Genomic DNA, 55,127 nt, shown 5'->3' on the forward strand with positions numbered 1-55,127 from the left:
GGTCACCAGGATCTTGCGCCCTTTGGGGGACGCGGTGAATTCGCGCATCGGCGTCACCTCGAAGTTGGCGGTCTCATCGGGAAGGGCGATCAGCGCGGCCTGGCCCGCCCTGTCGAGCCGTGCGGTGACGAAGGCGGGCGCCGGGGCTTCGCCGAGATCGGGATGGAGGAAGGCGGTGACGCTCACCCCGGCGGCGAGACGCACGATCCCGGTGCGCCAGGGCGCGCGTTCCCTGAAATAGAGCTCGTAGGGATAATGCAGCCTCGTCGTGGCGAGGAGCGCGCCCGCCCCGTCGGCCGGCCGCCAGCGGAGGCGCGGCGAGAGGCAATTGCGGCAGACGTCGCGCGGGGGATATTGGACCGCCTCGCATTCGCCGCAGGTCTGGAGCGCGAAGACGCCGGCGGCGGCCCACGCGCTCATCTCGGTCGCGACGCGGCTGCGCCGGGCCGGTGGGATCGTCGCCCTGTTGGGGGCGAGGACGGGATTGCGGCGCGGCGCGCTCATCGGGCGAGGATCGCGGCGCCCGCGGTGAGCCCGCGGTCGTAGTTGATCATGCCGAATCCGGTGACGAGGCCGATATCCGCCTTGGGGACGGCCGCGCCCTCTGCGGTGTCGGTCAATTGTCGCACGGCCTCGACGATGCCGAGAAAGCCGCCCGCGGCGCCCGCTTGACCGGCCGAAAGCTGCCCGCCGCAGGTGTTCACCGGAAAGGATCCGGCGGTGGTGAGGTCGTGCGCGCGCAAAAACGCCTTCGCCTCGCCTTTGTCGCAGAAGCCGAGGTCTTCGAGCTGCATCGCGACGACGACGGGATAGTCGTCATAGAGCTCGGCGAAGTCGATCGCGGCGGGTGTCATGCCGGCCTGGGCATAAAGGTCGTCGCGCCCCTCGGCCCATCCGCCGCGCATCTGGATCGGATCGTCCGGGTAGGCGTTGTGGCGCTCCATCACGGCGAGGAGGTTCGCGTAAGGAAGGCCCTCGCGTTCGGCGGTCTCGCGCGTCGTCACGATGAAGCCTTCGGCGCCGGCGCAGGGCATCACGCAGTCGAAGAGGCGGAGCGGCTCGGCGACGGGGCGGGAGGCGAGATAGTCCTCCATCGTCATCGCCGAGCGCAGCAGCGCGTTGGGATAGGGCCCGGCATTCGCGCGCTGGGCGACGCAGATCCGGCCGAGATCCTCCGCTTCCACGCCATAGGTTCGCATATAATGATCGGTGAGGAGCGCCACGGTGGCGTTGGTGCCCGACGCGCCATAGGGGTAGGCGGCATCCTGGCCGAAGCGGCTGAAGGCGGCGGTCGACCGGCGGAAGGCGTCGGGGTCGTTGGTGTCGCCGGCGATACACGCGACGATCTCGGCGTCACCGGCCTGGACGGCACGCGCGGCGCGGTGGAGGGCGAGAATCGCGCTCGCACCGCCGAACGGGAGGTGATCGACCCAGCGCGCGCTGATCCCGAAATGCTCCGTCAGCGCGACGGCCGAATCGGGCGCGAGGGAGAAACTCGCGACGCACAGCCCGTCGATCCGCGCCTTCGCAAGGCCGGTGCGGGCGAGGATCGTGCGCAGCAGCTCGCCGAGAAAAGCGTGCGCCGTGCGGGTGGAAAAGCGCGCATAAGGCACGCTCACCGGCGCCGCGACGACAACGCCCTCATAGCCGAGCCGCCTCATGCGGTCGTGCTCCGCAAGGCCTGTTTTTCGCCGCGGAGATCATGACAGCCCGGATGGCGTTCGGGGGTCTCGGTAAGGGCGCCGAGATCGGCTTTGCGCACCTTCTGGGTCGCCGTCGTCGGCAGGGAATCGACGAAGGCGACGTAGCCCGGCACCTTGTAATAAGCGAGCGAGCGCGCGGCATGTGCGAGGATCGCCTCAGCGAGCGTGCGATCCGGCGCGATGTCGGGGGCGGGGACGATGGCGGCGAGCACCTCCTCGCCGCGCAGCGGATCGAGCACCGCGACCACCGCGACCTGACCGACCGCCGGATGCGCCGCGAGAATGCCTTCGACCTCGATCGCGGCGATATTCTCACCCGAGCGGCGGATGATGTTCTTCTTCCGGTCGACGAAATGGAGCGCGCCGTCGTCCCCCTCGCGCATGATGTCGCCGGTGTGGAGGTAGCCGCCTTGCCAGATCGCGTCGGTGGCCGCCGGATCCTTGAAATAGCCGGAGAAGAACCGGGCCTTCGGGTCCGGTCCGGCGGCGCGGATCAGGAGTTCGCCGGGCGTGCCCTTGGCGACGGGCGCGCCGTCATCGTCGACGATCAGCGCGTCGAGCGGCGGGCCGGCGCGGTCGGGCCGTCCGAGGCAGCGCTCGCCCACATGGCGCGGCTCCTCCATCGCGCACAAGATCCCCGCGCCGCCGCATTCCGTCATCGCCCACCCTTCGAGGAGGGGGACGCCGAACCGCGCCTCGAATGCGGCGTGGTGATCGGGATGGACGCCGCCGCCCATGCCGAAGCGCAGTCCATGGGCGCGCTCGTCCTCGCTCGGCGTCAGCGCGAGGAGGATCGCCGGCATCACGCCGAGATAGTGAAAGCACGTCGCGCGGGTTTCGATCGCGGTCTCCCACCAGGCGCGCGGGTGGAAGCGGTCGATGATGATCTGCGTGCCGCCCGCGCGCAGCATCCCGACGAAGGAGTTGCCCATCGCGTTGACGTGGAAGGTCGGAAGCGGCGTCATCAGCCGCTCGCGGCCGGGCCGCAATCCGATCAGCCCTTGCTGGGCGACGTACCAATCGCCCCAGCCGAGAAAATAGGCGTTGGAGAGGAGGCAGCCTTTCGGCGTCCCGGTGGTGCCGGAGGTGTAGAGAAGGGCGCACTCGGCGTCCGCCGGCGAGGTGGGGGAAGAGGGATCGGCCGGTGCGGTGGGCGCGGCCGGGCGCGCGGTGGGCGGCGCGGTGTCATCGTCGACCATCACCGGAACGCCGAGCCGGGCGGCGACGTCGGCGATCTCGCCCCGCCGGCCGGGAAGCGTCACGATGAGCGCCGCCTCGCTGTGCTCGATCACATAAGCGAGCTCGGCCTCGCGATAGTCCGGGTTGAGGGGGACGATGCTGACCCCGAGACTGTTGAGGGCGAGCCAATGGAGGTAGTGGGCCGGCCGGTTCTCGAGGAGGAGCGCGACGCGGTGGCCCGGCCCGTATCCCGCCGCGCGATAGAGCATCGCGAGGGTGTCGGCGCGGGCGAGCACGGCCGCATAGGTGAGGCTCGGCGGCGCGTCCCCCCACAATGCGGCGACGGCGCGCGGTAGCGCCAGAAGCTCGTTGTCCGGGTACCGGGCGGCCTGCGCCTTCAGGAGGTCGTAGACCGAGCCGTCATGCGGAACGGCTTGACCCGCGCCCGGTGCTGGGCCTTGTTGCGGCGCACTCACGCCGTGACCTCCCGTGCGGCGCGAACCGGCCGATGGACAGGATGACGATGACGAGCCCCACGCACGAGAACACCGACGAGACCGCCCTCTATGAGCGGCGCCTTGCCGAGTTCGAGTACGCGATCTGGCACCTCGGCGCCGCCTTCGCGCGCTGGCGGCGGGATTGTCTCGGCGCGGTCTCCGACACCAACCTGTCGAGCACCGAGGCGGCGATCCTCCATGCCGTCCACATGATGGGGGCGCCGAAGGGGCTGATGGAGATCGCCCGCCTCCTGCATCGCGACGATATCGCGAACCTCCAATATGGGCTGAAGAAGCTCACCCAGCTCGGCCTCATCGAGCGGCAAGGGCGCTCCAAGAAGGCGACCGTCTATGCGATGACGGAGGCCGGAACGGAGATCGTCGAGGCCTATCTCGCGCGCCGCCGCGAGGTGCTCCTGCGCCTCTTCATGCAGGCCGCGCCCTCGCACGGCGAACTCGACGAGCTGATCATGCGTATGCACGTCATGATCGGCCTTTATGATCAATCGAGCGATCTGCTTCTGACCCGTCAGCCCTGACAACGCCATCTCCTACTGCATCCGGTAGCCGCCATTGACGTCGAAGGTGGCGCCGGTGATCCAACCGGCCTCCACCGTGGCGAGGAAGGCGACCATCCCCGCGACGTCTCCCGGCGCGCCGACGCGGCCGAGCGGGATCTTGTCGAGAAGGCCCGGCACGGCCTCCGGCGGCATCGCGCGCTGGAACATCGCGGTGTCGACGGGCCCCGCCGCGACGGTGTTGACCGTGAGGCCCGAGGGCGCCGCCTGCCGCGCCGCGATCTTCGTGAGGCCGAGGACCGCCGCCTTGGAGGCGACATAGGCCGCATCGCCCCGATAGCCGCCGAGCTGGGCCGCCGCGGACGAGATCGTGACGATCCGGCCGTCCGCGACCGGCACCGCCTCGCGCCGCCGCAACATCTCGCGCACGGCGATGAACGTGCCGGTGGTGTTGACCTTGAAGGTCGCCTCCCAGGCATCGACCGACATGTGCGCGATCGGCACCGGCGCATTGGCCATGATGCCGGCGGAGGTGACGAGAATGTCGACCGGGCCGAGCGCTGCCTCGATGCGTGCGAAGGCACCCGCGACGGCGCTCTCGTCGGTGACGTCGGCCGTCATCGTCATCATGCCGGGGATGGTGATGTCGGCGAGCATCGCCGCGTCGCGATCGAGGACGGCGAGGGCGCATCCGTCGCGCGCGAGACGTTCGGCGCACGCGCGGCCGATGCCGCTCGCCGCGCCCGTCACCAATGCGATACGCTGCCCCGAAACCGTCGCCATTGCCGCCTTTTTCCTCACGTCTCGCCTAAAGATCTACCGAGATTGTGGTTCAGAACAAGCTTTTCATCCAATAAATTACGTTATAACCTCGTTCGAGTTTGGTGCCGAGAGGATGCGTTCAGCAGCCCGAAAGCGCACCGAGGGCGACGTCGAACCACGAAAACGGGGAGTGAGTGACGATGGTCAGGAACGCAGCGCGCGGCCCGATACGGACAATCTTCAAGGCGGGCCTTAAGTCCGGCCTCAAGGCGGGCGGTCTCGCCGCCATGGGCCTCGGTGCGGCCCTCGTCGCCGCGCCGGACAAGGCGGCCGCGCAGGATGTGTCCCTCACGGTGCAGAGCGCATGGCCGCTGACGCTGCCCGCCTCGGGCCGCGATGCGCAACACTTCGCCGATATCGTCACCACCGCCTCCGACGGCGCGATCGAGGTCGATCTCTACGCACCGGGCCGCCTCGTCCCGCCGCTCGAAATCTTCGACGCGGTGCGCAACGGCACGCTCGATGCCGGCTTCACGAGCCCGCTTTATGTCGCCGGCAAGTTCCCCGCGGTGCAGCTCTTCGGCGGCATCCCGTTCGGGCCGGACGCGTTCGAGTATCTCGGCTGGATCTACAATGGTGGCGGCCTCGACATTTGGCGCGAGATCTATGACGCGCAGGGCGTCGTCACGATCCCGTGCAGCCTGATGGAGGCCGAATCGGGCGGCTGGTACGCCGAGCCGATCGAAACCGTCGAGGATCTGGAGGGATTGAAACTCCGCTTCGCGGGCCTCGCCGGTGAAGTGATGAAGAAGCTCGGCGCCTCCGTGGTCCTCCTTGCCGGCGGCAACATCTTCCCGAACCTCGAGCGCGGGGTGATCGACGGCACGGAATTCTCGATGCCGACGATCGATCAGGCCGTCGGCTTCGAGAAGGTCGTGAAGAATTATTACGTCCCCGGCTGGCACCAGCCGGCGGCGATCAACGAGCTGATCATCAACAAGGCGAAGTGGGAGGAGATGAGCGAGGGTCAGCAGAAGCTGATCGAACTCGCCTGCCGCGAGACGATGGTCTGGGGCGTCACCTCGACGCTCACGGAGAACGCGGCCGCCATCGACGCCTTCAAGGAGGCCGGTGTCACCATCCGCCAGTTCCCGCCCGACGTCCTTGCCGCCTTCGAGCAGGCGACCGCGGAGGTGATGGAAGAGCAGGCGGCGAACAATCCCGATTTCAAACGCGTCTGGGATTCGCTGCAGGCCTACCGGGCGAACGCGGCGAGCTGGACGCAAGCGGGCGGCGCCGACTGACGGGAGTGATGCGGGTGGCGCCCGTCCGGGCCGCCCGCACGCCCGACGTGCGATGATGGACGCCTTCCTTCCCGCCCTGGTGCGACGCATCGATGCGCTGAGCCGCGCGATCGGCCGCGCGTCGGCCCTTCTCTTGCCGGTGATGATGCTCGTGGTCGTCGCCAATGTCGTGATGCGCTACGGCTTCGGCATCGGCATGATCGAGTTCGAAGAGCTCCAATGGCACATCAACGCCATCGTGGTGATGGGGTGCCTCGCTTACGCCTACCGGGACGACGCGCATGTCCGTGTCGACGTCCTTCATGCCCGCTTCTCGGAACGGGGGCGGGCGGTGATCGAAATCGTCGGCGGGGCGGTCCTTCTGCTGCCGTTCGTGATCGGCATCGCCTATTTCGCGTGGGACAATTTCGCTTATTCCTTCGCCATTGGCGAACGCTCCCCGATGCCGAGCGGACTGCCGGCGCGCTACGTCATCAAGTTCGTCCTCTTCGCCGGATTCGTCCTTCTCGGCCTTCAGGGGATTGCGGCGATCGGGCGGGGGATCCTCACCCTCGCCGGCCGGCCGCTTGCCGACACTCAACCGCGAGAATTGCCGTGAGCCAGGACCTCCTCTTCGTCGTCCTGATGTTTTCGACGTTCGCGGTCTTCCTCTTTCTCGGCTTTCCGGTCGCCTTCGTGCTCGGCGGGGTGGGCGTGCTCTTCGCCGTTCTCGGCGAGATCCTGCCGCTCTTCGGCGTGAAGGTGCTCGCCGGCACCAACTTCATCGGCTTCGCCGCCGACCGCATCTTCGCGACCATCTCGAACTACAGCCTCGTCCCGATGGCGATGTTCGTGTTCATGGGATACATGCTCGAGCGCTCCGGCGTCGCCGAGCGGCTTCTCGACTCGCTGTCCGCCTCGCTGCGCCGCGTGCCCGGCGGGCTCGGCCTCGCGGTGGTCCTCATCGGCGTGGTGCTCGCCGCCTCGACCGGGATCATCGGCGCTTCGGTGGTGCTCTTGGCGACCGTCGCGCTGCCGGCGCTCGCGGCGGGGCGCTATGCGGCGCCGCTCGGGCTCGGTGCCGTCGCTGCGTCCGGGACGCTCGGCATCCTCATCCCGCCCTCCATCATGCTGATCGTGATGGCCGACCAGCTTCGTCTGTCGGTCGGCGATCTCTTCATGGCGGCGATCCTGCCGGGGCTCCTCCTCGCGGTGCTCTATGCGGTTTATATCGTCGTCTATGCGGCTCTCCGCCCGTCCGACGCGCCGCGGCCCGAGGCGGGCGAGGGGGACGCCTCGATCGGCGCGCTCCTGCGCGCACTGGGGCCGCCGCTGGCGCTGATGATCGCCGTCCTCGGCTCGATCTTTCTCGGCATCGCCTCGCCGACCGAGGCCTCCGGCGTCGGCGCGCTCGGCGCGACGATCCTCGCCGCGGCCGACCGGCGGCTCGACTGGAAGACGCTGCGCGCGGTCTGCGATGCGACGGGCAAGACGACGGCCTTCCTGTTCGCCCTCATTTTCGGGGCGAGCTGCTTTTCGGTGGTGCTGCGAGGCTATGGCGGCGATCAGGTGATCGAAGGCGCGATCACCGGGATCCCGCTGCCGCCGGAGGGCGTCCTCGCGATGCTTCTCGTCATGATCTTCCTGCTCGGCTTCGTGCTCGACTGGATGGAGATCGTCCTGATCGTCGCCCCGCTGACGGTGCCGGCGGTGGTCGCGCTCGGCTTCGATCCGGTCTGGGTGGCGCTGTTGATCGCGATCTGCCTTCAGACCTCGTTCCTCACGCCGCCGGTCGGAATGGCGCTCTTCTATGTGAAGAACGCCGCCCCGCCGGGCACGACGACGTTCCAGATCTATCGCGGCATCATCCCGTTCGTGATCCTGCAATTGATCGGGCTCGCCCTCGTCTTCCTGTTTCCGCAGGTCGTGCTCTGGCTGCCGCGGATCGCCTATTGAGCGTCAGATCGCGAACGGGGTGACGCGGTTCAGAACCTCCCGCGCGAGGCTGTAGACGGTGGAGACCGACGTCTTCGGATTGTCGGGCGACACCTTGCCCTCGAGGCGCATCGTGAAGTTCACCGCGCCGGACCGCACCTCGTATTCGTGGATGTTGCCGGGAGCGGCGGGATCGGCGACGAGGCGCACCTTGGTGCCGGCAAAGCCCGCTCCGGCGAGCGCCAGGGTCGCGGCGACATTGGCGTTCTTCGGATAGGCCGTCGCCGCTTCGCGCGCGTCGCCGGTGAAGAAGACGGCCTCCGCGGTGAGGCCGTCGAGGTCGACCGCCTTCTCGGCCGGCGTGCCCTTCCAGGCGGCGGGGGGCTTGCGCGAGGTGTAGGTCACGCTCTCGATGCCGGACAGTTTCGCGGCGGCGAGCGCGTCGATCCCGCCGACCGCGCCCGGCACCAGGACGGCGCGGGTGAGGCCGGCCTTCGCGGCCGCCGCGAGCTCGGCCTCGATCGCCTCGTCGGCCAGGGCGCCGATCGACACGATCACCGCCTCGCGCCCGGCACGCAGCACGGCGGGAACGGACGTGCGCACCGCCTCGTGCGTCGCGCATTCGACGACGAGCTCGGGCCCGTCGGCGAGAAAGCCCTCCACCGTCTCGAAGACGTTGATCTCGGCGGCGAAGCGAAGCGCGTTCTCGCGCAGCGCCTCGATCGCGGGTTCGACCCGGCCGGGGCGGGCGAGGATGCTGATCTGATCGAGTTCGAGGTGCCCGGATTCGGCGAGAACGCCGCACAGGGTCTTTGCGATGTTGCCGTAGCCGATCAGTCCAAGTCGCCGCATGGTTCGCTCATTGTGTTGAGAAGATCGGCGAGGGATAGCGGAACTTCGCCCGCTTCACCACCGAAGGGGCCGCAAGGCCGTCGCCCACCCTGGGACGAATGGCGGGATCGGCGCGGCGTGTTGTCGAAACGTCATGCGGCTCGCGTATGGGCAGCTCGAAACAATCCTCGAGTGGAGCCCGATCCCATGAAAGCGATCGCCCTTGCGACCACGGCACTCACCGTTCTCGCTGGTGCCGCCTTTGCCCAAGACGTCCCCCAGGAGAACAATTCCTGGTACGTGGACGGACAGGCCACGATCCAGGACCGTTTGGCCCGCCAGCCGAACACCAATCGCGCCAAGAACGTGATCCTGTTCGTGGCGGACGGCAACGGCGTCGGCACCAACTATGCGCTGCGCGTTTTCGCCGGGCAGGAAGAGGGCAAGCTCGGCGAGGAGCACGTCCTTCCCTACGAGACGTTCCCGAACCTCGCGCTCGTCAAAACCTACAATGTGAACGCCCAGACGCCCGATTCCGCGCCGACCGCCGGCTCGATGAACACCGGCGTCAAGCAGGTCTTCAACACCATCAATCTCGACCCCGACGGCGCGATCCACGACGAGTGCGCCTCCGAGGCCGGCAACGAACTGAAGACGTTCGCCGAGATGGTCTCCGACGAGGGCAAGTCGGTCGGCATCATCTCCACCGCGCGCCTCACCCACGCGACCCCGGCCGCCGTCTACGCGAAGACCGCCAACCGCAACTGGGAAGGCGCCGTGCCGGAAGGCTGCGATAACTCGCGCGACATCGCCGCCCAGCTTTTCGACCAGATGACCGCCGGTGTCGTCGACATCGCGCTCGGCGGTGGGCGCCGCTATTTCGCGCCGACGGGCGTGAACACCGAGGAAGGCGGCGAGGGCCGCCGCGAGGACGGCCGCAATCTCATCGCCGAGCTTCAAGAGGCGGGCGGCGAGTATGCCTGGAACATGGAGACCTTCAACGCGCTGAGCCTCGACGGCGAAACGCCGGTTCTCGCCCTCTTCGAGGACAGCCACATGAAATACGAGGCCGACCGTCCGAAGGACGAGGAGCCCTCGCTCGCCGAGATGACCCGCGCCGCGATCGAATATCTCTCGCAGAACGAGGACGGTTATTATCTCGAAATCGAATCCGGCCGCGTCGACCATGCGAACCATGACGGCAACGCCTATCGCGCGATGACGGACGGCGTCGCCTGGGCCGAAGCGATCGCGCTCGCCGACGAGCTGACCAACGAGGACGACACCCTCATCATCGTCACCGCCGACCACGAGCACGCGATCGCCTTCAACGGCTATTGCGGTCGCGGCACGCCGATCCTCGGCCTCTGCCACGAGGTCGCCAAGGGCCAGGTGAAGCATTCGGACGAGCTGGCGCTCGCCGACGACGGCAAGCCCTACACGGTCATCGGCTACCTGAACGGCCCCGGCGCGGTCCTCAAAGAGCAGGCCGACGGCTCCTTCTCCGGCGAGCGCGCCGAGCTCACCCAGGAGGACGTCACCGACATGGAGTATCTCCAGGAGGCGCTGATCCCGATGTCCTCCGAGAGCCACTCCGGCGAGGACGTCGCGGTCTATGCCAAGGGCCCGTTCGCGCACCTCTTCGACGGCACCGTGGAGCAGAATTACATCTTCCACGTGATGAAGCACGCCGCGATGGACGCCGCGAACTGAGCATCGACCTCGGGGAGGGGCCACCCGCGCCCCTCCCACCCCCTCATGACCTATCGGAGGCGTTCGATGGACCGCCGTCTTTTCCTCGGATCGCTCGCGGCGCTCGCCGCCCCGCGCATCGCCCTTGCCGCGGACGACGTGATCCGAATGCGCGACCTTTACAACAAAGACCTCAGCTTTTCCGATCTCGCCCGTGCGCTCGACGGCAAGCGCGTCACGATCCAGGGCTTCATGGCCCCGCCTTTGAAGGCCGAATCGGCGTTCTTCGTCCTCACCAAGCGGCCGATGGCCGTCTGCCCGTTCTGCGAGACCTCGGCCGAATGGCCGGACGATATCGTCGCGATCTACACCAAGCGGATCGTCGAGGTCGTGCCGTTCAATGTGCGCATCGTGAGCCGCGGCGTTCTCGAACTCGGCGATTATCGCGATCCCGAGACGGGGTTTTTGAGCCGGGTGCGGATCGTCGATGCGAGCACCGAGCGCACCTGAGACGATGGGCCTTCCGCTCGAGATCGCCGACCTCGCCGTCTGGGCGGACGGGGGGCGGCGTCTGCTCTCGATCGAGGCGCTGGCGCTCGCGCCGGGCGCCTGTCTCGGCGTCGCCGGGCCGTCGGGGGCGGGCAAGTCCACCTTCCTTTATGCGCTCGCCGGCCTCTCGCCGCGCGCGACGGGCCGGATCGGCTGGGGCGAGGTCGACCTGCTCGCCCTCTCGCGCGGCCGCCGCGCCGCCTTCCGGCGGGACAATATGGGCTTCGTCTTTCAAGACTTTCTGCTGTTCGAGGAGCTGGGCGCGACCGCCAACGCTGCCCTTCTCGGCGCATTCCTACCGGCAAGACGGCGGGGCGCGCTCGCGGCGCGGGCTCGGGCGGAGCTCGCCGCGTTGAACGTGCCGCTCGACCCCCCGCGCCGCGTGCGCACCTATTCGGGCGGCGAGCGCCAGCGCGTCGCGCTCGCCCGCGCGCTCGCCAACGACCCCGGCGTCATCCTCGCCGACGAACCCACCGCGAGCCTCGACCGCGAGACCAAGGACCGCCTCGTCGACGATCTCACCCGCGAAGTCCGTGCGAGCGGCAAGACCATGATCGCCGTCAGCCACGACCGCGCGCTGCTCGACAGGATGGACCGCGTCCTCACCATCGAAAACGGCGAGGTGGCCGGGTGAATGTGACCGCCTTCTGGGAGCGCCTCAGCCCGTTCCAGCAGGATCTCGGCCTCTTCGTCGCGCTCCTCGTGCCGGCGCTCCTCGTCGGGCTCGCCTGCGTCGCGGGTTATCGCCCCTATCGGCTCGTCGGCGCGATGCTGTGGCGCTTTCGCTGGACGAACCTTCTCTTCGTCCTCCTCATCGCCGCGTCGGTGGGCATCGGCGTCGGGCTGATCGCGCAGGAAAGGGGCCTGCGCCAGGGCACGGCCCGCGCGGCGGAGAAGTTCGACCTCATCGTCGCCGCGCCCGGCAGCGAGATGACGATGCTCCTTGCGGCGGTCTACCTGCAACCGGCCGACGTGCCGCTGGTGAGCGGCGACGTCTTCAACGAGATCGCCGCCAATCCGCGCGTTGCGATCGCCGCCCCGCTCGCGTTCGGCGACAGTTATGAGGGCGCCTCGGTCATCGGGACGACGGCGCAATTCGTGACCCATCTGTCCGGCGCGCTCGGCGCTGGCCGCGTGTTCGAGACCACCGGCGAGGCGGTCGCCGGGGCCGCCGCCCCGCTCGCGATCGGCGACATTTTCACCCCCGCCCACGGCCATGGCGACGGGGCCGAAGCGGACGCCCATGCCGGCGCCGACTATCGCGTCGTCGGCAAGATGGCGCCGACGGGCAGCCCCTGGGACCGGGCGATCCTCGTGCCGGTCGAGGCTGTCTGGATGGTTCACGGCCTCGCGCCCGGCCACGGCCCGGAGTGGGACGGGCGCGTCGGCCCGCCTTTCGCGGCGGACGCCTTTCCCGGAACGCCGGCCATCCTGGTGCGCGCGGACGAGCTTTGGGCGAACTATGCGCTGCGCTCGGAATATAACCGCAACGACGTGATGGCCTTCTTTCCGGGCGCCGTCCTCGCGCAGCTTCACGGTCTGCTCGGCGATGTGCGGCAGGTGATGTCGATCCTCGCGATCGCGACACAAATGCTGGTGACGGCCGGGGTCCTCACCGGGCTCGTGGTTCTGACGCGCCTTTATGCCCAGCGCCTCGCTCTGTTGCGGGCGCTCGGCGCGCCGGCGCGGTTCGCCTTCGCGGTGGTGTGGTCCTATGCGGCGGCGCTCATCGGGGCGGGCGCGCTCCTGGGGGCCGGCCTCGGATTCGGCGCGACGATCTGGATCTCGCGGATTGTCAGCGCCCGCACGGACATTCTCGTCACCGCCTCGTTCGGCTGGCCGGAGGCACACCTCCTCGCCGCCTTCGTCAGCGTCACGATCGCGCTCGCGATGCTTCCGGCGCTCGCCGCCCTCTCACGCGATATCGTGGCCGATCTGCGTGGCTGATCGGCGTTCACCCATGAAGGAATAGACCGATGGGCCCACGTTCGGCGGCGCGCCTTGCCGCATTCGTCCTTGCCGTCACCGCATCCGCCGCCGGCGCGGACGAGGCGCACCACGCGCATGTCAGCGCGCAAAACGGCGTCGAGATCGTCCATGCCTGGACGCGCGCGGGTGAGGGCGGCACCCGTCTCGTCTTCGCCGAGATCCGCAATTTGACCGGCCGCGAGATCGTCCTCGAAGGGGCGGAGAGCGGGATTGCCGAGGCGGGCGGCCTCGTCGGTCTCTCCGTCCAAGGCGGAACGCTCGAACACGTCGCAATCCCGTCGGTGCCGATCGCGCCCGGCCGCACGCTCGACCTTGCGCCGGACGGCCTTGCGATCCGCCTTTCCAACGTGACGACGCCGCTGCGCGAAGGGGACGAGTTCGAGGCGGACATTCATTTCGATGTCGGCACCATCGCGGTGCACGTCGCCGTGGAGGCTGCGAACGCGCGCCGGCACAGCCATGCCGGCCATCAGCACTGAGTTTCAATCGGTGAGGCCGAGAAGGGGCGCGGTGGGATCGGCTGCGCTCCAGTCCACCGGGCCGGCGTGGATCGCGGCGATCTCGCCGTTCGCCTCGACCGCAATGGTCGACGGATAACCCTTCACCTTCAAGACCTGCCCCGGATTGCCGTGCGCGACGCGCCAGGTCGGCAACGCGCCGAGATCGAGCCGCTCGGACAGGAAGCCTTCGATGCGCGCCCGGTCCATGGTGTCGACCGACACGATGACGATGTCGTCCGCGCGCTCTGGATGCGCATCGAGGAAGGCGGCGAGGGCGGGAAGCTCGTCGAGGCACGGCGCGCACCATGTCGCCCAGAGATGGACGATCGTCGCCTCCCGTCCGACGAGATCGGACAGCGCCGCGCATGTCGTCCGATCCTCCAGAATCAGCGTCGCCAGCGGCGCCGGCGGCTCGGCGCGCGCCGGGAGCGACGGCAGCGCGAGGACGAGGAATAGGAGGACGAGGGGCATGGGCTCACTCCGAAAAGTCGTCCTCTCCCGCATCTCGACGACATGGGGATGACGGCCGGGATTCGGCGTGGATTGGCGGTTGCAAGTACGGATCGTATATTATACGCATCCCAGCTCCACGTGACGGGCCCGAATGAACGCGAAACTCAACATCACGCAGACCGCGGCGCTCTCGGCGCTCAGAGAGGCCGGGCGGCCGCTCACCGCCTACGAGGTGCTCGACGTGTTGCGGGCGTCGCGCCACTCGGCCGCGCCGCCGACGGCCTATCGCGCGCTCGGCAAGTTGATCGAGCTCGGCCTTGCCCATCGCCTCGAGTCGGTGAACGCCTATGTCGCCTGCTGCGCCGAGCATGAGGAGGCGCAACCGGCCTTCTCGATCTGCGGCGATTGCGGCGCCGTCGCCGAGCTGACCGACCCGACGATCGGCGCCGGCATCGCCGCGATCGCCGCGCAGGGCGGCTTCGCGCCGACGAAATCGGTGATCGAGCTTCACGGGCGCTGCGCATCGTGCCGGGGGAACGCATGATGGATTGGCTGAAGGCGCCGCTCCTCGCCGGGCTCGGCGAGCGGGTTCTGTTCGCGGCCGTCGCCTCGGCAATCCTTTGGGGCCTCTTTGCGTGGGCGGTCGGATGAACGCGGCGCTGACTCTCGACAATGTGACGCTCGGCTATGACCGGCATCCGGCGATCCATCATCTGAGCGCGGCGATCGCGAAAGGGTCGCTGACCGCAGTGGTCGGCCCCAACGGGGCGGGCAAATCGACCCTCTTCAAGGGCATCGTCGGGGAATTGCGGCCGACGACCGGGCGCATTGTCGGCCCGGCGGCGCGCGAGGACATCGCCTATCTGCCGCAAATGTCGGAGATCGACCGCTCCTTCCCGCTCGATGTCGAGAATGTCGTGGCGATGGGGCTGTGGCGGCGGATCGGCGCCTATAAGCGCGTCACGCGCGACCATCGGCGCGCCATTCGCGATGCGATCGGTGCGGTGGGGCTCGCCGGTTTCGAGGGCCGCTCGATCGGCGCGCTCTCCGGCGGGCAAATGCAACGCGTCCTCTTTGCACGCCTCCTGTTGCAGGACGCGCCGTTGATCCTCCTCGACGAGCCGTTCGCCGCGATCGACCGCCGCACGGTCGACGATCTCCTCGGCCTCATCCGCCGCTGGCATCAGGAAGGGCGCACCATCCTCGCCGTGCTGCACGATTATGAGGAGGTCCGCCGCGTCTTCCCCGAGACGATGCTTCTCGCACGCGAGTTGATCGCCCACGGACCGACCGAGACGGTGATGTGCGCGGAGAATCTCGTGCGGGCCCGCGCCGTCGGCGAGGCGTTCGACGAAAGCGCCGGCATTTGCCGCAGGGCCGCCTGACGCGATGCTCGTCGATCTGCTGATCTCTCCCTTCGCCGATTTCGCCTTCATGCGCCGCGCCCTCGTCGGCTGCATCGCGATCGCGCTCGGCGCGACGCCGGTCGGCGTCTTTCTGATGCTGCGCCGGATGAGCCTCACGGGCGATGCGATGGCGCACGCGATCCTGCCGGGCGCGGCGGTCGGGTTCCTGTTCGCGGGGCTCTCTTTGTCGGCGATGACCATCGGCGGGCTCGTCGCCGGGATGGCGGTGGCGCTCGCGGCCGGTTTTGTGACGCGCTCCACCGTCCTCAAGGAGGATGCGAGCCTGGCCGCCTTTTATCTCATCTCCCTCGCACTCGGCGTCGCGATCGTGTCGACGCACGGCAGCAACGTCGATCTGATGCATGTCCTCTTCGGGACGGTGCTCGCCTTGAACAACGAGGCGTTGATCCTCCTCTGCTCGATCGCGACGGTGTCGATCTTCACGCTCGCCGCGTTGTTTCGCCCGCTGGTGATGGAATGTCTCGACCCGGCTTTTCTCGGGACGGTGAGCCGCCTATCCCCGGTCGCGCATTTCGCCTTTCTGGGGCTGGCGGTGCTCAATCTCGTCGCCGGCTTTCATGCGCTCGGCACGCTGATGGCGGTCGGGATGATGATCCTGCCGGCGGCGAGCTCGCGCTTCTGGATCCGCAATATCGGGCCGATGATGGGGCTGTCGTTCACCTTCGCGGTGACGGGGAGCGGGGCGGGGCTTCTGCTGTCCTATCATTATGGGATCCCGTCGGGGCCGGCGATCGTGCTCTCGCTCGGCGCGATCTACGTCGCCTCGCTGCTCTTCGGCCCGGTCGGCAGCCTCGCCGCGCGCTATGCGCCGCGAACGCGCCATCTCGAAGCATGAGTTGGTCGCGTGTGGACCCGCCTTGGCACGGCGTCGACCCGGCGCGTGCGTTGCGGCATAGTATCGGCGCGACGTTGTCCGCCTTGACGAAGGGGGCGCTTCTGGCCCCCGTTGCGACATCGAGTTCGGGTGCAAGGACGAGGGTATGAGTTCAGTCCCCACGGTCGGAACACGCGCGCTTCCCGTCGAACGGCGGCGACCGTTGCGCATCGTGGTCGGCATCGTGTTCGTCGTGGCGGGATTTGCAACGCTCGCGGCGGTGCTCTCGTCCGGCCTCGGCCTCGTCGACATGGCGCGCTGGGCGGCGACGCAGCAACGCGCCTTCCACACGATGGTGAGCGAGCTTCTCAACCACAATCAAGGCGGCGCCATCGCTTCGGCGGGCCTCATCGGCGCATGCCTCGCCTACGGTTTCCTCCACGCCGCGATCCCCGGACACGGCAAGTTCCTGATCGCCGGCGCAGGGATGTCGAGTGAGATCAGCACGCTTCGGCTCGTCCTCCTGTCGCTCGCCGCGAGCCTTGCCCAGGCAGTGACGGCGATCGTCCTCGTCTATGGCAGCTTCGTCCTTCTCGACATCACGGCCGGTTGGGCGATGGCGGCGACCGACAAGGTCCTCGTCCCGATCAGCTATGTCGCGATCCTCGCGATCGGGATCATCCTGATCCGACGCGCGCTCAAAGGGTTGCGCGGCTTCTGGGACGTCCATTCGGCGCGCTTCGGCCTCGGGCGCACCGCGGACCATTCCCACGGTGATGAGCACAGCCACGACCATGTCCACGACGACCATTGTGGATGCGGCCATCGCCACGGGCCGACGCCGGAGGAGGCGGACGCGATCCGCAATTGGCGCGATGCGGCGATGTTGATCATCGGGATCGGCCTGCGCCCGTGCACCGGCGCCGTCTTCGTCCTCGTCGCGGCGTGGCGGATGAACCTTCTCGGCGTCGGCGTCCTGTCGGCGTTCGCGATGGCGCTCGGGACGGGGGCGTTCATCAGCCTCGTCGCTCTGTCGGCGGCGACGGCGCGGGGGGCGACGCTCTTTGCCGCCGGGGTCAAACATGCCGGTGTCGCGGTGCCGCTTTTGCAGCTCGCCGCCGGGCTCGCGATCACGTTGATCGCCGTGGCTTTCCTTCTCGCCAGCCTCTGGCCGAATATCTGATTGTTTCCGACTGAGGGGGCGCGCTCCGCAAGCCTGGAACCAGCGTTCTCCCGTCACGTTGCCCCAGTCAAAGATGGAGCGACATGATGGCGACTGCACAACGCACCGACCCCAAGCTCTGGGACGACGTCAAAGGCGAGATCACCCGGTCCGACAAAGGCGGGCCGCCGGGCTCATGGTCCGCCCGCAAGGCCCAGATGGCCGTCCGCATGTATAAAGAGCGCGGCGGCGCCTATGTCGGCGGCAAGCCGAAAAATGTCGACCTCGAAAAAGGGGCGACGAAGAAGAGCGCTTCGCCGAGCGCACCGAAGCGCGGCGCGGGCTCCAAATCGTCCGCGAAGACGAAGGCCGTTTCGGCCGAGAGCGCATCCGCCAAGGCGGCGCCCTCACGGAAAAAGCCCGCGACGGCCGGTTCGACCGCCGCTTCTGCGACGAAGACCGCGAAGCCGAAAAACACTGCCTCCCAATCCGCCAAGCCCAAAGCGCAGGCAGCGGGTACGCAGAGCAAGCCCGCAACGCCGGCCAAGCCGGCCAAGGCGGCGAACGGCACGAAGAGCACCGCCGACGCGGTCCGCAAGGCGGATCTGATGGCGGCTGCGGAGCGCGTCGGCCTCGAAGGCGCGTCCTCGAAGACGAAGGCCTTGTTGAAGGAAGGCATCGCAGAACGGCTCAAGACGCGTTCGAGCGCGATGAAGAAGGCCGAACTCGACGAGATCGCCCGCCTCTTCAAGGTCGATGGCCGAACGCGGATGACGAAGGCGGAGCTTCAAAAGGCGGTGATCGCGGCCTCGCATTGAGGCCGCGTCACGCGCGATCGATCAGTCCGGCGGGGCGAGGCGCCGATAAAGGTGCCACGTCGCGTGGCCGAACCAGGGCAAGATGATCAAGAGCCCGAGAAAGGCCGGGATCGACCCGACGACGAGCCCGACCGCGACGACGGCGCCCCAGGCGAGGAGCGTGCCCGGCTCGCGCGCAAAGGTGCGGATCGACAGGCCGATCGCCATGCGGGCGCTGAGCCCCCGATCGTAGACGGCCGGGAGCGACATCGCCCCCACCGCGAGCGCGATGAGGGCGAAGACGAAGCCCGCCCCGCACCCGACGACGAGGAGCGTCCACCCCTCCGGCGTCGACACCACGCGCTCGACGAGGGCGGCGAAGTCGGCCGGGACATAGGCCCCGAGGGTGAGACGGTAGATGAGGATCGCCGTGCCGATCCACGCGGCATAGATCGCGAGGAGGACGAGACCGATCCGCACGACCGGGCCGAGCGGACCGTCGCCGAGCGCCCCCATCGCCCGCACGCCGTCGAGGTCGTCGGCGGCGCCCGCCTCGCGCCGCGCGCTGATCGCGTAGAGGCCGACGGCGGTGAGGGGGCCGATGATCGCGAAGCCGGACGCCAGCGGAAAGAGGATCGAGAGAAGATCCCGATGGAACGCGACGGCATAGAGGAGGAGGCCGGTCAGCGGATAGACGAAGATGAGAAAGATCCCGGTCGACGGGCGCGCGCGGAAATCTTGCCAGCCGCGTCGGAGACTGTCGCCGATGATCGCCCGGTCGACATGGACCGGGTAGGGATCGTGATAGGGATGCGTTGCGATACGGGCCATGGGACTGCAACCTTTCGTGCTGTCACCGTCAGGCGTTTCTGTTCTCGCTCTATTTTAGATGTAGGTGCGCGTCCGGCGAAGAAAAGCGGCGCATCGTTGCCGGAGGGACCATGCCGATTTGTAAAAGGCGCCGCGAAATCGCCACGAAGGCCGGCGCGCGGCGGCCGGCGGCCCTTTGCGTCTGGAAGACGGATGTCCCCGGCTGCCCTCCTGTGGGCGGGCCGATGCAGTCGAACAGCAGCAAGCGTGCGAGATCGCATGCATTGCCACAATTTGATGTCATATGATCCGCGGCATCGACCGGATGCGGCGGCCCGCCGGGTGTGGCGGGTGCACTGTGTGGCAGAGGTAAAAGCGTCTCGTGGCATGGCTTCCGGTTCTCCCAGAGAACCCTGTTGTTCTCCTCGTCCCGGCATTGTTGTTCGGCTTCGCGCTTAAATTCTTCGCCGTTTGGATCGCCATGCCGAGTGCTTGGTATCTCAAGCTGCTGTTCTCGGCGTGCCTCCTCTTTTTCGCCGGTGCGCTGATCGAAATCTTCCAGTGGCCGCCGGGCCGGGAGGCAAACGCCCTGTTGGCCGCGGTCTTCAACGCGCTCGGCGCCTTGTGCACCGCGGAAGGTCTGTTGGCGCGCTCCGGGAAGTCGCTCGGCCGTACGGCGCTCGTGGCGACGATGGCCGTCGCCACGGTCGGCGCGGCTGCGCTCGTTTATGTCGTGCCGTGGATCGATGCGCACGGCGCGTTCGAAAATCTCGTTTTCGGCATGTTGTTCCTGTCGGTCAGCTATCAGCTCCGCTTCCTGCTGCGTCGGAGCCGCATCGAGGCGATTCTGTTCTGGGTGCTTCTGGTGTTCGCGCTGCAATATTTCCCGCGGGCGATCCTGACCGCGCGGAACGGTTGGCCGACCGACGCGGCGGTCGTCGAGCATTCGGGCGTCTTGATGATGCACGTCTCGCTCGGCCTCGTGAGCGCCGGGCTCGCCATCATCGTGCTGGTGGCCAGCCTCGCCGATCTGATCGAGCGGTTGCGCTCCGAACGCAATCGCGACGACCTCACGGGGCTCTATAACCGCCGGGGTTTTGCCGAGAAGGCGCACGCGCTGCTGGCCAGTTCCGCCGATCCCGTCTTCGCCATCATGTGCGATATCGACCACTTCAAGGGCATCAACGATCGCTTCGGGCACGCGGCGGGCGACCGTGTTCTCACCGCCGTCGGCCAGTCGATCGCGAACCGTGTGCGTGACGGCGACATTGCGGGGCGCCTCGGGGGCGAGGAGTTCTCGGTCGTCGTCGTGGGGCTTCAGGCGCATGAGGCGGCGGCCCTCGCCGAGCGGCTGCGCATGGCCGTCTTCGAGCTTCGCAATCTCGCCGAGCCTGAGATGGCTGGCCTTTCGGCAAGCTTCGGCGTTGCGGAGCGACGGCCGGGCGAGAATTTGTGGAACGTGATCGAGCGTGCCGATGCCGCGCTCTACGATGCGAAGGCGGAGGGGCGAAACCGGGTCGTCATCGCGCCGCCCGCCGAGGGGGACGGAACCGACGCCGCGGAGGCGCGAAAGGTCGCGATGGCCGTTCCCGGAACGCTGACGATCCATTGAGATCGACCGCGTCGGGCGCGGCCGGCAGTGTCGCCATCCCGTCCGATCGGGCTGATCGGCCCCGGCCCCGTCCCCGGCCCCGGTCGCACCGCCGGGGCGCTATGCGCTCCAGATTCGCCCGGCGTCCTTGAAGGCGCGCCAGGCGTCGACGAGCTCGGCCTCGCCAGCGGCCGCGCGGTAGGCCTGAAAGCCGAGAATGGCGCCGAGCGGCTTGGCGAACGCGTCCGCCCCGTGGCGCGCCTCGAGCGCCTCGACGAGCGCGGTGGTGGTCGTGATGTCGTTCAGATGGCCGAGACGGTCCTGGAAGCGGCTCAGAAATTTCCGGTACGCGGTGATTTTCTTGCCCGACCCGAACAGCGGCAGGAAGAAATCGGCGGCATAGCGCAGGCTCTTCATCGCGAGGCGCACCTGGTGGCGCTCCTCGGTCGACAAATGCGCAAATCCCTTGCCGCGCCGGACGACCTTCGTCTGAAGGTGGGAGAGGGCGGTGTCCGCGAAATCCCGCGCGCGGCCGGAGAGTTGGGCAAGGCCCGTCGCGTCGACCGCCTTGCGCCAGCCGCGCTCCTCGATCCAGAGGGCGAGCTCGAGCTGGAAGCGGCCGGAGCGCGGATCGTCGAGCGCGGCGCGCACGGTCTCATAGGCCTCGGCGCGCATCGCCTCCGCCGCCTCGCGCAGGGCCGGAAAGCCGGGAAGACCCGTCGCCTCGTCCACCGGCGGTAAGGTCTCGGTCAAAAAGACGTCCCAGTTGCGCGCGTCGTCGAGGCTCTTGGCGAGCCATTTCGCCTCCTCGCGCAGCCGCTCGAGCTCGTGTGAATGCGTGTGCTTGGCGAGGAGCTTGAGGAGCGCCCGCAGCCGGCGCAGCGCGACGCGAACCTGATGGACCCCTTCCGGGTGGCGCCCGTCATAGGCCGCCGCCTTGTTCTGGAGGAGGTGAGCGAGCGCGGCGCGCATGATCGCCTCGATCGTCTCGTCGAGCGTCGCGGAGGAGGAGAGGTGCAGCTTCACGGCCTTGGTGTAGGCGGGGGCGAGATTGCGCATCAGATCCTGCCCTCGTGCCGATTTCGAGCGCGGGCTCGGATCCACCCGGCCGCTATCGGCCAACCCGAGGGCAAGGCGATAGAGCGCCGCGGTCTCCCCCGATTTCAGCTCCAACTCGATCTCGTCGACGCGCTCATGACGCCCATCGGCGCTGATCGTGCCGGAGTCCGCCGCGAGCTCGACGGTGGCGGATTGAAAGTCGAGAAGCACGGTGTGGCGCCGCACCGCGGTCGTATAAAGCGGGCGGAGCGGGCCGCGGCCGGCCGCCTCGGTGACGGCCTCGGGCAGCGCCTCGCCGAAGATCGAAAGATCCGGTTCGGCGCTCGGCGCGACCATCTCCCATTCGCGCCGGGCGAGCGGGGTGTCCGCCTCGGCCTTGCTCGCCTTGACGGTGATGTGGTGGGTCTTGCCGGTGCGGCGGACGCGCAGCGTGTAGCCGGCGGCCTCCAGCGCGTGATCCTCGGTGTCGAAATAGGTGGCTTCGAGATGACGCACGACGCCCTTGTTGCGCGCCGCGGCGGCGATCGCGGGCGCTGTGAGGACGGAGGTGACGAGCCCGTGGTCGGCGAGCAACTTCAGCTCGACCTCGACCAAGTCGGTCTCGGGGGCGGGGTCCTCGATCGGAACGGCGGGCGGCGGTGTCGCCGCCTCGTCGGTCTCGTCGAGGGGAGGCGTATCGGCTTTCATCCCGTCATCCCTGGGCGCACGCTCGCGCGCCGCCATGATGGCCACTCAATCGCGTCCCCGAGATACGCGCCGAAGTGGGCGTCTTTGGCAAGGCCTGCTTGATCTTTCGCGAGCAGCGCCAGCGTCATCGTTGGCACTGCGGGCAATAAAATGTCGACCGGCCGGACTGGACGATCCGCTTCACGACGCCGTCGCAGGCGGGGCGCGGGCACGGCTCCCCCTCCCGACCATAGACGGCGAAGGTGTGTTGGAAGCGGCCGAGCGAGCCGTCCGCGGCGACATAGTCGCGCAAGGAGGAGCCACCGGCGAGGATCGCCTCCTCGATGACGGAGAGGATCGCGGCGGTGAGACGCGCCACACGGTCGCCCGCGCTGCCGTCGCGCCGCACGATGGAGCCGGCGAGCCGCTTGGGCGACAGGCGCGCGCGCCACAGCGCCTCGCACACATAGATGTTGCCGAGCCCGGCGATCACCCGCTGATCGAGGAGGGCGGCCTTCAGCGGCGCCGCCTTGCCGGCGAGCGCTGCGGCGAGGCGGTCGGCGGTGAGGGCGCCCGGCATCGGTTCCATGCCGAGATGGGCGAAATAGGGATGGGCGTCGAGGTCGGCCGTGACGGCGAGCGTCATGAAGCCGAACCGGCGGGGATCGTTGTAGATGATCCGCCGTTCGCCGAGGGCCATCGTGACGTGATCGTGCGCCGCCTTCTTGGAGCGCGGAAACACCATCGCCCCGATCGGCTCGCCGCCTTCGACGCGGAACGCACCCGACATGCCGAGATGGGCGATCAGCGCCGTTCCGTCGTCGAGCGCGCCGACGAGATATTTCGCGCGTCGGCCGAGCGTGTCGATCCGTCGCCCCTCAAGCCGCTCGGCGAAGCGTTCGGGGAAGGGGAAACGCAGATCGGCCCTGGCGAGATGGACCGTGTCGATCACCGCCCCCTCCATCACCGGCGCGAGCCCGCGGCGCACGGTTTCCACTTCCGGCAACTCAGGCATTCACCATCCCCATCGTCCGAGCGCCATCAAGCGATGGCCGAGCGGGCTTTCCCCCGCTATGTGTGGCCGCGATGGCAGAGAAAGGTAGCGGCATGAGCGATGCGTCCTTCGGGTTCCGGAAGGTGCCGGTCGAGGAAAAGCAAGGGCTCGTCAACCGCGTCTTCGACACGGTGGCAAGCCGTTATGACGTGATGAACGACGCGATGTCGGGTGGTCTCCACCGTGTGTGGAAGGACGCGATGGTGGCCTGGCTCGCCCCGCCGCGCCAGCCCCGCGAGCGCTATCGCGTGGTCGACGTCGCGGGGGGAACGGGTGACATCGCGTTTCGAATCGCGCGGCGGATCGAACAGAACGGCACCGTCACGGTCTGCGACATCAATCCGGAGATGCTCCTCGTCGGGGCCGAGCGCAATCGCCGCCGTCTGCGGCCGACGACGCCGTGCCATTTCGTCGCCGCCAACGCCGAATCGATGCCGCTGCCGGACGGCTCGTGCGACGTCTATACGATCGCCTTCGGCATCCGGAACGTCACCCACCGGGATGTCGCGCTGAAGGAGGCGCACCGCGTGCTGCGCCGGGGCGGGCGTTTCATGTGCCTCGAATTCAGCCATGTCGATATTCCGGGCGTCGACAAGATCTATGACGCCTATTCGTTCAACATGATCCCCGCGATGGGCAAGATGATCGCCGGTGACGGTGAGCCCTACCGCTATCTCGTCGAATCGATCCGCACCTTCCCCAATCCCGGCCGCTTCGCCGCCGAGATCGAGCGGGCCGGCTTTTCCCATGTCGCGGTCCGCCCGCTGACCGGCGGTGTCGCGGCGCTCCATTCGGCGTTCAAACTCTGATGGCGATAGCCCCGTTCGTCAGGCTTTTCCGAGCGGGCTTCGTGCTGGCCCGCGAGGGGGTATTCGGGATCGTCCCGATGGACGACGACGTTCCGCCGACGGCGCGTTTCGCGGTGCGGATGGTGCGGCTGATCGAACGCCGCTCCGCGCAAAAACGCGACATGGCGGCGCGGCTGTCGAACGCGCTCGACCGGCTCGGCCCGTCTTATGTGAAGCTCGGCCAGTTCCTCGCGACCCGCGCCGATGTGGTCGGCGAGGAGGTGGCGAACGAGCTCGCCAAGCTCCAGGATCAGGTGCCGCCGGTGCCGGACGCGGCGGCGCGGGCGGCGATCGAGACGGCGCTCGGCCAGCCGGTCGAGGCGCTCTTCACCGATCTCGGCACCTGTGTCGCGGCGGCCTCCATCGCCCAGGTCTACCGCGCGACGATCGACGATCCGCACGGCAAGCGCATCGTCGCGGTGAAGGTTCTGCGCCCAGGCGTCGCGCGGCGTTTCGAGAAGGATCTCGAAGCCTATTTCGCCGCCGCCCGGTTCCTCGAACGCTATGTGCGCCCGGCGCGGCGGCTTCGGCCGGTCGCGATCGTCAACACGCTCGCCGAATCGGTGCGCTTCGAGATGGATTTCCGCCTCGAGGCCGCCGCCATCTCGGAGATGGCGGAGAACACGAAGAACGATCCGCAATTCCGCGTGCCGCGTGTCGAGTGGTCGCGCACGGCCCGGACCGTCCTCACGATGGAGTGGATCGAGGGCATCAAGATGAACCGCGTCGGCGAATTGCGCGAGGCGGGCTTCGACATGCCCGAGCTCGGCCGGCACGTCATCCAGACCTTCCTGCGCCATGCGATGCGGGACGGCTTCTTCCATGCCGACATGCACCAGGGCAATCTGTTCGTGGAGTCGGACGGAACGCTGGTGGCGGTCGATTTCGGCATCACCGGCCGTCTGCCGCGCAACGAGCGGGCGGCGCTCGCGGAAATCCTCTACGGCTTCATCACGCGCGATTATCACCGCGTGGCGCTCGCCCATTTCCGCGCCGGCTATGTGCCGGCCGACCAGGACGTCGACCTTTTCGCCCAGGCGCTCCGCGCGGTCGGCGAGCCGATCCGCGACGTGACGGCCGCGGACATCTCGATGGCGCGCCTTCTGACGCAGCTCTTCGAGATCACCGAGCTGTTCCAGATGTCGACGCAGCCCCAGCTCATCATGCTGCAAAAGACCATGGTCGTCGTGGAGGGCGTCGCGCGTTCGCTCGATCCGCATCTCGATATGTGGCGGGCCGCCGAGCCCGTGGTGCGGGATTGGATGGCGAGCGAAGTGGGGCCGGCGGGCACCGTGCGAAAGGCGCAGGATTCGTTCGGCGCCATCGTGCGCGCGGCACTCCAGGCGCCCGATCTCGCCGAGCGGGTGGACCGGCTGTCGAAGGATTTCGAGAATGCGCTCGAAATCGGCATCCCCCTGTCGCCGACCTCGGTGAACCAGATCGCCAGTGCCGCCGGGCCGTCGCGCATTCGGACGCTGGCGCTTTGGGTGGGCGCGGCGAGCCTTGCCGCGATCGCGCTCGGCGTGTGGCTCTGATCGAGCTTCGCCGGGCGTCGTCCGCACCGTCCGATCGGCGCGCACTATACTGATTTCAGATTCGGTTAATCAGGGCGCGATTCTGCGAAAGCGTTAAGTCGATCGGTGTTCATCGGGCCGGGATTGACAACTATAGCCGGCGCGGGCCGCCCGGAGCGCTTCGGTAAGCCCTTGAAGACCCGAGGGAATTCTGAACCGCCACGCGCGACAATTGACGCCATTTCGCAAGTGCGAGACAATCGAAGCGGTTGGTCAACGTCTCCTTAACCAATTCTGATCATCGTGACCAGCATAGCGGGCGACAGGACCGCTTGATGATTCACTCTAGATGGCGGGCGGTATGTGGTTCATTGCGGATCTTTTTGAGCGATACACCAACAGTGTCGCCAAGACTTTCTTCAAGATGACGGCGCTCGAGCCGACGGCGGATCGGAACGCGGCCGAGCAGGAGCGGCTCAAGCAGCGCGCCCAGCGGTGCACCGTGGCCGAACCGGACGATGAGGCGCGGGCCGAGGCGGAAGCCGCCGTGGCGGCCGAGCGCGTCAAGGACGCGCCGCGGCATGAACACGAAGCGCCGCGCCGCGCCGAGGTCGAGGTCAACGGCGAGACCGTCGAGATGCCGATGGGCGTCCGCGGCGACGTGGTCCTCCAATATCGGGATGCGTTCGAGGCGGTGTCGCCGGGCGCAGAGGGCGCCGCGCTCGTCGAGAAGCTGCGCAAGGACAAGCGGGTCCGCGTCGCGGAGCTGCGGATGATCTCCGCCTGTGTCCTCAACGAGGAGCCCACGGTGCGCAAGAAGCCCGAGCACCTCGACGCACTGCGCGCCCGCGTCGCCTGAGCGGCGCCGGCGCTCTCCCTTCGACGGCACAGCCCCGCGCCGGATCCCGCCCCGGCGCGGAGAGGTGTGCCCGAAACGCGCCGCCGGCACGGTCCCCGTGTCGGCTTTTTTCGTTGCGATTGTTTCGCCGAATCGCCGAATTTCGCGCGTCTTCGGCCCCACCGTGCCCGAGAACGACTCCAATCCGCGCATCAGAGGTCAAAGAGCCATTCACAATGGCGTCGCAAACCGTCTATGAGAGCGCCACGGGAGGATACGCTCCCATATTTTAAAGTCTCAAGGGAGCCAACATGCGCGTCTACTACGATCGCGATGCCGATATAAATCTCATCAAGGGCAAGGCCATCGCCGTCGTGGGCTATGGCAGCCAGGGCCACGCCCATACTCTGAACCTTCGCGACTCCGGGTGCACGAACGTTGCTGTCGCCCTGCGTCCGGGTTCCGCCTCCGCCAAAAAGGCCGAAGCCGAAGGCATCAAGGTGATGTCCGTCGAGGACGCCGCCAAGTGGGCCGACGTCGTCATGATGCTGACGCCGGACGAGCTTCAGGGCGACATCTATGCCGAGCAGCTCGCCCCCAACATGAAGGAAGGCGCCGCCCTCCTTTTCGCGCACGGCCTCAACGTGCACTTCAACCTCATCGAGCCGCGCAAGGATCTCGACGTCCTGATGGTCGCGCCGAAGGGGCCGGGCCACACCGTGCGCTCCGAGTATCAGCGCGGCGCGGGCGTTCCCTGCCTCATCGCCATCGCGCAGGACTCGTCCGGCAACGCCCATGATCTCGGCCTCGCTTACGCCTCCGCCATCGGTGGCGGTCGCGCCGGCATCATCGAGACGACCTTCAAGGAAGAGTGCGAGACGGACCTCTTCGGCGAGCAGGTCGTGCTCTGCGGCGGCCTCGTCGAGCTGATCCGCGCCGGATTCGAGACGCTGGTGGAAGCCGGCTACGCGCCCGAGATGGCCTATTTCGAGTGCCTCCACGAGGTGAAGCTCATCGTCGACCTCATCTACGAGGGCGGCATCGCCAACATGAACTACTCGATCTCCAACACGGCCGAGTATGGCGAGTACGTCACCGGCCCGCGCATCATCACCGACGAGACCAAGGCGGAGATGAAGAAGGTCCTCGCCGACATCCAGTCCGGCACCTTCACGCGCAACTGGATGCTCGAGAACAAGGTCAACCAGACCTCGTTCAAGGCGACCCGCGCCAAGCACGCCGCGCACCAGATCGAGACGGTGGGCGAGGAGCTTCGCGCGATGATGCCGTGGATCAAGGAAAAGGCGCTCGTCAACAAAGAGCGCAACTAAGACGTCCGGCGAACCCTTCGCCGCGTTCGGAAAGGCCGGCTGCCCCCGCAGCCGGCCTTTTTCTTATTGTTTGGTCAGCGTGTATTGCTGGCGCTCCCGCTGGCGCCCGTCCTCGAACCGGGTGATCTCGGTCACGACCAATGCGTCGCCGCGATTGACGCGGAAGCGGAAGGCGTGCGTGCCCTCCTCGTCGACGATATTGGCGGAGAAGAGCCGGCCGTTGGCGTTGGCCGCCGTCGCCATCGTGATGGGCAGTTCGCACGCATCGGCATTGCCGCAAGCCCGTGTGATACGGACGCGATAGCCCGTCGGCACGAAGCGGTCATCGGCGAGCGTTCCGCCGCACTGGAAGGCGAGGTCGACGCTCATCAGTGCGCCTTCCTGAAGATCGGTGTTGGTGTAGAGGCCGCCCGGCCCGAGCGCGCCTTCGTCGCAGCCGAGCGGTTCGGCGAGATTTGACGCTTGGGCGGCGGCGGGGGGCGCCGCCATCGGCGTTGCGGCCAGCATAGCGGCCACGGCGAGAGCCTTCGCGCCCCGCCATCCGTCAATCCGTGTCATCTGTCGCTCCTTTGACGCACGCCCCGCTCGATCGAGCGGACAATCGTGCTCGGCACCAAAGAGATCCCGCGTCCCGCGCGCTTCGGGCGAGAAGGACGCCGACGGCAACCGTCTTTGCGACAATGCGGGAAAGGCTCAACCGCTTCCCTGGCCGCGTCCTCCGGTCGCTGGCGGCTCACCGCCGCGTCTGCGGCGCGGCCCGGACAGCGAGAGCCCATAGACCACCGCATCGTCCCCGAAGCGGGAACGCAGCGTGTCCATGGCCCGTTCCGCCTTGCCGAGGCGGGTGCGCTCGGGGTCGAAGAGCTCTTCCATGTCGGCGCCGTCGATCGGCACGAGGTGGGTGACCCCGATCCCGATGAGGCGAAAACGGCGCGTGCCGTCGGCTTCGCCGGCGAGGAGCGTCTTCCCGGTGGCGAAGATGCGGTGCGCCATCGCGGTCGGCGCGCCGAGCTGCTGGGCGCGCGTGATGGTGCGAAAATCGCGCGTTTTCAGCTTCAGCGTCACGGTGCGCCCGCCAATCTCCGCCGCCTTGAGCCGCGTCGACACCTTTTCCGACAAATGCCGCAACAGGGCGAGGAGGGTGTGACGGTCGCTGATATCCTCCTCGAAGGTCTGTTCGGCGCTGACGCTCTTGCGCTCGCTCGATGGATCGACGGGCCGGTCGTCGGTCCCGTGGGCGAGGCGCTTCAGACGCTGCCCCGTCTCGCCGAAGCGGCGCATCAGGTCCGTCAACTCGGCGCGCTGAAGGTGCGCGACGTGCGTCACACCGCCCTCGGCGAGGCGGCGCGCCGCGGCCGGGCCGACGCCGGGGAGGCGGGTGACGGGCTCGCTCGCGAGGCGGCGCGCGGCGTCGGTCTTGCCGATCACCGTGAAGCCGCGCGGCTTGTCTTCGTCGGAGGCGTATTTTGCGAGGAATTTGTTGGGCGCGAGGCCGACCGACACGGTGATTCCGATATCGCGCTCCACCTCGCGCGCGAAACGGGCCATCACGACGGCCGCAGGCGCCCTGTGGACGCGTTCGGTGCCGGACAGGTCCAGGAAGGCCTCGTCGATCGAAAGCGGCTGTACGAGCGGCGTGAGGGCCTGCATGCGCTCGCGCACCTCACGACCGACGGCGACATATTTCTGGAAGTTCGGCCGCACCACCACCGCGTCGGGGCACGCCTTCAGCGCCTTGAACATCGGCATCGCGGAGCGCACGCCATGGATCCGCGCGAGATAGCAGCAGGTGGAGACGACTCCGCGCCGCCCACCGCCGACGATCACCGGGACGTCGCGCAGCGCCGGATCGTCGCGCTTTTCCACCGCGGCGAAGAAGGCGTCGCAATCGACATGGGCGATGGTGAGGGCCGTCAGCTCCTCATGAGAGACGAGGCGGGGGCTGCGACATTCGGGGCAACGGTTCGGGTTGGGCGCCTCGAAGAGGGCCGTGCAGTCGCGACAGAGCGTCGCCGCGCTCACGCCCAGTCGTCGGCAGTGCGTGGCGGCCAGTCGTCATCGGCCGCGCGGGGACGGTCGAGCCGCTTGCGGGCGGCGACGATTTCCTCGGGGCTGATTTCCTGCGCCTCGGCCACGGCGAGGAGGACCTCTTCGTCCTGCAGGACGAAATCGAGCACACCGGCAATGAAGGTCGGCGAGGCGGCCGCATCGCGCAGGCTCGTCGGGTCGAGGCCCGTGAGTGCGAAGAACTGGTTCAGCACCTTCGGGGTGGTGGCAAAGTGCGACAGCGCGGCGATCGCGATCGCTCCAGCCTCCGGTACGTCACCAGGATCTCTTGACGGCACCGTCTACTCCTCACACACACGGATGGGGCGCACGGTGCGCCGAGGGAGTGGGTGACGGCATGGGGCACCGCGTGCTCATCGTTGAGGACAACGAGCTTAACATGAAGCTCTTCCACGATCTGCTTGAAGCAAGTGGAATGGACATTCTGCAAACACGCAATGGGATCGATGCGCTCGAGGTCGCCAAGCGAGAGCGACCCGACCTCATTGTGATGGACATCCAGCTCCCCGAAATGTCCGGTCTCGAAGTCACCGAACGGATCAAGTCCGATCCGGACTTGAGGCCGATCCCGGTCATCGCCGTCACGGCGTTCGCGATGAAGGGGGATGAAGAGAGGATTCGCGCCGCAGGTTGCGAGGCTTATCTCTCCAAACCCATCTCCATCGATCGTTTTATTTCGACCGTAAAGTCGTTCCTACCGAAGTAGGGCGTTATTTGATTTTCGCTTCGCGGAATTCGACGTGCTTCTTCACGACCGGGTCGTACTTGGTCTTGGTCATTTTCTCGGTCATCGTCCGGGTGTTCTTCGTCGTGACGTAGAAATACCCGGTATCGGCGCTCGAAACGAGCTTGATCTTGATAGTGGTGGCCTTGGCCATGCGATGCCTCCAGCGCCGCCCATGCGGCCGCTCAGTCAGGGGATAAGGTCAAACTTTGCCAATGGGGGCCGGCGCGTGGGAAGTCAAGAGCCGAGCCCCTTTCGTCCGATACGCAGCAGCGCCATCAGGACGTATGTGCCGAAGATGACGGCGATTGCAACGGCGAATCCGTGCGGCGGGAAAAGGTCGAGCCCCGCACCCAGCGAGACCGGGCCGATCAGCATCCCGAAGGCGTACATCATCACGAACGCCGCGTTGGCCGAGGCGAGGTCGCCGCCGCTATAGCGCGCGCCGAGCTGGGTGAGGCCGATCGTATAAAGGCCGGTCACGATCCCGCCGGTGATGAAAAGAAGGGCGAGGAGGAGCGCGTAATTCCCCGCCGCGAAGGGAATGAGCGCCGCGCCGACGACGCCGACGGCGGCCGAGCCGATCAAGAGGAGGCGCCGGTTCACCCGGTCCGCGAGATAGCCGATCGGGATCTGCGACAGGACGTTCCCCGCCGCGATCGCCGACACGAGGATCACCGCGTGTCCGCTCGAAAGGCCGATCGCGGTGCCGTAGAGTGGCAGGATCGCCGTGCCGCCGGATTCGACCGCGCCAAAGACCAAAGCGGCGAAGAGGGCAAGCGGCGCAGCGACGACGAAGCGCAGGAGATTGCGCCCGCCTGTGGACGGAAGCTCCGGCTCCTGCCCCCGCACGAGGACGACCGGCACGGCCGCAAGGAGAATACACAGCGCCCCGATCAAGAAGGGCAGGATCCCCTCGGTGCCGACGAGCGCGAGGATCAGCGGCCCGATCGAGATGCCGATCGACAGGAACGCCGTATAGACCCCGACGATCAATCCGCGCCGATGCGGCGGGGCGAGGGACGAGATCCAGAATTCGGTCATCGCGAAGATCAGCGTCACCGAGGCGGAGAAGACGAACCGCATCGGGAACCACAGCACGAACGGCTCGATGAGATAAAAGCCCATCAGCATCGCCGCCATCGTGACGAAGGCGGTCGTCATCGTCCGCGCGACGCCGAAGCGTTTCGCGAGCTCGCTGACGAAGGGAAGGATGGTGATTGCCGCGACGCCGGCGGTCGCCGTGTTGATGCCGACCCAGACCGGCGAAATCCCCCGCCCATCGAGGACGACCGACAAAAGCGGCAGGCTGAGGCTGAGCGCGACGCCGACGCCGGTGATCGCGCTGATCACGGCGGCGAGCGCCATCGCGTCCATCGCCTTCGCAGGCCCCGCGCCGAGCCGTTCGACGGCGCGGCGTCCGAGCCCCGTCAAGTCGGCCGGATCGGGCACGGCCGGCGAGCCGGCGAGGGGAGAGCGGGGGGTGGAATCCATGGCGAGGCAATTCGGGAGATCGACGAGCCGAGTGTGTGGCGCAAAATTGTGCAGAGCGCCAGATGGATCGTGATCGAAAGAGGGCGGACGGGCGCCGCCCCGCCGCCTCAGAGTGTCGTGCGCAGGAAGCCGTTGCGGACCCAGCGATAGAACGGAACCGGCGCGTCGGACGGCAGCGACGGGTCCGCGTCGAGCCGCGCCATCAATTCGTCGAGGACCGTGAGGGTGATCGTCGGCAGCGGCATGGTGCGCGCCTCGTCGATCGTAACCCAGCAGATTTCCTCGAGTTCAGCGTCTTCTCCAACACAGTCGGGATCGATATCGGCGACCGCATCGCGGTTCACCACGAAGAAGCGCGTGTCGTACCGGCGCGGACGGCCGGGCGGGGTGATGGCGCGCAGGAGAAAGCGCATCGCGCCGAGATCGAGGGCGACGTCGCGCTGTGCGAATGGCTGCCATGCCGTCCCGCGCGGCAAGGCCGCCTCGCCGGTCCGGCCGATGATGACGCCGGTCTCCTCATAAGCCTCGCGCAAGGCGGCGACACCGAGCGCGCGGGCGCGCGCCGCACCGCTGCCATTGCGCATCTCTCGCGTCAGCTTGCCGAGCGTCGTCTCGTCATAGGGCGCGGCGACCTGCACCCGCGAATCGCCCGGATCGACGCGGCCGCCCGGAAACACGAAATGGTTCGGCATGAAGGCATGCCTGGCGCTGCGCCGGCCCATGAGGAGCTTCGGCTCGGCACCGGAGCGGTCGAGGATCAGGATGCTGGAGGCGTCGCGGACGGTGATCGGCGGGTGTTTCTGGTTGCGCTCGGCCTCGTTCATCCGGGCCATCAGCGCTTCGGCGGTCGTCATGCGTGGGTTTCCTCACCTCCGAAGCCGTGCATCTCGTTTGCCCATTGGAGGCCGATGAGCGTGCCCTTGACCGGCTGGAGAAGGACGAGAGACATCGCGATCGCCATCGGCAGGAAGATCGCCGCGTGAAGCCACATCGCGGGATGATAGGCGATCTCGAAGGACAGCATCAGCCCGATGACCACATGCCCGACGATCAGCATCACCATATAAGGCGGCGCGTCGTCGGCCCGCTGATGGTGGAGCTCCTCGCCGCAATGGGCGCAGACCGGTTCCACCTTGAGAAAACGGCCGAAAAGGCGGCCTGTCCCGCATTTGGGGCAGCGGCAACGCGCCCCGTGATAGAGGGATGCGAGTAGGGGCCGGGTGCTCATCGTTTGCCTCGCTTGAAGGACGGGCGGGAATTGCGGCGGACCGGCCGCATCGGACGTCGCGCCCGCTTCTTCGGCGCGGCGGTCGCCTCGTGATCTTCGATCTCGAACCGCAGCGCGCCGGAGATGGGCGCCGCCTCCATGAGGCGCACCGTCACTCTATCGCCGAGACGATAGGTGACGCCACTCGTTTCGCCGACGAGCTCGTGAGCGTCCTCGTCGTAGATCATATATTCGTTGGCGAGCATCGAGATCGGAATGAAGCCGTCCCCGCCGGATTCGGCGAGCTTCACGAAGAGGCCGGACTTGGTGACGCCGGCGATCCGCCCCTCGAAGGTGGCGCCGACCTTGTCGGCAAGCCAGCCGGCGATCAGCCGGTCGATCGTGTCGCGCTCGGCGAGCATCGATCGGCGCTCGGTCGCCGAGATCTCCTCGCCGATGACGGTGAGGGAGGCGATCTCGTCATCGGTCAGCCCGTCCTCGCCGAGCCCCTCCGCCCGGATCAACGCGCGGTGGACGATGAGGTCGGCATACCGCCGGATCGGCGAGGTGAAGTGCGCATAGCGGCGCAGATTGAGCCCGAAATGGCCGAGATTGTCCGGCGAATATTCGGCCTGGCTCTGCGAGCGCAGGATCACCTCGTTAACGAGCTGGGCGTTGGGCGTGCCTTCGACCCGGCTCAGAATGTCGTTGAAATGGGACGGTCGCATCCGGGTGCCGCGGGCGAGGCGGATTTCGAGCGTCGCCAGGAACTCGCGCAGCGCGTCGATCTTGTCGAGGCCAGGTGCGTCGTGGATGCGGTAGAGGAGGGGGATGCGCTTCGCCTCGCACGTCTCCGACGCGGCGACGTTCGCCTGGATCATGAACTCTTCGATCAGCTTGTGCGCATCGAGCCGCTCGGGAACGACGACGCGCAACACCTCGCCTTCTGGGGTGAGGAGGATCTTGCGCTCCGGCAGGTCGAGCTCCATCGGCTCGCGCGATTGGCGCCCGCGCTTCAGGATCGCATAGGCGTTCCAGAGGTCTTGGATCTGGCCGGAAATGTCGGACGCCTTGCCGTCCGCAATCGTCTGCGCTTCCTGATAGGACAGCCGCCGTGCCGAGCGCATCAGGATGCGGTGCACCGAATGGCGCTGCTTGCGCCCGTCGGCGGCGAACACCATGCGGATCGCCATCGCGGCGCGCGCCTCGCCCTCGCGCAACGAGCAGAGATCGTTGGAGATCCGTTCCGGCAGCATCGGGACGACGCGATCGGGGAAATAGGTCGAGTTGCCGCGAAGGCGCGCCTCCTCGTCCATCGCCGAGCCGGTCGTCACATAATGGGCGACGTCGGCGATCGCGACGGTGACGATGGCGCCGCCTTCATTGTGCGGGTCGGGTTCGGCGAAGACGGCGTCGTCATGGTCCTTCGCGTCGGCCGGATCGATGGTGACGAATGGAACGTCACGCCAGTCCTCGCGGCCGCTTTCGAGGCGGGCGGGGGTCGCGGCCTCCGCCTCCACCAGCACCCGTTCGGGGAAGCGGTCGGGAATGCCGTGCGCGTGGATCGCGATCAGCGACACCGCCTGCTCCGAGCCGACCGGGCCGACGACCTCGACGATACGCGCCGACCGGCGACGGTCGACCTCGATCTTGACGAGCGTGTTGGACGCCACGTCCTTCACGTCGGCCGGATCGAGGAAATAGACGTCGCGCTCCTTCTTGGTGATCGGCGTCAGCTGCGGCTTGTCGCCGAAGCGCTCGAGGACGGCGAGCGTCGTCGCCGGCCGCCGTTCGATCACCTTGATGACCCGGCCGAGCGGGCGCTCGTCCGCGTCCTGCGAGATGCGGGCGAGAAGACGGTCGCCGATCGCCGGCGCCGGCCCCTTGCCGACGAGCGTCACCTTCGGCTTAGCGCCGTCATCGTCGTCCCACTGGGTGGGTTCGGCGACGAGGTCGCCGTCATCGTTGCGGCCGGTGACGACGAGCAGTGTCACGCGCGGCAACTTGCCGGGCATGCCGATATGCTTGCCGGTCTTGGCGAGGAGGCCTTCCTCCGCCATCTCCGTCAACAGGTTCTTCAGTTGGATGCGCTCGCCGCCTTTGACGCCGAAGGCCCGGGCGATCTCGCGCTTGCCGACGCGGCCCGGGCTTTCGGCGACGAAACGCAGGATCTCATCGCGAGTGGGTCCGTCAGTCTTTGCCATGCCCCTGATGTGGCATCACCGGACCCGTTCGTCGAGAGCGGCGCGCGAACGGGTGGGCGTGTTTGCGAATTTGATGCAGGGATGTCGATCGCGGGGGCGAGCCGTTTCGCCGAGACGACGATCGAACGGGGAGAGCGCGATGGCTTTGGCGGCGGCGGACGGGGTTTCGATCCATCCGAACTATCTGACGGGCGAGGCGCAGGCCGCGCTCCTTGCCGACATCGAAGCGGTGATCGCGGCCGCGCCCTTCTTCCGTCCGACAATGCCCCGTACCGGAGCGCCGTTTTCCGTCGAGATGACGAATTGCGGTCCGCTCGGCTGGGTCGCCGACAAAAACGGCTATCGCTACCAGGCGCACCATCCCGAGACCGGCGCGCCATGGCCGGCGATGCCGGAGCGCCTTCGCGCGCTCTGGCGCGATCTCGGTGCGCCGGCCGAGCCGGAGGCCTGTCTCGTCAACCGTTATCCCGAAGGGGCGAAGATGGGCCTTCACCAGGACCGCGACGAGGAGACGTTCGACGCCCCCGTCGTCTCCGTGTCGCTCGGCGACACCGCCGTGTTCCGCATGGGCGGGACGACGCGGCGCGCGCCGACCCGCTCGGTCCGTCTCGCCTCGGGCGACGTCGTGGTGTTCGGCGGCCCGTCGCGGTTGATCTATCACGGCATCGACCGGATCCTGACGGGCTCCTCCCGCCTCGTGCCGGAGGGAGGGCGCATCAATCTCACGCTGCGGCGGGTGACGCCGCTGCCGGCCGCCTGACGGGCTCAGCCGGCCGGTCGGGGCCTATTCGTAGTCGGTCACGAAGTTGCGGGCATCGTCGACCGCAAGGTTCGAGAAGCGCGTGATCTCCGCATCGAACTGGAGCTTCACCGTGCCGGTCGGACCGTGACGCTGCTTGCCGATGATCACTTCGGCAACGCCGTGGACGGCCTCCATCTTGGCCTCCCACTCGAAGAATTCCTGGCTACCCTCGGCCGGCTTGCGGCTCTGGAGATAATACTCCTCGCGATAGACGAACATCACGACGTCCGCGTCCTGCTCGATCGAGCCGGATTCGCGAAGGTCGGAGAGCTGCGGGCGCTTGTCGTCGCGCTGCTCGACCTGACGGGAGAGCTGGGACAGCGCGACGATCGGCACCTCGAGCTCCTTGGCGAGCGCCTTGAGGCCGGTCGTGATCTCGGTGATCTCGTTGACGCGGCTGTCGGAGGCGCGCTTGCCCGAGCCGGACAGGAGCTGGAGATAGTCGACGATCAGAAGATCGAGCCCCTTCTGCCGTTTGAGGCGCCGCGCGCGGGCGGCGAGCTGACCGACCGTGATGCCGCCGGTCTGGTCGATATAAAACGGCATCGTCTGCATCGCCTTGGAGGCTTCGATGAGATCGTGGAACTGGTTCTCGTCGATCGAGCCGCGGCGGATGTGGGAGGAGGAGATGCCGGACTGCTCGGCGAGGATACGCGTTGCGAGCTGTTCGGCCGACATTTCGAGACTGAAGAAGCCGACGATGCCGCCGTCGGTGGTCTTCGGCACGCCGTTTTCCGTCGTCGTGCGGAAATTGCGGGCGATCGCGAAGCCGATATTGGTGACGAGCGACGTCTTACCCATCGCCGGACGGCCGGCGAGGATGATGAGGTCGGAGCGTTGCAGCCCGCCCATCAAACGGTCGAGATCGGACAGGCCCGTCGCGATACCGGACAGGCCGCCGGCGCGATGGAAGGCGGCGTCGGCCATGTCGATCGCGGCGGTGAGCGCATCGGAAAAGCCGACGAAGCCCTGGTCGAAACGGCCGGTTTCGGCAAGCTCGTAGAGGCGGCGCTCGACGGCCTCGATCTGGGTACGCGGCGGCGTCTCGGGCGGCGCGTCATAGGCCTCGTTCACCATCTCCTCGCCGATCGAGATCAGCGAGCGGCGCAGCGCGAGATCGAACAGCGTGCGGCCATAATCTTCGGCGTTGATGATGGTGGTGGCGTTCGCCGCGAGACGGCTCAGATACTCGACGGCGGGAAGGTCGGCGATCTGATCGTGCGCGCCGAAGAAGGTCTTGACCGTGAAGGGCGTCGCGAGCTTGCCCTGGCGGATGAGCTTTCCGGCAATGTCGTAGATCTTGCGGTGCGGATCGACGAAGAAATGGTCGGTCTTCAGGAAGTCGCTGACGCGATAAAAGGCTTCGTTGTTGACGAGGATCGCGCCGAGGAGCTGCTGCTCGAGCTCCAGGTTTTGCGGGGCCGTGCGGATGAGTTCGAGCGCGGCATGGTCCAGCGGTTGGTTCATTGAGCTCGCCTTTCGTTGGCGACAGTCCTACGCCGGATTGCGCTCGGGCGCGCGTGGGCCGCAAGGATCAAAGCAAGAACGATCTTGCTATCCACACAGTCCGTCCACGATGACGAAAAATCGGTTAATGAAAAATTGACAGACCGTTCAACCCTTGCGTCGCGCAAGGACGAGATCGCCGGGGACGGGCACGCCCTCTTCGTGGCGTACGATGATCGCTTCGCTCGTCAGCACCTCGAAGCCGGCGGCGGCGAGGGTCGCCTCGACATAGGCGCCGGCGTGGGCAAAGCGCTGGGTCTTCGTCACGGACCATCCCGCCTCGCCGCGCTCGGTCGAGGCGACGAGAAGCCCGCCCGGCGTCAGCGCCTTCGCCGCCGCAGCCGCGAAGGGGGCGAGATCGCCGAGATAGGGCCACACGTCCGTCGCGACGATCAGCTCGAAGGGGGCCTCGTCCCAGGTCTCGAGAAAGTCGACCGCCTCGGCGATATAAAGATCCTGATAGACGTCCCGCTCGTCGGCCATGGCGAGCATCGTCTCGGCAAGGTCGACGCCGATCGCATGGCCCGCAATGTCGGCGAAGGTCTCGCCGGAAAGGCCGGTGCCGCAGCCGAGATCGACCATCCGCACCGGATGGGAGACGAACGGGCCGACGAGGGCGCGGGCGAGCGCCGGCACGTCGTAGCCGAGGCGCGAGACGAGCACGTCGTCGAACACTTCGGCGTGCTGGTCGAAGAGGGTCGCGACGTAGGCCGGCGGCGCCCGGTCGGGCGTTGCGAGGCCATAGGCGGCGAGCCGCATCGCGACGCCGCAATGATCGTCGGGGTCCATCACGAGGCATTCGCGAAAGAGGCGGGCGGCGGTCTCGATGTCGCCGGCGTCCTCGGCGGCGCGCGCGTTGGCGTAGAGCTCGCCGAGCGCGTCCGCGTCGAACAGGGGGGTGGGCTCGCTCACCCGTGCCGCGCGACGAGTGAGGGGCCGGAATGGCCGGTGTCGCGCGCGGCGAGGGTGCGCTCGGCGGCCGCGATATAGTCGCGGGTGAGCGGCACGGTGAAGGCGTTCTTGGAGAGCTGGATCTGGAAAACCATCATGTCACCGGAGCGGAAGGAGGCCTCGGAGCCGGCAAGATAGAATTCCCACATCCGCACGAAATTCTCGTCCGTCAACTGCGCGACCTCGTCCGCATGGGACATGAACCGTTCGCGCCAATGCCGCAACGTCTCGGCATAATGAAGTCGCAGAATTTCGATGTCGGTCACGATCAACCCGGCCCGCTCGATCGCCGGGAGCACCTCCGACAGAGCGGGAATGTAGCCGCCGGGGAAGATATATTTGGCGATGAACGGGTTGGTGGAGCCCGGCGCGTCGGTCCGTCCGATGGAGTGGAGGAGCATCACGCCGTCGTCCTTCAGGAGGCGCGCGCAGTGGCGGAAATACTCGTCATAATAACCGACGCCGACATGCTCGAACATGCCGACCGAGACGATCCGGTCGAACGTCTCTTCGACGTGGCGATAGTCCTCGATGCGGAAGCGAGCGTCGGGCCGGCCCGCCGCGCGCTCATTGGCGCGCGCCGCCTGGTTGTCGGCGAGCGTGATGCCGGTGACGTCGACGTCGGCCGTGCCGGCGAGGTAAAGCCCCATCCCGCCCCAGCCGCATCCGATATCGAGAATCTTCTGGCCCGGTTCGAGCAGCATCTTCGCCGCGATGTGACGCTTTTTGAGGAGCTGCGCCTCTTCGAGGCTGATATCCGGGCTCGGAAAATAGGCGCAAGAATACTGCCAATCCTCGTCGAGGAAGAGGCGGTAAATCTCGTTGCCGACGTCATAATGGTGGGTGGCATTCCGGCGTGCCGCGCGGAGCGTGTTGTGCTGGGTGATCGGCCGCAGCAACTTGCGAATCGCAAGGCGCGTGCGCGACGGATGGCCGAGCTGCATATTCCGCATGAAGAGCACGAGAAGGTCGATCAGCGTGCCTTCGGTGACGCTCCAACGGCCTTGCATATATGTCTCACCCAGCGTCAGCTCGGGGTGGCGCAGGATGGCCTTTTCGACATTCTTGTCGTGGAGGGTAATGGCTTGGGGAGCGCCGGTGCCGTCGCCGAATGTGGTTGCACGTCCCGCCGCATCCACCATCGTAAGAGATCCGACGCGGATCAAGCGTTTCAAAAGCAGTGTCAGAAGAGAATTCATTTCGCAGGTTCGCCTAGCCGCAACCCGGAAAAGTCTCTAGACGCGCCGACGTGAGTCAATACCACATTCGGGATATGTCTGCGTCAGAGCCCGCGTACGCTGGCGGACGTGACATCGTTGTCGCCCACCCCGTTGGGGAGGGACGTCGCCTTGCGGCTACGCTGAGAGTGGGAGCGCGGTGCTAGACCGCGCTCCGATCGTCGATCAGAGCTGCTCTTCGGGCTGCTCTTCGGTGGTCTCTTCGGTCGCCTCGGCGGCGTCCTCGAACTCTTCCTCGTCCTCGTCGTCGGCATAGACTTCGGGGGCGAGCACGTCTTCACCGGCGGCCTGACGCTCGGCTTCGTCGTTCGAGCGGGCGACGTTGATCGTCACCGGGACGATCACCTCGGGGTGCAGCACGAGGCTGATCTCGTGCAGGCCGATCGCCTTGATCGGCACGGACATGTCGACCTGGCGGCGCTCGACGCGGAACCCGTCAGAGGCGAGGACCTCGACGATGTCACGGGTCGAGACCGAGCCGTAGAGCTGGCCCGTCTGGCCGGCCTGCCGGATCGCGACGAAGGTCTTGCCGGCGACGCGCTTCGACAGCGCCTCGGCCTGGGCGCGACGCTCCTTGTTGCGCTCTTCGAGATCGGCGCGCTGGGCTTCGAAGCGGGTGCGGTTGGCGTCGTTCGCACGCAGCGCCTTGCCCTGGGGCAGGAGGAAGTTGCGCGCGAAACCATCGCGCACGCGGACCTCTTCGCCCATGTCGCCGAGCTTGGGCACGCGTTCGAGAAGAATGACTTGCATTTCGGTGTTCTCCGATCTGTCCCGCCCGGAGGCGGTTAGAGGCGTATGCGCCCCAAATGGCGGCCGGACGGGGATGTCCGGCCGAAGGCGGCCGCGAACGGCCGCCGGAGCTTATTTGATGACGTAGGGCAGGAGGCCCAGGAAGCGGGCGCGCTTGATCGCCTTCGCGAGCTCGCGCTGCTTGCGCGCCGAGACGGCGGTGATGCGCGAGGGGACGATCTTGCCGCGCTCGGACACGTAGCGCTGCAGGAGCTTGACGTCCTTATAGTCGATCCGCGGCGCGTTCGGGCCCGAGAAGGGGCACGTCTTCCGGCGGCGGAAGAACGGGCGGCGCGTCGGGAGCTGTGCGATATCGACCATTAGGAGAACTCCCTCTCACGACGTTCCGGGCGGTCGCCACGATCCGGGCGGTCGCCGCGCTCACCACGCTCACCACGATCCGAACGCTCGCCGCGCTCGTCACCGTCTTCGCGCGGGCCGCGTTCGCGACGGCGGCGGTCGTCGCGGTCACGCTTCTGCTTCATGACCGAGGGGCCATCCTCGTGCTCTTCGACGCGGATGGTGAGGGTGCGCAGCACGTCTTCGTTGAGGCGCATCTGACGCTCCATTTCCTGCACGGCGGCAGCAGGGGCGTCGATGTCCATCAGGGCGAAGTGCGCCTTGCGGTTCTTGTTGATGCGATAGCTGAGGGTCTTCAGACCCCAGTTCTCGGTGCGGCCGACGGAGCCGCCATGCTCACCGAGCACGGCCTTGTACTGTTCGACAAGCTCGTCCACCGCCTGCCCCGACACATCCTGTCGGACCAAGAAGACGGTCTCGTAAAGTGCCATTCTGTTCCTCAAATCCAGGGCGCCGACCATCGGCGCGGCACTCCGTCGGCGCAAAGCCTCGTCAAAAGCCCCGTGAGGCTGCCGACCTTTGCGAGCAAAGACACGGGAGGATCGGATACGGTTGAAGAAGTCCGCTCCGGGATGCGAACATGCCGCACCCCTCCGTTCAGCCCTTGGCCAACGTGAGTGAAGGCCCACATAGGCGCTGTTGTGCCCACAAATCAAGCGCGAAACGCGACGTGACGCACAGTTTCTGATCTAACGGACTTGACGCGCTCTCGGCGCTAATGGTCTTTGCGCCCACGCTGCGGCTCTCGAGTCGCGCCTCACAAACAATAAGTCGGCTAATCGATGACGTTTGCGTACACCTTTCCCGGACAAGGCAGCCAGAGCGCAGGAATGGGCCTGTCCCTTTTCGAGAGCTACCCGTCGGCACGCGCCGTGTTCGAGGAGGTGGACGACGCGCTCGGCGAGCGTCTTTCGCGGACCATTTTCGAAGGTCCCGAAGAAACGCTCCGCCTGACCGTCAACGCCCAGCCGGCCCTGATGGCCGTGAGCCTCGCGGCCATGCGCGCGATGGAGGCCGAAGGCGTCGGCATTGACAATGCGATGCTCGTCGGCGGCCATTCGCTCGGCGAATATTCGGCGCTCGCCGCGGCCGGCGCGATCTCCGTCGCCGACGCCGCGAAGCTTCTGCGCCTCCGCGGCGAAGCGATGCAGGAGGCCGTTCCCGAAGGCGAGGGCGCAATGGCCGCGTTGCTCGGGCTCGACCTCGAAACCGCCGAAGCGGTCGCGAGCCTTGCCGCAGAAGACGGCGTCTGCGAGGTCGCGAACGACAATGCGCCCGGCCAATGCGTCGTCTCCGGGACGCGCGCCGCCGTCGAGCGGGCGATCGAGATCGCGCGGGAGAAGGGCGCCCGGCGGCCGATGCTGCTGCCGGTGAGCGCGCCCTTCCACTGCTCGCTGATGGCCCCCGCGGCGAGGGCCATGGAAGCCGCCCTCGGCACCGCCAAGTTCGAGGCGCCCAAGGCGCCGCTTCTCGCCAACGTCTCGGCGAGCCGTCTCATCGACCCGACCGCGATCAAGGACAGTCTCGTCGCCCAGGTGACGGGGCGCGTGCGCTGGCGCGAATCGGTCGCGCAGTTCGCCTCACTCGGCGTTCGCACCGTTCTCGAGATCGGCGCGGGACGGGTTCTCACCGGCCTCGCCAAGCGAATCGATTCCTCGCTCGAGACGATCACCATCAACAGCGCGGCCGATGTCGCGCGCCTCGCAGAGCGTGGAGCGGCCGCCGCATGATGTTCGACCTATCCGGAAAGACCGCCCTCGTGACCGGGGCGACCGGCGGGATTGGCGGCGCGATCGCCGCCGCCCTCAAGGCGCAGGGCGCGAAGGTGATCGTGACCGGCTCGACCCTCGAGCGGGCGGAAGCGGCGAAGGAGCGCATCGGCGCGGACGTGGCGCTTTCCGCCAATCTCGGTGATCGCGCGGCCGTCGACGCCCTCATCAGCGCCGCCGACGCCGCCGGACCGGTGGATATCCTGGTGAATTGCGCGGGTGTGACGCGTGACGGTCTTGTCATGCGCATGAAAGACGCGGACTTCGACGAGGTGATCGAAGTCAATCTCACTGCCGCCTTCCGTTTGTCGCGCGCGCTCCTACGCGGGATGATCAAGCGCCGTGGCGGCCGCATCATCAATGTCGGCTCCGTCGTCGGTGCGACCGGCAATGCGGGGCAGGTGAATTACGCCGCCGCCAAAGCCGGTCTCGTCGGGATGACGAAATCGCTGGCGCGCGAAGTCGCAGCGCGTGGCATCACGGTGAACACCGTGGCGCCCGGTTTCATCGCCACCGCGATGACCGACGTCCTCAAAGACGAGCAGCGCGAGGCCATCCTCAAGGACATCCCGGCCGGCGATCTCGGCAGCCCGGACGACGTCGCTTCGGCGGTCGTCTATCTCGCGAGCACCGAGGCGCATTATGTCACGGGCCAGACCATTCATGTGAATGGCGGGATGACAATGGGATTCTAATAGGGGCCACGGGCGCAACGCCGCTTTTCAAACGGCGAAGTGTTGTGATACCGGCGATCCCAAGTTCACGCCCTCGGAATGTGTCTCCGAGGGGCTCTCAGCAATCGTCACGCGCTGCGCCGCGCCAGACGCAATCCCAGCGGCCTTTGAAACGGCCTAGAGACTTGAAGGACAATCCATGAGCGACACCGCAGAACGCGTGAAGAAAATCGTCGTCGAACACCTTGGCGTCGACAAGGAGAAGGTGACCGAGGAAGCCAGCTTTATCGACGACCTCGGCGCCGATTCGCTCGACACGGTCGAGCTCGTGATGGCCTTCGAGGAAGAATTCGGCGTCGAGATCCCGGACGATGCGGCCGAGACCATTCTGACCGTCGGGGACGCGATCAAGTTCCTCGACAAGAACGCGGCCGCCTGATTCGTCAGGCCTAAGTCTTCGTCAATCGCGGTAAGGAGTGTGATGGTGCGGCGCGTCGTGGTGACTGGTCTGGGAACCGTCAATCCGCTGGGCAGCGGGGTTGATGCCTCCTGGAGCGGCATCCTTGAGGGGAAAAGCGGAGCGGCGCCCGTCACGCGCTGCGACGTCAGCGACTTGGCCGCGCGTATCGCCTGTCAGGTTCCGCGAGGCGAAGGTGTCGCCGGCGCATTCAATCCGGATGCGGCGATGGACCCGAAGGACCAGCGTAAGTTCGACGAGTTCATCGTCTTCGCGACCGCTGCGGCGGACGAGGCGATCGCCGACGCGGGCTGGAAGCCGACCGATGAGGAAGAGCAGGACCGGACGGGTGTCCTGATCGGCTCGGGTATCGGTGGATTGCTGGGCATCGAGCGAGCCGCGCTCATTCTGGAAGAAAAGGGGCCGCGGCGAATCTCCCCGTTCTTCATTCCGGGTGCGCTGATCAACATGGCCTCCGGCTATGTGTCGATCCGCCACAACTTCCGGGGACCGAACCACGCGGTGGTGACGGCCTGCTCGACGGGCGCGCATGCGATCGGCGACGCGGCCCGTCTCATCGCGCTCGACGATGCGGACGTGATGGTCGCCGGCGGTGCGGAAGCGCCGATCGGACGTCTCGCGATTTCGGGGTTCGCGGCTTGCCGTGCATTGTCCACCGGCTTCAACGACACGCCGGACAAGGCGTCGCGGCCTTATGACCGCGCGCGTGACGGCTTCGTCATCGGCGAGGGGGCCGGTGTCGTGGTGCTCGAGGAGCTCGAGCACGCCAAGGCGCGTGGCGCCAAGATTTACGGCGAAGTGATCGGCTACGGCCTCTCGGGCGACGCCTATCACATCACCGCTCCGGCGAGCGACGGCAACGGCGCCTATCGCTGCATGAAGGCCGCGCTGAAGCGGGCCAAGATCGACGCGTCCTCGATCGATTATGTGAACGCACACGGCACCTCGACGCCGCTCGGCGACGAGATCGAGCTGGCGGCCGTTCACCGTGTCGTCGGCGGCATGGGCGACGGGCTCACCATGAGCTCGACCAAGTCGGCCACGGGGCACCTTTTGGGGGCCGCGGGCGCCGTCGAGGCGATCTTTTCGCTCCTCGCGATCCGTGACAATGTCGCCCCGCCGACCATCAATCTCGACGATCCGTCCGTGGAAACGGCCGTCGATCTCGTGCCGCACGTGGCGCGGGAGAAGAAGATCGACATCGTGTTGTCGAACTCGTTCGGTTTCGGGGGCACGAACGCATCGCTCGTGTTCCGTCGCTATTGATCATAGGAGGCGCCGGTGCGGCATCGTCGTCGAGGTCATGTCGGGGACGGTGATCCCGAGAACCATGGGGACGGATCCAACAAGATCCGTCCGAGGCGCCGGCCCGAACCGTTGGTGACCGATCCCGGCAAGCGCAAGACGCGCCGTCATCAGGCCGAGGCGCCGCCCGTGCGACGTCGCTCGCGCGCCGCGCGCCATCCCCTGGTGCTCGCCGCCAATCTCGTTATCTTCCTCATCGTCGTCGGTCTGATCGGCGGCGGGGCGCTGGTGCTGTTCGGGCGCCAGGCCTACGTCGCGGCCGGCCCGTTGCCGGAGGACGTGGGCGTCGTCATCGATCGTGGCGCTTCGGTGGAAACGATCGCGGCGGGGCTCGAAGAGCGCGGCGTCATCACCAACCGCTACGTCTTCATGGCCGCCGCCTATACGACCGGCGCGACGCGGCGGATGCAGGCGGGCGAGTACATGATCCCCGCCCGCGCCTCGATGGAAGATGTGCTGGACCACCTCGTTTCCGGCCGCGTCGTGCGCCACGCGATCACCTTCGCCGAAGGGCTGACGTCGGCGCAGATCGTCCAGCGGCTCAACGAGGCGGATATCCTCACCGGCCGCATCGACACGATCCCGCCGGAAGGCTCGCTGCTGCCCGAGACCTATCAGGTGACGCGTGGGATGCCGCGCCAGCGCCTCATCGATACGATGCAGACGGCCCAGGCGAGCGCCCTGTCGGAAATCTGGGCGAATCGGGATCCGAGCATCCCGCTCTCCTCGCCGGAGGAGCTCGTCATCCTCGCCTCCATCGTCGAGAAGGAGACCGGGCAGCCGAACGAGCGTGACGAGGTGGCCGGGGTGTTCATCAACCGCCTGAACACCAACATGCGCCTCCAGTCCGACCCGACGATCCTCTACGGGCTCTATGGCGGCGACGCGTGGGCCCAGTCGCGGACGATCTACCGCTCCGACATGGATCGCGAGAACCCGTACAACACGTACCAGATCAACGGACTGCCGCCCGGCCCGATCACCAATCCCGGCCGCCAGGCGATGGAGGCGACCGCCAATCCCGCCACCACCGAAGCGCTCTATTTCGTCGCCGACGGAACCGGGGGGCACGCCTTCGCGCGGACCTACGAGGAGCATCAGCGCAATGTTGCGCGTTGGCGCGAAATCGAGCGTCAGCGCGGCCAGTCCACGGACTAGATGATGGCCTTTCCCGTCCAGTCGATGACCGGTTTCGCGAGCCTCGAAGGCGAGGAAAGCGGCGTCTCCTACCAGTTCGATGCCCGCTCGGTGAACGGCAAGTCGCTCGATGTGCGCCTGCGCGTTCCGGCCGGGATGGAGCGCACCGAGCCCGAGCTGCGCCGTCTCGTCGGCGCGACGTTCAAGCGGGGCAATGTCACGTTGTCCTTCATGCTGCGCCGGGGCGAGACCGCGGTCCGCTACACGGTCAATCAGGAGCAGCTCGACGCCTATATCGAGGCCATCCAGGCGCTTGCGGCGAGCGGCTCGGTCGCCGCGCCGCGCGCCGATGGGCTTCTCGGCCTGAAGGGCGTCATCGAGACCGCGACGGAGGAGAGCGAGGAGACGCTCGAAGACGCGCGCGTCCTCGAACTCGCCGCGACGCTCCTTGCCGCTCTGGAAGGGCACCGACGGGAGGAGGGCGCGCGGATCGTGCCCGTGATCCTCGACCAGCTCGCCGAGATGGAGCGGCTCGGACAGGCGATCGACGCCCATCCCGAGCGCGCGCTCGCGGCGATCAAGGCCCGCTTCGATCGCCAGCTCGACGACCTCCTCGCCGGCCGCGAGGGCCTGTCCCCCGAACGGCTTCACCAAGAGGCGGCGCTGATGGCGACGCGCGCCGACGTGCGCGAGGAGCTCGACCGGCTGCGCGTCCATATCGAAGCGGCCCGCGACCTGATCGCCGAGGGCGGTCCGGTCGGCCGCAAGCTCGACTTTCTCTGCCAAGAGCTCAACCGCGAGACCAACACAATCTGCTCGAAGGCGCCGCACCACACGATCACTGCCCTCGGGCTCGAACTGAAGGCGGCGGTGGAGCAGGTGCGCGAGCAGGTGCAGAACCTCGAATGACGGCGCCCGACACCTATACCCGCCGGGGCCTTCTCGTGGTCCTCTCCTCGCCCTCCGGCGCCGGCAAGAGCACGATCTCCCGCCTCCTGCTCGAGCAGGACAAGAGCCTGTCTCTCTCGATCTCGGTGACGACCCGCAAACGCCGCGCGAGCGAGGTGGAGGGCGTGCATTATCACTTCGTCACGATGCGCGATTTCGAGCTGATGCGTGACCGGGGCGAGCTTCTGGAATGGGCCGAGGTTCACGGCAACTGTTACGGCACGCCGCGCGATCCGGTCGAAAAGGCGCTGTCGTCCGGGCGTGACGTGCTGTTCGACATCGACTGGCAAGGGGCCTCCCAGCTCCAGGCGGCGATGCCGGACGATCTCGTCTCGATCTTCGTGTTGCCGCCGTCCGGCGCCGAGCTTCATTCGCGTCTCGTCCGCCGCGCGGAGGACGACGAGGCGACGATCCTGCGCCGTCTGCGCAATGCCCGCGAAGAGCTCACCCATTACACCGAATACGACTATGTCATCGTCAATGACGAGCTGCAGTCGGCTCTCGCGAGCGTTGGTGCGATCCTCGCCGCCGAGCGCGTGCGTCGCCGCCGCCTCAACGGGCTCGACCGCTTCGTGGCGAGCGTGTCCGACGCGCTGGTGACGGACGGCACGGAAAAGGTCTCCGACTAAAGCGGCCCTGCTGAGCGAATGGACGCGCCTCGGCATCCGGCTCCCGACCCTCAGATCGACGCTGTAATGGCGGCGCTCCGCGAGGTTTTCGGGGAAGGGCTCGTCGGCGTCTATCTGCACGGCTCGGCTGTCTCCGGCGGGCTCCGTCCGCACAGCGACATCGATATTCTGGCGGTCGTCGCCCGGCCGTTGAGCGATGAGGAGCGCCAAGGGCTGCTTGCCGCCCTGCTGGCGATTTCGGCGCCTCATCCGGCGCCGGTCAGCGGACCGCGTTGCATCGAGGTGATCGTGTTCACCCGCGCGGCGCTCGGGGCAGGGGGATTTCCGGCCGAAGCGGAGTTCGTCTTTGGCGAATGGCTGCGCGCGGCCTTCGAGGCGGGGGAGGCGCCGGGTCCGGTGCCCGACCCGGAGAACACGTTGATCCTCGCACAGGCGCGGCTCGCGTCTCACCCCCTTTATGGACCCGGCGCCGCCGCGCTCCTACCGCCCGTGCCGGCGCAAGACGTGCGCCGTGCGATGCGGGAGGCGCTCCCGGCGCTTCTCGCCGGTCTCGCAGGCGATGAGACCAACGTCCTCCTGACACTCGCGCGCATGTGGCGAACGGCGACGATGGGCTACTTCGTGGCCAAGGACGAGGCGGCGCTCTGGGCCGCGGCCCGGTTGCCGCGGCGTGCGGCGGCGGTTCTGGATCTCGCCAAAGCCGGTTATCGCGGAAGCGCCGTCGATTGGGACGACCGCGCCGCGGAGGTCCGGCGGACGGCGGCGTGTCTCGCGGAGCGCGTCACGGCGCAGTTGTGACCCGAGGGGCGCGCGGGCGGCGTTATTGCCCTCGCCCCTCGCTCGCATAGATCTCGGCGAGGCGCACGAACGCGTCAAGGCTCAACTGCTCGGCCCGTTCCGTCGGGGCGATGTCGGCGGCCGACAACAGTGCTTCCGGCGTCTTCGTCAGGGCCTTCAGGCTGGAGCGCAGCATCTTGCGGCGCTGGCCGAATGCGGCGGCGGTCACCTGGCTGAGCGCGCCGATCGGCACACGGGCGGCGTCCGGCTTCGGATCGAGCCGCACGACGCTCGACCACACCTTAGGCGGCGGCACGAAGGCGCTGGGCGCGATGTCGAAGACGCTTTCCGTATGGGCCCTGACGCCCGCGAGGACGCCGAGGCGGCCATAGGCCTCGCTCGTCGGGGCCGCGGTGATCCGGTTCGCCACCTCCCGCTGGACCATGATCGTCGCGTTCGCCCACCAAGACGGCCAACTGCCTTTGGTCAGCCAGCCGACGAGGAGCGGTGTCGCGACGTTATACGGAAGGTTCGAGCAGATGATCGCGCCTTCGGGGGCGATCGCCGTCCAGTCCGCCGTCAAGGCGTCGGTGATATGGACGGTGAGGCGGCCGGCGGCGGCGTCCTCTAGGGGCGCGAGGATCGTCGCGGCGCGGGCGTCCTTCTCGACCGCGATGACGTGCGCGCCGGCCTTGAGGAGCGAGCGCGTGAGCCCGCCGGGGCCGGGGCCGACCTCGACCACGGTCTGCCCGGCGAGCGGCGCGTCGGTCGGTGCGCCCGGCATCCGCGCGGTGCGGGCGATCTTGTCCGTCAGGTTGAAGTCGAACAGGAAATGTTGGCCGAGGGACTTCTTGGCCGTCATCCCCTCTGCGGCGAGGATCTCGCGCAGCGGGGGCAGGGCGTCGATGCGCTGTCTCAGAGCGGCGAGGGCGGCGTCGTCCTCGCCCCCACCGGTCGGAGCGTCCATCGGGCTCAGCGGCGTTCGATCACCGCGTCGCGGCGAAGCTGACGCAGATACTGCTTGGAGAATTGCTCGCCGCGCTCGTTGGCGAGCTCGGGCTCCAGCGCCTTCATCGCGGCGTTGGTCGATTGCATGGTCTTCTTGTCGCACACGGCGAAGAGGACGAGGCCGCGCGGGGTCTCGATCGGGGCGGCGAGCTTGCCGACGGGAACGTCCTTGAGGGCGTCCTGAACATCGTTGGTCAGCTCGGATTCGGTTCGGCGGCCGAACGGGCGGACGACGACATTGCGCGTCTTCTTCACGAGCTCGATGCCGTTGGCGCAGCCGTTGAACTCGGCCCGCAGCTTGCTCGCGATCCGGTTGGCTTCGGCGAGACGCTGAGCGGACGGATTTTCCGGCATCGCGACGATGACCTGTTGCAGCGTGTACTCGGCGGTCTCGATCTGCCGCTCGAGGGTGTCGTCCTTCAGGAGGGCGGCGACGAGGTCCTGCTCGGTCACTTGCGATTCGGCTTGGAAGCGGGCGCGGACGAGGCGGTTGAAGGCGATTTGCGCGCGAATGCGGTCGCGCAACGTCTTGATGTTGACGCCCTGCTGGCTGAGCGCCTGGCCGAGCTGCCCGGCGGACAGCTTCACGCGGCCGGCGATCTCGCCGATCGCCCGATCGACGTCGCCTTCGTCGATGGTGACATTGGCTTGCCGCGCGGCGTTCAACTGAAGCTTCTCGTCGATCAATTCGTCGAGAGCCATCGAGGATAGCGCGCCCTGCGTGCCGGTGAGGCGCAGCAGGCGTTCCCGCTGCCCGACATCATAGGAGGTGATCGGGCTTCCGTTGACGACGGCGACGATCGACGTTGCAGATGCCGGCGCGGTCGGCGCCAGCATGAGGACGACAAGCAGAGCGACTAGGATTCGAACCATGACAACACACTCTCGGCTTCGGGGCGCTCTCGGTCTCACCCCGGTCGGTCTCGTGGTTTGCGAGGCGTGTCGGGGTCGACCGCATTCAAGGTTCGGTTGAGACTCCCGCACGCCGCGCACCCCCTCTCATACCGCACGGAGAGGAAGTTTCAACGCGTGCAAGGGTCTCAGTTGTCGAGCCCGGTCGAAACGGTACCGTCGCCGATGGTGCGCAGGCCGATGCGGAAGAACACCGTCCGGTCGACCGGATCCTCGGGAAGTCCGCCCCGATCCTCCGAATAGGCGACGGAGACCGACAGGGAATCGTCGTCATAGGCGACGCCGATCCCCTCGCGGATGATGTCGCGATCCTTGAGGTCGTAGCGGAGCTGGCCGAAGATCCGCACCCGCTCCAGCGCGCGGAGCGACGCGGCGACCTGGATCTCCTCCCGGTCGTCGATGATGCCGAGGTCCGGCTGCTTGGCGAGGAAGGTGTAGACGGCGCTGCTGGTCAGCGGCCCGGTGCGTGCGGCGGCCGAGACTTCGGCCCGCTGGATGTCGAGCGTCTCGTCGTCGAAGCGGCCTTTGGCGGTGATCGCGAGGCCGCCATTGGTGTCGAAATAGAGGCCACCGACGAGATCGGAATCGTCGGACGAAAGGCCCGAATTGCCGGTCGAGTCCATGATGTCGGGCACGGCGTAGGAGTTGCGCCCGGCGAGGTGATAGGACTGGCCGACCGTCGCCGCGAGCATCGCGCCGGAATAGGTCTGCAGCACGTAGCGCACGCCGATATTGGCGCGCACGCCGCCTTCCACGCGGTCATAGCCCGAAAAGCGCGTCGTCCCGAACAGGTTGGTGTCGTCGAACACGACGGACTGCGCGTCGTCGTTCGGTAGCGAGCCGATATGCGTTTCGTTGGGGCGGGCGATGATCTCTGCGATCGGCTCGATCGTCTGCGTGCCCCATTTCGAGGAGACGAGCCACGGCCAGCGATAGGTCAGGCCGACCCAGGGCATCGCCCGGCCGAGAACATCGTCGTCGAGCGAGGTGACGTTCGGATCGCGATTGTCGAGCGCGAAGAGATCGCCGCGCGCGCCGGCGAATGGGGTGAACACCTGGCCGAGCGGGGCGAACACGCGCTTGCGCCAATTCACTTCGGCGCTCGCACGGGTGAACGTGCCTTCGACGCCGCGGAAACGGGCGATGCGCTGATTGTCGACGATCGCGCCGAACGCGTCCGTCTCCTGATGGGTGAGGGAGATCAGGTTGAACTTGTAGGAGAGTTCGCCGGACAGGACCGACCGGTTGACCACGCCTTCATAGTCGATCGCCGGGTGCACATAGGCCTGCTTGCCCTGGAGCTGCTGGCCGACACCGCTGAAGGGGGCGGGGGCGTTGAGGACCTGGGTCGAGTTATAATCGTCCTGGAGGATGCGGAAGGCCCAGACCCGCGCGTCGAAATAATTCCGGTCGCCGAGGCCGGTGAGGTAGATGGTCGTCGGCTCGGTGAGGTTGTCGCCCGTCGACTGTTTGTAGTCGCTGAGATAGCGCCGGTCGGTCGTCGCGGTGCTCTCCCAGCCCCACTGCCAATCGGGGTTGATGTAGAAATTGCCCTCCGTCGACACCGAGCCGCGGAAATTGCGGTTGCCGGAGGAATCGTCGAACGCCGACGGGTCGAGCTGGTAGATGCCCGTCGCGCGGACGCGGAAGCTGCCGCTGCCCGTCCGCTGGCGATACTCGACATCGCCGAAGACGCCTTGGCGCGAGAGCGGCGTCGCGGCGAAGGTCACGTCGCGGCTCGGCCCGAGCGTCTGGAAATAGGGGACGCGGACGCCGAAGCCGAGAAGGTTCGAGTAGATCGCCGTCGGCATCAGGAAGCCGGATTTGCGGCGCACCGTGGGGTCCGGCACCGAAAAGTTCGGCAGGACGGCGACGGTGTTGCCGAAGAGGTCGAATTCCGGCTTCTCGAAGCGCAGCGTCTTGTCGGCCTCGTTGTAGATGACCTTGCGCGCCTTAATGGCCCAGGTCGGCGGCTTGTCCGGCCGCTTGCGGCAGGAATAGCAGGCCGTATAGCCGGCATCCTCGAAGATGGTGACTTCGCCGTCGACCCGCTCGGCGCGGTTGGCGGCGAGGCGGGTGCGATAGATCGTGTCGGCGCGCAGACCGGTGAGGAAGCCCTCGCGCAGATCCTCCGACAATTCGATCTCGCGGGCGACGACGATGTTGCCGTCCGGCTCCTCGAGACGCACGCCGCCGGCGGCCGACAGCCGGTTCGCCGCCTGGTCGTAATGAACCCGCGAGGCGAAGATCTGATAGCCGTTATATTCGATGAAGACGCTGCCGACGGCCGTCACCGCCCCGGTGTCGACATCGTAGACGAGCGTGTCGGACTCCAGAAGCATCTGCGAGCCGGGGGCGGCCTGCAGCGGACGGTCGAAGAGCTGCGCGGCCGCGGGCGGTGCCGTCGCGGCCGCGACAGTCGCGACGCAGGTGAAGGCAAGCGCCAGCCGGCGCGTGTGATCGAGGATACGCACTACCCGTCCTCGCTGTGCAAAAGGGCGGATATGCCGAAGAGAGCGGCCCCGATACCGGGGAGCCAGGCGGCGAAGATCGGCGGAACGGCCCCCGCTTCGCCAAGATCGGACGCGACCGCGGAGGCGATATAGAGCGCGAAGCCGGCGACAATGCCGCCCGAGATCGCGCGCGTCACGCCGCCGAGGCGGACGAGGCGCAGGGAGACGCTCGCCGCGATCAGCACCATCGCCGCAAGGAGGAGGGGGCGGGCGAGGAGCACCTGATATTGCAGCGCGAAGCGGTGCGCCGGCAGTCCGGCCCGCTCGGCGAGCGAAACCGCGTCCGGCAGGCGCCAGAAGGAGATCGTGTCTGGCCGGGCGACCGCTTCACGCACCTCGACCGGGGTGAGGGCGGTCTGCACGACGGCGCTCTCCTCCTGGGTCGCGTTCCCTTCGACGTCATAGCGGGTGACGTTGGTGAGCACCCATTCGCCGGGCGTGAGGCTCGCCGTGTCGCCTTCGACACGGCCGATGAAACGGTTTTCCGAATCGAGGAGGTGGCCCACGACGCCGAACAGAGTGAGGCCGTCGGACGTCGCGGCGCGCGCATGCATGATCGATCCGCCGTTCGGCCCCTCCTGGCGGAACCAGACGGAGCTCGAGCTGCCGGTCAGCATCCGCGCCTCGTTGCCGAGCACGCGGGCGCTCAGGGCCTCGGAGCGCTCGCGGGCGGCGGCCGAGAGGGGATTGTAGAGCGTCGTCGACACGATACCGAGCGCGATCACTGTGAGGATGCCCGGCAGGATGAACTGCCAGGCCGAGATGCCGGCCGCCCGCATGACCGCGAGCTCGAGTCGGCGATTGAGCGCGAGGAACGCGGCGATCGCGCCGAAGAGAACGGCAAAGGGAAGGAACTCCTCGGTCAAGGACGGCGTTTTGAAGAAGGATGCGGCGACGGCCTCGGCCGCATTGAAGGATTCCCGGTCGACCGAGCGGCGAACGAGCTCGATCACGTCGGCGAGGAAGATAATGGCCGTACCGAGCAAAAAGAAGCCGCCGATCCAGCGCAGGAATGTCAGCGAGAGATAAATCGACAGGGTACGGCCTGGACCGATGCGGGTCATCATGCGGGCGCCCCCGCGATCCGCTTCTGTGTCAATCGGTTGAGCGTCGCGACGAGGCTGTTCCAGATCCGCTCATGGAAGGTGACGGAGCGATCCGTAACGATCAAGAAGAAGACGAACGCGCCGATGCCGATCAGCAGCGGATAGACCGCGACGGCATATTGCGGCGTGTCCTCGACCGCGAGGAGGATGCCGTAGGATGCGCCCCGCACCACGGCGACGGCGATCGCGGCGGCGAAGATACCGGCGAAGCGGCCCTGACGGTGCATCCGCGGATCGCCGACGAAGAGGAACACGATCAGCGCATAGACGAACGGCGCGATCGGCTGGGACAGCCGGTCATGCAGCTCGATCGCGAAGCGGGCCTCGCGGTCGGCGCGATAGGTGTCGTCCGGCTCGGGATAGAGAAGCTCGACGAGGGTCCGCTCCGAGGGGCGGAAGGTCGGCGTTTGTGGGCCGGCGGTGAGGTCGGTGAGGTCGAAGGCGTAGGCGTCGAAGGCGGCGACGGACAGCTCGTTCGAAGGACGCTCCATGCGCTGCGCGCTGCCGTTCGTCATCACGAGGAGGGTGTTGTCCTCCGCTTCGACGACGCGGGCGTTTTCGGCGAGATAGGTGATGCCGAGATCGGGGCGCCGCTGATCGTCGAGCAGGAGCCCGTGGAGGGTCCCGTCGGCCTGGCGGTCGCGAATGTTGACGGTGAGGCCGTCTTCGATCTCGATGAAGCGGCCGGGCTGGACGATCGAGGTGACGACATCGGCGCGCACGCTCG

The 55,127-nt window shown here is 67.4% G+C and carries 57 protein-coding genes (2 of these 57 only partly in view); 29 read left to right on the forward strand and 28 right to left on the reverse strand.

Annotation, left to right across the window (positions count from 1 at the left end):
- The 3 genes in view from L1787_RS19020 to L1787_RS19030 are tightly spaced (each overlapping or abutting the next) and all read right to left on the reverse strand, a layout consistent with a single transcriptional unit that may run on beyond the window.
- A protein-coding gene (locus tag L1787_RS19020) for an SDR family NAD(P)-dependent oxidoreductase (RefSeq protein WP_235710689.1) crosses the window boundary here: on the reverse strand, positions 1-504 show its 5' portion. 729 nt of this gene lie to the left of the window's left edge; 504 of the gene's 1,233 nt are visible here — the first part of the coding sequence; it begins with the start codon at positions 502-504; its stop codon lies off the left edge, out of view.
- Positions 501-1,661, reverse strand: coding sequence for a thiolase family protein (locus L1787_RS19025; RefSeq protein WP_235710690.1), 1,161 nt, complete (start codon positions 1,659-1,661; stop codon positions 501-503). The genes L1787_RS19020 and L1787_RS19025 overlap by 4 nt, the downstream gene beginning before the upstream one ends.
- The gene (locus L1787_RS19030) at positions 1,658-3,358 is read right to left on the reverse strand and encodes an AMP-binding protein (RefSeq protein WP_235710691.1); all 1,701 of its coding nucleotides are present in this window, start codon (positions 3,356-3,358) and stop codon (positions 1,658-1,660) included. Before L1787_RS19030 ends, L1787_RS19025 begins: the two co-directional genes overlap by 4 nt.
- 47 nt (positions 3,359-3,405) lie before the next feature.
- On the opposite strand from L1787_RS19030, the gene L1787_RS19035 reads away from it, so the two are divergent.
- The gene (locus tag L1787_RS19035) at positions 3,406-3,918 is read left to right on the forward strand and encodes a winged helix DNA-binding protein (protein WP_235710692.1); all 513 of its coding nucleotides are present in this window, start codon (positions 3,406-3,408) and stop codon (positions 3,916-3,918) included.
- A gap of 12 nt (positions 3,919-3,930) precedes the next feature.
- Here the strand turns inward: L1787_RS19035 and L1787_RS19040 are convergent, their stop codons facing one another.
- A complete protein-coding gene (locus L1787_RS19040) occupies positions 3,931-4,680 on the reverse strand; it encodes an SDR family NAD(P)-dependent oxidoreductase (protein ID WP_235710693.1) in 750 nt (249 codons plus the stop codon).
- A 179-nt stretch (positions 4,681-4,859) separates the two neighbouring features.
- Here L1787_RS19040 and L1787_RS19045 point away from each other — a divergent pair, with 179 nt between their 5' ends.
- From L1787_RS19045 to L1787_RS19055, 3 genes are read left to right on the forward strand one after another with little or no spacing between them, the layout of a single operon-like run.
- Complete coding sequence (locus tag L1787_RS19045) at positions 4,860-5,963, forward strand: TRAP transporter substrate-binding protein (RefSeq protein WP_235710694.1); 1,104 nt, start codon at positions 4,860-4,862, stop codon at positions 5,961-5,963.
- 52 nt (positions 5,964-6,015) lie between these two features.
- Positions 6,016-6,561 carry a TRAP transporter small permease subunit gene (locus L1787_RS19050; protein ID WP_235710695.1) on the forward strand — a complete coding sequence of 182 codons (546 nt, stop codon included), beginning with the start codon at positions 6,016-6,018 and terminating at the stop codon, positions 6,559-6,561.
- The gene (locus tag L1787_RS19055; protein WP_235710696.1) at positions 6,558-7,898 is read left to right on the forward strand and encodes a TRAP transporter large permease; all 1,341 of its coding nucleotides are present in this window, start codon (positions 6,558-6,560) and stop codon (positions 7,896-7,898) included. The genes L1787_RS19050 and L1787_RS19055 overlap by 4 nt, the downstream gene beginning before the upstream one ends.
- Before the next feature lie 3 nt (positions 7,899-7,901).
- Here L1787_RS19055 and L1787_RS19060 read toward each other — a convergent pair whose 3' ends face one another.
- On the reverse strand, positions 7,902-8,729 hold the full coding sequence (locus L1787_RS19060; protein WP_235710697.1) for an aspartate dehydrogenase: 828 nt from the start codon (positions 8,727-8,729) through the stop codon (positions 7,902-7,904).
- A 186-nt stretch (positions 8,730-8,915) separates the two neighbouring features.
- On the opposite strand from L1787_RS19060, the gene L1787_RS19065 reads away from it, so the two are divergent.
- From L1787_RS19065 to L1787_RS19085, 5 genes are all read left to right on the forward strand, one after another.
- Complete coding sequence (locus L1787_RS19065) at positions 8,916-10,421, forward strand: alkaline phosphatase (protein WP_235710698.1); 1,506 nt, start codon at positions 8,916-8,918, stop codon at positions 10,419-10,421.
- Between the two features lie 66 nt (positions 10,422-10,487).
- A complete protein-coding gene (locus L1787_RS19070; RefSeq protein ID WP_235710699.1) occupies positions 10,488-10,910 on the forward strand; it encodes a hypothetical protein in 423 nt (140 codons plus the stop codon).
- Entirely contained in the window at positions 10,888-11,583 is a 696-nt protein-coding gene (locus L1787_RS19075; RefSeq protein ID WP_235710700.1) for an ABC transporter ATP-binding protein, read from the forward strand. Before L1787_RS19070 ends, L1787_RS19075 begins: the two co-directional genes overlap by 23 nt.
- Positions 11,580-12,896, forward strand: a complete 1,317-nt coding sequence (locus tag L1787_RS19080) for an ABC transporter permease (protein ID WP_235710701.1) — start codon at positions 11,580-11,582, stop codon at positions 12,894-12,896. Before L1787_RS19075 ends, L1787_RS19080 begins: the two co-directional genes overlap by 4 nt.
- A 29-nt stretch (positions 12,897-12,925) precedes the next feature.
- Positions 12,926-13,417 (forward strand): copper chaperone PCu(A)C, encoded by a 492-nt coding sequence (locus L1787_RS19085; RefSeq protein ID WP_235710702.1) that lies wholly within the window; start codon positions 12,926-12,928, stop codon positions 13,415-13,417.
- Positions 13,418-13,420: 3 nt separating this feature from the next.
- Here the strand turns inward: L1787_RS19085 and L1787_RS19090 are convergent, their stop codons facing one another.
- Positions 13,421-13,909: a TlpA family protein disulfide reductase gene (locus L1787_RS19090; protein ID WP_235710703.1), complete on the reverse strand. Its 489-nt coding sequence runs from the start codon at positions 13,907-13,909 to the stop codon at positions 13,421-13,423.
- A gap of 133 nt (positions 13,910-14,042) precedes the next feature.
- Between L1787_RS19090 and L1787_RS19095 the strand changes: the two genes are divergently transcribed.
- The 5 genes from L1787_RS19095 to L1787_RS19115 all read left to right on the forward strand — a co-directional run bounded on the left by L1787_RS19095 (position 14,043) and on the right by L1787_RS19115 (position 18,112).
- Positions 14,043-14,435 carry a Fur family transcriptional regulator gene (locus tag L1787_RS19095; RefSeq protein WP_235710704.1) on the forward strand — a complete coding sequence of 131 codons (393 nt, stop codon included), beginning with the start codon at positions 14,043-14,045 and terminating at the stop codon, positions 14,433-14,435.
- Positions 14,436-14,538: 103 nt separating this feature from the next.
- Entirely contained in the window at positions 14,539-15,276 is a 738-nt protein-coding gene (gene aztA, locus L1787_RS19100) for a zinc ABC transporter ATP-binding protein AztA (RefSeq protein ID WP_235710705.1), read from the forward strand.
- Positions 15,277-15,280: 4 nt separating this feature from the next.
- A complete protein-coding gene (locus L1787_RS19105) occupies positions 15,281-16,153 on the forward strand; it encodes a metal ABC transporter permease (protein ID WP_235710706.1) in 873 nt (290 codons plus the stop codon).
- Positions 16,154-16,298: 145 nt separating this feature from the next.
- Complete coding sequence (locus L1787_RS19110; protein WP_235710707.1) at positions 16,299-17,315, forward strand: nickel/cobalt transporter; 1,017 nt, start codon at positions 16,299-16,301, stop codon at positions 17,313-17,315.
- Positions 17,316-17,401: 86 nt separating this feature from the next.
- Complete coding sequence (locus L1787_RS19115) at positions 17,402-18,112, forward strand: hypothetical protein (protein WP_235710708.1); 711 nt, start codon at positions 17,402-17,404, stop codon at positions 18,110-18,112.
- 21 nt (positions 18,113-18,133) lie between these two features.
- Here the strand turns inward: L1787_RS19115 and L1787_RS19120 are convergent, their stop codons facing one another.
- Positions 18,134-18,922: a DUF2189 domain-containing protein gene (locus L1787_RS19120; protein WP_235710709.1), complete on the reverse strand. Its 789-nt coding sequence runs from the start codon at positions 18,920-18,922 to the stop codon at positions 18,134-18,136.
- A 460-nt stretch (positions 18,923-19,382) separates the two neighbouring features.
- Here L1787_RS19120 and L1787_RS19125 point away from each other — a divergent pair, with 460 nt between their 5' ends.
- The gene (locus L1787_RS19125) at positions 19,383-20,513 is read left to right on the forward strand and encodes a GGDEF domain-containing protein (protein WP_235710710.1); all 1,131 of its coding nucleotides are present in this window, start codon (positions 19,383-19,385) and stop codon (positions 20,511-20,513) included.
- A gap of 99 nt (positions 20,514-20,612) precedes the next feature.
- Here the strand turns inward: L1787_RS19125 and L1787_RS19130 are convergent, their stop codons facing one another.
- Together L1787_RS19130 and mutM are read right to left on the reverse strand one after the other, a co-directional pair.
- Positions 20,613-22,238, reverse strand: a complete 1,626-nt coding sequence (locus L1787_RS19130) for a CYTH and CHAD domain-containing protein (protein WP_235710711.1) — start codon at positions 22,236-22,238, stop codon at positions 20,613-20,615.
- Positions 22,239-22,362: 124 nt separating this feature from the next.
- Positions 22,363-23,232 carry a bifunctional DNA-formamidopyrimidine glycosylase/DNA-(apurinic or apyrimidinic site) lyase gene (gene mutM, locus L1787_RS19135; RefSeq protein WP_235710712.1) on the reverse strand — a complete coding sequence of 290 codons (870 nt, stop codon included), beginning with the start codon at positions 23,230-23,232 and terminating at the stop codon, positions 22,363-22,365.
- Between the two features lie 92 nt (positions 23,233-23,324).
- Here mutM and ubiE point away from each other — a divergent pair, with 92 nt between their 5' ends.
- From ubiE to ilvC, 4 genes are all read left to right on the forward strand, one after another.
- Positions 23,325-24,080, forward strand: coding sequence for a bifunctional demethylmenaquinone methyltransferase/2-methoxy-6-polyprenyl-1,4-benzoquinol methylase UbiE (ubiE, locus tag L1787_RS19140; RefSeq protein ID WP_235710713.1), 756 nt, complete (start codon positions 23,325-23,327; stop codon positions 24,078-24,080).
- Positions 24,080-25,654, forward strand: a complete 1,575-nt coding sequence (gene ubiB / locus L1787_RS19145) for a 2-polyprenylphenol 6-hydroxylase (protein ID WP_235710714.1) — start codon at positions 24,080-24,082, stop codon at positions 25,652-25,654. The genes ubiE and ubiB overlap by 1 nt, the downstream gene beginning before the upstream one ends.
- A gap of 340 nt (positions 25,655-25,994) precedes the next feature.
- Positions 25,995-26,492, forward strand: coding sequence for a hypothetical protein (locus L1787_RS19150; protein ID WP_235710715.1), 498 nt, complete (start codon positions 25,995-25,997; stop codon positions 26,490-26,492).
- A 290-nt stretch (positions 26,493-26,782) separates the two neighbouring features.
- Positions 26,783-27,802 carry a ketol-acid reductoisomerase gene (gene ilvC, locus L1787_RS19155; protein WP_235710716.1) on the forward strand — a complete coding sequence of 340 codons (1,020 nt, stop codon included), beginning with the start codon at positions 26,783-26,785 and terminating at the stop codon, positions 27,800-27,802.
- 63 nt (positions 27,803-27,865) lie between these two features.
- On the opposite strand, the gene L1787_RS19160 is transcribed toward ilvC, so the two are convergent.
- The 3 genes from L1787_RS19160 to L1787_RS19170 all read right to left on the reverse strand — a co-directional run bounded on the left by L1787_RS19160 (position 27,866) and on the right by L1787_RS19170 (position 30,147).
- Positions 27,866-28,360, reverse strand: coding sequence for a hypothetical protein (locus L1787_RS19160; protein ID WP_235710717.1), 495 nt, complete (start codon positions 28,358-28,360; stop codon positions 27,866-27,868).
- A 135-nt stretch (positions 28,361-28,495) separates the two neighbouring features.
- The gene (locus tag L1787_RS19165) at positions 28,496-29,830 is read right to left on the reverse strand and encodes a DNA polymerase IV (RefSeq protein WP_255720676.1); all 1,335 of its coding nucleotides are present in this window, start codon (positions 29,828-29,830) and stop codon (positions 28,496-28,498) included.
- Positions 29,821-30,147: a DUF3572 domain-containing protein gene (locus L1787_RS19170; RefSeq protein WP_235710719.1), complete on the reverse strand. Its 327-nt coding sequence runs from the start codon at positions 30,145-30,147 to the stop codon at positions 29,821-29,823. The genes L1787_RS19165 and L1787_RS19170 overlap by 10 nt, the downstream gene beginning before the upstream one ends.
- 59 nt (positions 30,148-30,206) lie before the next feature.
- On the opposite strand from L1787_RS19170, the gene L1787_RS19175 reads away from it, so the two are divergent.
- Positions 30,207-30,575, forward strand: coding sequence for a response regulator (locus L1787_RS19175; protein ID WP_235711018.1), 369 nt, complete (start codon positions 30,207-30,209; stop codon positions 30,573-30,575).
- A 4-nt stretch (positions 30,576-30,579) separates the two neighbouring features.
- Here L1787_RS19175 and rpmG read toward each other — a convergent pair whose 3' ends face one another.
- The 5 genes from rpmG to rnr form a co-directional block, all read right to left on the reverse strand.
- Positions 30,580-30,747 carry a 50S ribosomal protein L33 gene (gene rpmG / locus L1787_RS19180; RefSeq protein ID WP_235710720.1) on the reverse strand — a complete coding sequence of 56 codons (168 nt, stop codon included), beginning with the start codon at positions 30,745-30,747 and terminating at the stop codon, positions 30,580-30,582.
- A gap of 83 nt (positions 30,748-30,830) precedes the next feature.
- Entirely contained in the window at positions 30,831-32,087 is a 1,257-nt protein-coding gene (locus tag L1787_RS19185; protein ID WP_235710721.1) for an MFS transporter, read from the reverse strand.
- A gap of 107 nt (positions 32,088-32,194) precedes the next feature.
- Positions 32,195-32,941 (reverse strand): NUDIX hydrolase, encoded by a 747-nt coding sequence (locus L1787_RS19190; protein ID WP_235710722.1) that lies wholly within the window; start codon positions 32,939-32,941, stop codon positions 32,195-32,197.
- Positions 32,938-33,315 (reverse strand): DUF983 domain-containing protein, encoded by a 378-nt coding sequence (locus tag L1787_RS19195; protein WP_235710723.1) that lies wholly within the window; start codon positions 33,313-33,315, stop codon positions 32,938-32,940. Before L1787_RS19195 ends, L1787_RS19190 begins: the two co-directional genes overlap by 4 nt.
- A complete protein-coding gene (rnr, locus tag L1787_RS19200) occupies positions 33,312-35,498 on the reverse strand; it encodes a ribonuclease R (protein WP_235710724.1) in 2,187 nt (728 codons plus the stop codon). The genes L1787_RS19195 and rnr overlap by 4 nt, the downstream gene beginning before the upstream one ends.
- Positions 35,499-35,637: 139 nt before the next feature.
- Between rnr and L1787_RS19205 the strand changes: the two genes are divergently transcribed.
- Positions 35,638-36,258 (forward strand): alpha-ketoglutarate-dependent dioxygenase AlkB, encoded by a 621-nt coding sequence (locus L1787_RS19205; RefSeq protein ID WP_235710725.1) that lies wholly within the window; start codon positions 35,638-35,640, stop codon positions 36,256-36,258.
- Between the two features lie 24 nt (positions 36,259-36,282).
- Here the strand turns inward: L1787_RS19205 and L1787_RS19210 are convergent, their stop codons facing one another.
- The 6 genes from L1787_RS19210 to rpsF all read right to left on the reverse strand — a co-directional run bounded on the left by L1787_RS19210 (position 36,283) and on the right by rpsF (position 41,575).
- Entirely contained in the window at positions 36,283-37,767 is a 1,485-nt protein-coding gene (locus tag L1787_RS19210) for a replicative DNA helicase (RefSeq protein WP_235710726.1), read from the reverse strand.
- 147 nt (positions 37,768-37,914) lie between these two features.
- A complete protein-coding gene (locus L1787_RS19215; RefSeq protein WP_235710727.1) occupies positions 37,915-38,718 on the reverse strand; it encodes a class I SAM-dependent DNA methyltransferase in 804 nt (267 codons plus the stop codon).
- A complete protein-coding gene (locus L1787_RS19220; RefSeq protein ID WP_235710728.1) occupies positions 38,715-39,956 on the reverse strand; it encodes a cyclopropane fatty acid synthase in 1,242 nt (413 codons plus the stop codon). Before L1787_RS19220 ends, L1787_RS19215 begins: the two co-directional genes overlap by 4 nt.
- 204 nt (positions 39,957-40,160) lie before the next feature.
- Positions 40,161-40,745 carry a 50S ribosomal protein L9 gene (gene rplI / locus L1787_RS19225; protein WP_235710729.1) on the reverse strand — a complete coding sequence of 195 codons (585 nt, stop codon included), beginning with the start codon at positions 40,743-40,745 and terminating at the stop codon, positions 40,161-40,163.
- 111 nt (positions 40,746-40,856) lie between these two features.
- A complete protein-coding gene (gene rpsR / locus L1787_RS19230) occupies positions 40,857-41,105 on the reverse strand; it encodes a 30S ribosomal protein S18 (RefSeq protein WP_235710730.1) in 249 nt (82 codons plus the stop codon).
- On the reverse strand, positions 41,105-41,575 hold the full coding sequence (gene rpsF / locus L1787_RS19235) for a 30S ribosomal protein S6 (RefSeq protein ID WP_235710731.1): 471 nt from the start codon (positions 41,573-41,575) through the stop codon (positions 41,105-41,107). Before rpsF ends, rpsR begins: the two co-directional genes overlap by 1 nt.
- Positions 41,576-41,926: 351 nt before the next feature.
- Between rpsF and fabD the strand changes: the two genes are divergently transcribed.
- From fabD to L1787_RS19275, 8 genes are all read left to right on the forward strand, one after another.
- The gene (gene fabD / locus L1787_RS19240; RefSeq protein ID WP_235710732.1) at positions 41,927-42,874 is read left to right on the forward strand and encodes an ACP S-malonyltransferase; all 948 of its coding nucleotides are present in this window, start codon (positions 41,927-41,929) and stop codon (positions 42,872-42,874) included.
- Positions 42,874-43,608: a 3-oxoacyl-[acyl-carrier-protein] reductase gene (fabG, locus tag L1787_RS19245; RefSeq protein WP_235711019.1), complete on the forward strand. Its 735-nt coding sequence runs from the start codon at positions 42,874-42,876 to the stop codon at positions 43,606-43,608. The genes fabD and fabG overlap by 1 nt, the downstream gene beginning before the upstream one ends.
- 178 nt (positions 43,609-43,786) lie before the next feature.
- Entirely contained in the window at positions 43,787-44,026 is a 240-nt protein-coding gene (locus L1787_RS19250; protein ID WP_235710733.1) for an acyl carrier protein, read from the forward strand.
- Positions 44,027-44,071: 45 nt separating this feature from the next.
- Positions 44,072-45,331 carry a beta-ketoacyl-ACP synthase II gene (fabF, locus tag L1787_RS19255; protein WP_235711020.1) on the forward strand — a complete coding sequence of 420 codons (1,260 nt, stop codon included), beginning with the start codon at positions 44,072-44,074 and terminating at the stop codon, positions 45,329-45,331.
- Between the two features lie 114 nt (positions 45,332-45,445).
- Positions 45,446-46,528: an endolytic transglycosylase MltG gene (mltG, locus tag L1787_RS19260; RefSeq protein ID WP_235710734.1), complete on the forward strand. Its 1,083-nt coding sequence runs from the start codon at positions 45,446-45,448 to the stop codon at positions 46,526-46,528.
- Positions 46,529-47,416, forward strand: coding sequence for a YicC/YloC family endoribonuclease (locus L1787_RS19265; protein ID WP_235710735.1), 888 nt, complete (start codon positions 46,529-46,531; stop codon positions 47,414-47,416).
- Positions 47,413-48,084, forward strand: coding sequence for a guanylate kinase (gmk, locus tag L1787_RS19270; protein ID WP_235710736.1), 672 nt, complete (start codon positions 47,413-47,415; stop codon positions 48,082-48,084). The genes L1787_RS19265 and gmk overlap by 4 nt, the downstream gene beginning before the upstream one ends.
- A gap of 66 nt (positions 48,085-48,150) precedes the next feature.
- Positions 48,151-48,882: an aminoglycoside adenylyltransferase domain-containing protein gene (locus tag L1787_RS19275; RefSeq protein ID WP_235710737.1), complete on the forward strand. Its 732-nt coding sequence runs from the start codon at positions 48,151-48,153 to the stop codon at positions 48,880-48,882.
- A gap of 22 nt (positions 48,883-48,904) precedes the next feature.
- On the opposite strand, the gene rsmA is transcribed toward L1787_RS19275, so the two are convergent.
- The 5 genes from rsmA to lptF all read right to left on the reverse strand — a co-directional run.
- Positions 48,905-49,828, reverse strand: a complete 924-nt coding sequence (gene rsmA, locus L1787_RS19280) for a 16S rRNA (adenine(1518)-N(6)/adenine(1519)-N(6))-dimethyltransferase RsmA (RefSeq protein WP_235710738.1) — start codon at positions 49,826-49,828, stop codon at positions 48,905-48,907.
- Between the two features lie 5 nt (positions 49,829-49,833).
- Positions 49,834-50,742: a peptidylprolyl isomerase gene (locus L1787_RS19285; RefSeq protein ID WP_235710739.1), complete on the reverse strand. Its 909-nt coding sequence runs from the start codon at positions 50,740-50,742 to the stop codon at positions 49,834-49,836.
- 167 nt (positions 50,743-50,909) lie between these two features.
- Positions 50,910-53,255 (reverse strand): LPS-assembly protein LptD, encoded by a 2,346-nt coding sequence (locus L1787_RS19290; RefSeq protein ID WP_235710740.1) that lies wholly within the window; start codon positions 53,253-53,255, stop codon positions 50,910-50,912.
- Positions 53,255-54,361 carry an LPS export ABC transporter permease LptG gene (gene lptG / locus L1787_RS19295; protein WP_235710741.1) on the reverse strand — a complete coding sequence of 369 codons (1,107 nt, stop codon included), beginning with the start codon at positions 54,359-54,361 and terminating at the stop codon, positions 53,255-53,257. The genes L1787_RS19290 and lptG overlap by 1 nt, the downstream gene beginning before the upstream one ends.
- Positions 54,358-55,127, reverse strand: the 3' portion of a protein-coding gene (gene lptF, locus L1787_RS19300; RefSeq protein WP_235710742.1) for an LPS export ABC transporter permease LptF. The gene runs 400 nt beyond the window's last position; the window shows 770 of its 1,170 coding nt (coding positions 401-1,170); the start codon falls outside the window, past its right edge — the gene reads right to left on this strand; the stop codon is at positions 54,358-54,360. Before lptF ends, lptG begins: the two co-directional genes overlap by 4 nt.

Source organism: Acuticoccus kalidii, from assembly GCF_021556395.1.
In the GTDB taxonomy this organism is placed as follows: domain Bacteria; phylum Pseudomonadota; class Alphaproteobacteria; order Rhizobiales; family Amorphaceae; genus Acuticoccus; species Acuticoccus kalidii.

What these genes read in the sequence shown, in the direction of transcription:
- L1787_RS19025 (WP_235710690.1), bottom strand. Translation starts at nt 1,661, where the DNA reads ATGAGGCGGCTCGGCTATGAGGGCGTTGTCGTCGCGGCGCCGGTGAGC.
- L1787_RS19035 (WP_235710692.1), top strand. Translation starts at nt 3,406, where the DNA reads ATGACGAGCCCCACGCACGAGAACACCGACGAGACCGCCCTCTATGAG.
- L1787_RS19040 (WP_235710693.1), bottom strand. Translation starts at nt 4,680, where the DNA reads ATGGCGACGGTTTCGGGGCAGCGTATCGCATTGGTGACGGGCGCGGCG.
- L1787_RS19045 (WP_235710694.1), top strand. Translation starts at nt 4,860, where the DNA reads ATGGTCAGGAACGCAGCGCGCGGCCCGATACGGACAATCTTCAAGGCG.
- L1787_RS19050 (WP_235710695.1), top strand. Translation starts at nt 6,016, where the DNA reads ATGATGGACGCCTTCCTTCCCGCCCTGGTGCGACGCATCGATGCGCTG.
- L1787_RS19060 (WP_235710697.1), bottom strand. Translation starts at nt 8,729, where the DNA reads ATGCGGCGACTTGGACTGATCGGCTACGGCAACATCGCAAAGACCCTG.
- L1787_RS19065 (WP_235710698.1), top strand. Translation starts at nt 8,916, where the DNA reads ATGAAAGCGATCGCCCTTGCGACCACGGCACTCACCGTTCTCGCTGGT.
- L1787_RS19070 (WP_235710699.1), top strand. Translation starts at nt 10,488, where the DNA reads ATGGACCGCCGTCTTTTCCTCGGATCGCTCGCGGCGCTCGCCGCCCCG.
- L1787_RS19075 (WP_235710700.1), top strand. Translation starts at nt 10,888, where the DNA reads ATGCGAGCACCGAGCGCACCTGAGACGATGGGCCTTCCGCTCGAGATC.
- L1787_RS19085 (WP_235710702.1), top strand. Translation starts at nt 12,926, where the DNA reads ATGGGCCCACGTTCGGCGGCGCGCCTTGCCGCATTCGTCCTTGCCGTC.
- L1787_RS19090 (WP_235710703.1), bottom strand. Translation starts at nt 13,909, where the DNA reads ATGCCCCTCGTCCTCCTATTCCTCGTCCTCGCGCTGCCGTCGCTCCCG.
- L1787_RS19095 (WP_235710704.1), top strand. Translation starts at nt 14,043, where the DNA reads ATGAACGCGAAACTCAACATCACGCAGACCGCGGCGCTCTCGGCGCTC.
- aztA (WP_235710705.1), top strand. Translation starts at nt 14,539, where the DNA reads ATGAACGCGGCGCTGACTCTCGACAATGTGACGCTCGGCTATGACCGG.
- L1787_RS19105 (WP_235710706.1), top strand. Translation starts at nt 15,281, where the DNA reads ATGCTCGTCGATCTGCTGATCTCTCCCTTCGCCGATTTCGCCTTCATG.
- L1787_RS19110 (WP_235710707.1), top strand. Translation starts at nt 16,299, where the DNA reads ATGAGTTCAGTCCCCACGGTCGGAACACGCGCGCTTCCCGTCGAACGG.
- L1787_RS19115 (WP_235710708.1), top strand. Translation starts at nt 17,402, where the DNA reads ATGGCGACTGCACAACGCACCGACCCCAAGCTCTGGGACGACGTCAAA.
- L1787_RS19120 (WP_235710709.1), bottom strand. Translation starts at nt 18,922, where the DNA reads ATGGCCCGTATCGCAACGCATCCCTATCACGATCCCTACCCGGTCCAT.
- L1787_RS19125 (WP_235710710.1), top strand. Translation starts at nt 19,383, where the DNA reads ATGCCGAGTGCTTGGTATCTCAAGCTGCTGTTCTCGGCGTGCCTCCTC.
- L1787_RS19130 (WP_235710711.1), bottom strand. Translation starts at nt 22,238, where the DNA reads ATGAAAGCCGATACGCCTCCCCTCGACGAGACCGACGAGGCGGCGACA.
- mutM (WP_235710712.1), bottom strand. Translation starts at nt 23,232, where the DNA reads ATGCCTGAGTTGCCGGAAGTGGAAACCGTGCGCCGCGGGCTCGCGCCG.
- ubiE (WP_235710713.1), top strand. Translation starts at nt 23,325, where the DNA reads ATGAGCGATGCGTCCTTCGGGTTCCGGAAGGTGCCGGTCGAGGAAAAG.
- ubiB (WP_235710714.1), top strand. Translation starts at nt 24,080, where the DNA reads ATGGCGATAGCCCCGTTCGTCAGGCTTTTCCGAGCGGGCTTCGTGCTG.
- L1787_RS19150 (WP_235710715.1), top strand. Translation starts at nt 25,995, where the DNA reads ATGTGGTTCATTGCGGATCTTTTTGAGCGATACACCAACAGTGTCGCC.
- ilvC (WP_235710716.1), top strand. Translation starts at nt 26,783, where the DNA reads ATGCGCGTCTACTACGATCGCGATGCCGATATAAATCTCATCAAGGGC.
- L1787_RS19160 (WP_235710717.1), bottom strand. Translation starts at nt 28,360, where the DNA reads ATGACACGGATTGACGGATGGCGGGGCGCGAAGGCTCTCGCCGTGGCC.
- L1787_RS19175 (WP_235711018.1), top strand. Translation starts at nt 30,207, where the DNA reads ATGGGGCACCGCGTGCTCATCGTTGAGGACAACGAGCTTAACATGAAG.
- rpmG (WP_235710720.1), bottom strand. Translation starts at nt 30,747, where the DNA reads ATGGCCAAGGCCACCACTATCAAGATCAAGCTCGTTTCGAGCGCCGAT.
- L1787_RS19185 (WP_235710721.1), bottom strand. Translation starts at nt 32,087, where the DNA reads ATGGATTCCACCCCCCGCTCTCCCCTCGCCGGCTCGCCGGCCGTGCCC.
- L1787_RS19190 (WP_235710722.1), bottom strand. Translation starts at nt 32,941, where the DNA reads ATGACGACCGCCGAAGCGCTGATGGCCCGGATGAACGAGGCCGAGCGC.
- L1787_RS19195 (WP_235710723.1), bottom strand. Translation starts at nt 33,315, where the DNA reads ATGAGCACCCGGCCCCTACTCGCATCCCTCTATCACGGGGCGCGTTGC.
- rnr (WP_235710724.1), bottom strand. Translation starts at nt 35,498, where the DNA reads ATGGCAAAGACTGACGGACCCACTCGCGATGAGATCCTGCGTTTCGTC.
- L1787_RS19205 (WP_235710725.1), top strand. Translation starts at nt 35,638, where the DNA reads ATGGCTTTGGCGGCGGCGGACGGGGTTTCGATCCATCCGAACTATCTG.
- L1787_RS19210 (WP_235710726.1), bottom strand. Translation starts at nt 37,767, where the DNA reads ATGAACCAACCGCTGGACCATGCCGCGCTCGAACTCATCCGCACGGCC.
- L1787_RS19220 (WP_235710728.1), bottom strand. Translation starts at nt 39,956, where the DNA reads ATGAATTCTCTTCTGACACTGCTTTTGAAACGCTTGATCCGCGTCGGA.
- rplI (WP_235710729.1), bottom strand. Translation starts at nt 40,745, where the DNA reads ATGCAAGTCATTCTTCTCGAACGCGTGCCCAAGCTCGGCGACATGGGC.
- rpsR (WP_235710730.1), bottom strand. Translation starts at nt 41,105, where the DNA reads ATGGTCGATATCGCACAGCTCCCGACGCGCCGCCCGTTCTTCCGCCGC.
- rpsF (WP_235710731.1), bottom strand. Translation starts at nt 41,575, where the DNA reads ATGGCACTTTACGAGACCGTCTTCTTGGTCCGACAGGATGTGTCGGGG.
- fabD (WP_235710732.1), top strand. Translation starts at nt 41,927, where the DNA reads ATGACGTTTGCGTACACCTTTCCCGGACAAGGCAGCCAGAGCGCAGGA.
- fabG (WP_235711019.1), top strand. Translation starts at nt 42,874, where the DNA reads ATGTTCGACCTATCCGGAAAGACCGCCCTCGTGACCGGGGCGACCGGC.
- L1787_RS19250 (WP_235710733.1), top strand. Translation starts at nt 43,787, where the DNA reads ATGAGCGACACCGCAGAACGCGTGAAGAAAATCGTCGTCGAACACCTT.
- L1787_RS19265 (WP_235710735.1), top strand. Translation starts at nt 46,529, where the DNA reads ATGATGGCCTTTCCCGTCCAGTCGATGACCGGTTTCGCGAGCCTCGAA.
- gmk (WP_235710736.1), top strand. Translation starts at nt 47,413, where the DNA reads ATGACGGCGCCCGACACCTATACCCGCCGGGGCCTTCTCGTGGTCCTC.
- L1787_RS19275 (WP_235710737.1), top strand. Translation starts at nt 48,151, where the DNA reads ATGGCGGCGCTCCGCGAGGTTTTCGGGGAAGGGCTCGTCGGCGTCTAT.
- rsmA (WP_235710738.1), bottom strand. Translation starts at nt 49,828, where the DNA reads ATGGACGCTCCGACCGGTGGGGGCGAGGACGACGCCGCCCTCGCCGCT.
- L1787_RS19285 (WP_235710739.1), bottom strand. Translation starts at nt 50,742, where the DNA reads ATGGTTCGAATCCTAGTCGCTCTGCTTGTCGTCCTCATGCTGGCGCCG.
- lptG (WP_235710741.1), bottom strand. Translation starts at nt 54,361, where the DNA reads ATGATGACCCGCATCGGTCCAGGCCGTACCCTGTCGATTTATCTCTCG.